At 66.8% G+C, this 56,943-nt stretch carries 52 protein-coding genes (2 of these 52 running past the window's edge); 12 read left to right on the forward strand and 40 right to left on the reverse strand.

The genetic code is table 11. The annotated features are described in order from the left end of the window. Positions 1-390 carry the start of a TonB-dependent receptor gene (locus ACZK2R_RS19665; RefSeq protein WP_180838421.1) on the reverse strand. 2,472 nt of this gene lie to the left of the window's left edge, so the window shows 390 of its 2,862 coding nt (coding positions 1-390); the start codon lies at positions 388-390; its stop codon lies beyond the left edge, outside the window. A gap of 102 nt (positions 391-492) precedes the next feature. On the opposite strand from ACZK2R_RS19665, the gene ACZK2R_RS19670 reads away from it, so the two are divergent. Beyond that, complete coding sequence (locus ACZK2R_RS19670; protein WP_180838422.1) at positions 493-1,095, forward strand: hypothetical protein; 603 nt, start codon at positions 493-495, stop codon at positions 1,093-1,095. A gap of 9 nt (positions 1,096-1,104) precedes the next feature. On the opposite strand, the gene ACZK2R_RS19675 is transcribed toward ACZK2R_RS19670, so the two are convergent. Beyond that, on the reverse strand, positions 1,105-1,512 hold the full coding sequence (locus tag ACZK2R_RS19675; RefSeq protein WP_032128960.1) for an ExbD/TolR family protein: 408 nt from the start codon (positions 1,510-1,512) through the stop codon (positions 1,105-1,107). Positions 1,513-1,663: 151 nt separating this feature from the next. On the opposite strand from ACZK2R_RS19675, the gene ACZK2R_RS19680 reads away from it, so the two are divergent. From ACZK2R_RS19680 to ACZK2R_RS19690, 3 genes are all read left to right on the forward strand, one after another. Next, a complete protein-coding gene (locus ACZK2R_RS19680; RefSeq protein WP_180838435.1) occupies positions 1,664-3,649 on the forward strand; it encodes a transglycosylase SLT domain-containing protein in 1,986 nt (661 codons plus the stop codon). A 106-nt stretch (positions 3,650-3,755) separates the two neighbouring features. After that, positions 3,756-3,992 (forward strand): hypothetical protein, encoded by a 237-nt coding sequence (locus ACZK2R_RS19685; protein ID WP_049429401.1) that lies wholly within the window; start codon positions 3,756-3,758, stop codon positions 3,990-3,992. 114 nt (positions 3,993-4,106) lie between these two features. Continuing rightward, entirely contained in the window at positions 4,107-5,327 is a 1,221-nt protein-coding gene (locus ACZK2R_RS19690) for a multifunctional CCA addition/repair protein (RefSeq protein WP_180838423.1), read from the forward strand. 46 nt (positions 5,328-5,373) lie between these two features. Here the strand turns inward: ACZK2R_RS19690 and ACZK2R_RS19695 are convergent, their stop codons facing one another. The 13 genes from ACZK2R_RS19695 to ACZK2R_RS19755 all read right to left on the reverse strand — a co-directional run bounded on the left by ACZK2R_RS19695 (position 5,374) and on the right by ACZK2R_RS19755 (position 18,171). Then, on the reverse strand, positions 5,374-5,571 hold the full coding sequence (locus ACZK2R_RS19695) for a hypothetical protein (protein ID WP_125895627.1): 198 nt from the start codon (positions 5,569-5,571) through the stop codon (positions 5,374-5,376). Between the two features lie 102 nt (positions 5,572-5,673). Then, positions 5,674-6,108: an SseB family protein gene (locus tag ACZK2R_RS19700; RefSeq protein ID WP_180838424.1), complete on the reverse strand. Its 435-nt coding sequence runs from the start codon at positions 6,106-6,108 to the stop codon at positions 5,674-5,676. 49 nt (positions 6,109-6,157) lie between these two features. Continuing rightward, positions 6,158-6,493 (reverse strand): hypothetical protein, encoded by a 336-nt coding sequence (locus ACZK2R_RS19705; RefSeq protein ID WP_180838425.1) that lies wholly within the window; start codon positions 6,491-6,493, stop codon positions 6,158-6,160. A 3-nt stretch (positions 6,494-6,496) separates the two neighbouring features. Next, positions 6,497-7,258 carry a S41 family peptidase gene (locus ACZK2R_RS19710; protein ID WP_258015814.1) on the reverse strand — a complete coding sequence of 254 codons (762 nt, stop codon included), beginning with the start codon at positions 7,256-7,258 and terminating at the stop codon, positions 6,497-6,499. Beyond that, on the reverse strand, positions 7,255-7,533 hold the full coding sequence (locus ACZK2R_RS19715) for a hypothetical protein (protein WP_258015815.1): 279 nt from the start codon (positions 7,531-7,533) through the stop codon (positions 7,255-7,257). The genes ACZK2R_RS19710 and ACZK2R_RS19715 overlap by 4 nt, the downstream gene beginning before the upstream one ends. 150 nt (positions 7,534-7,683) lie before the next feature. Next, positions 7,684-7,896 carry a hypothetical protein gene (locus tag ACZK2R_RS19720; RefSeq protein WP_125895630.1) on the reverse strand — a complete coding sequence of 71 codons (213 nt, stop codon included), beginning with the start codon at positions 7,894-7,896 and terminating at the stop codon, positions 7,684-7,686. A gap of 3 nt (positions 7,897-7,899) precedes the next feature. Continuing rightward, positions 7,900-8,934 carry a S41 family peptidase gene (locus tag ACZK2R_RS19725; protein ID WP_180838426.1) on the reverse strand — a complete coding sequence of 345 codons (1,035 nt, stop codon included), beginning with the start codon at positions 8,932-8,934 and terminating at the stop codon, positions 7,900-7,902. A gap of 258 nt (positions 8,935-9,192) precedes the next feature. Further along, positions 9,193-12,228 (reverse strand): autotransporter family protein, encoded by a 3,036-nt coding sequence (locus ACZK2R_RS19730; protein ID WP_180838427.1) that lies wholly within the window; start codon positions 12,226-12,228, stop codon positions 9,193-9,195. Between the two features lie 298 nt (positions 12,229-12,526). After that, on the reverse strand, positions 12,527-13,591 hold the full coding sequence (locus tag ACZK2R_RS19735; RefSeq protein ID WP_180838428.1) for an acyltransferase family protein: 1,065 nt from the start codon (positions 13,589-13,591) through the stop codon (positions 12,527-12,529). Next, on the reverse strand, positions 13,591-14,739 hold the full coding sequence (gene nagA, locus ACZK2R_RS19740; RefSeq protein WP_180838429.1) for an N-acetylglucosamine-6-phosphate deacetylase: 1,149 nt from the start codon (positions 14,737-14,739) through the stop codon (positions 13,591-13,593). The genes ACZK2R_RS19735 and nagA overlap by 1 nt, the downstream gene beginning before the upstream one ends. Continuing rightward, positions 14,739-15,767, reverse strand: coding sequence for an SIS domain-containing protein (locus ACZK2R_RS19745; RefSeq protein WP_049400482.1), 1,029 nt, complete (start codon positions 15,765-15,767; stop codon positions 14,739-14,741). The genes nagA and ACZK2R_RS19745 overlap by 1 nt, the downstream gene beginning before the upstream one ends. A gap of 7 nt (positions 15,768-15,774) precedes the next feature. After that, complete coding sequence (locus ACZK2R_RS19750; RefSeq protein ID WP_006391719.1) at positions 15,775-16,842, reverse strand: LacI family DNA-binding transcriptional regulator; 1,068 nt, start codon at positions 16,840-16,842, stop codon at positions 15,775-15,777. A gap of 39 nt (positions 16,843-16,881) precedes the next feature. After that, entirely contained in the window at positions 16,882-18,171 is a 1,290-nt protein-coding gene (locus tag ACZK2R_RS19755) for a sugar MFS transporter (protein WP_106469126.1), read from the reverse strand. 376 nt (positions 18,172-18,547) lie between these two features. Between ACZK2R_RS19755 and ACZK2R_RS19760 the strand changes: the two genes are divergently transcribed. From ACZK2R_RS19760 to ACZK2R_RS19770, 3 genes are all read left to right on the forward strand, one after another. Then, positions 18,548-19,567 carry a glucokinase family protein gene (locus tag ACZK2R_RS19760; protein WP_180838430.1) on the forward strand — a complete coding sequence of 340 codons (1,020 nt, stop codon included), beginning with the start codon at positions 18,548-18,550 and terminating at the stop codon, positions 19,565-19,567. A gap of 143 nt (positions 19,568-19,710) precedes the next feature. Further along, entirely contained in the window at positions 19,711-22,419 is a 2,709-nt protein-coding gene (locus ACZK2R_RS19765; RefSeq protein ID WP_005414491.1) for a TonB-dependent receptor, read from the forward strand. 111 nt (positions 22,420-22,530) lie between these two features. Further along, positions 22,531-24,888 carry a family 20 glycosylhydrolase gene (locus ACZK2R_RS19770; RefSeq protein WP_180838431.1) on the forward strand — a complete coding sequence of 786 codons (2,358 nt, stop codon included), beginning with the start codon at positions 22,531-22,533 and terminating at the stop codon, positions 24,886-24,888. Between the two features lie 135 nt (positions 24,889-25,023). Here ACZK2R_RS19770 and ACZK2R_RS19775 read toward each other — a convergent pair whose 3' ends face one another. Together ACZK2R_RS19775 and ACZK2R_RS19780 are read right to left on the reverse strand one after the other, a co-directional pair. Then, on the reverse strand, positions 25,024-25,416 hold the full coding sequence (locus ACZK2R_RS19775) for a VanZ family protein (RefSeq protein WP_180838432.1): 393 nt from the start codon (positions 25,414-25,416) through the stop codon (positions 25,024-25,026). Further along, entirely contained in the window at positions 25,413-26,597 is a 1,185-nt protein-coding gene (locus ACZK2R_RS19780; RefSeq protein WP_010480950.1) for a class I SAM-dependent methyltransferase, read from the reverse strand. Before ACZK2R_RS19780 ends, ACZK2R_RS19775 begins: the two co-directional genes overlap by 4 nt. Positions 26,598-26,656: 59 nt before the next feature. On the opposite strand from ACZK2R_RS19780, the gene ACZK2R_RS19785 reads away from it, so the two are divergent. After that, positions 26,657-27,394: a pteridine reductase gene (locus ACZK2R_RS19785; protein ID WP_024957037.1), complete on the forward strand. Its 738-nt coding sequence runs from the start codon at positions 26,657-26,659 to the stop codon at positions 27,392-27,394. A gap of 31 nt (positions 27,395-27,425) precedes the next feature. Here ACZK2R_RS19785 and folK read toward each other — a convergent pair whose 3' ends face one another. Continuing rightward, on the reverse strand, positions 27,426-27,911 hold the full coding sequence (gene folK / locus ACZK2R_RS19790) for a 2-amino-4-hydroxy-6-hydroxymethyldihydropteridine diphosphokinase (RefSeq protein ID WP_180838433.1): 486 nt from the start codon (positions 27,909-27,911) through the stop codon (positions 27,426-27,428). A gap of 93 nt (positions 27,912-28,004) precedes the next feature. On the opposite strand from folK, the gene ACZK2R_RS19795 reads away from it, so the two are divergent. Then, positions 28,005-28,748: a proteasome-type protease gene (locus ACZK2R_RS19795; protein ID WP_180838434.1), complete on the forward strand. Its 744-nt coding sequence runs from the start codon at positions 28,005-28,007 to the stop codon at positions 28,746-28,748. A 244-nt stretch (positions 28,749-28,992) separates the two neighbouring features. On the opposite strand, the gene ACZK2R_RS19800 is transcribed toward ACZK2R_RS19795, so the two are convergent. From ACZK2R_RS19800 to ACZK2R_RS19825, 6 genes are all read right to left on the reverse strand, one after another. Further along, complete coding sequence (locus ACZK2R_RS19800) at positions 28,993-29,121, reverse strand: hypothetical protein (protein WP_262975182.1); 129 nt, start codon at positions 29,119-29,121, stop codon at positions 28,993-28,995. 312 nt (positions 29,122-29,433) lie between these two features. Continuing rightward, positions 29,434-29,562, reverse strand: coding sequence for a hypothetical protein (locus tag ACZK2R_RS19805; RefSeq protein ID WP_262975181.1), 129 nt, complete (start codon positions 29,560-29,562; stop codon positions 29,434-29,436). Between the two features lie 39 nt (positions 29,563-29,601). Beyond that, entirely contained in the window at positions 29,602-31,113 is a 1,512-nt protein-coding gene (locus ACZK2R_RS19810; RefSeq protein ID WP_180838780.1) for an ATP-binding protein, read from the reverse strand. A gap of 4 nt (positions 31,114-31,117) precedes the next feature. After that, positions 31,118-31,558, reverse strand: a complete 441-nt coding sequence (locus ACZK2R_RS19815) for a response regulator (protein WP_005411057.1) — start codon at positions 31,556-31,558, stop codon at positions 31,118-31,120. Then, entirely contained in the window at positions 31,555-33,372 is a 1,818-nt protein-coding gene (locus ACZK2R_RS19820; RefSeq protein ID WP_032130516.1) for a sensor histidine kinase, read from the reverse strand. Before ACZK2R_RS19820 ends, ACZK2R_RS19815 begins: the two co-directional genes overlap by 4 nt. Before the next feature lie 232 nt (positions 33,373-33,604). Next, positions 33,605-33,988: a BON domain-containing protein gene (locus tag ACZK2R_RS19825; protein ID WP_006470382.1), complete on the reverse strand. Its 384-nt coding sequence runs from the start codon at positions 33,986-33,988 to the stop codon at positions 33,605-33,607. Between the two features lie 171 nt (positions 33,989-34,159). On the opposite strand from ACZK2R_RS19825, the gene ACZK2R_RS19830 reads away from it, so the two are divergent. Further along, positions 34,160-35,203 (forward strand): oxidoreductase, encoded by a 1,044-nt coding sequence (locus tag ACZK2R_RS19830; protein WP_180838781.1) that lies wholly within the window; start codon positions 34,160-34,162, stop codon positions 35,201-35,203. A gap of 239 nt (positions 35,204-35,442) precedes the next feature. Here ACZK2R_RS19830 and gnd read toward each other — a convergent pair whose 3' ends face one another. The 7 genes from gnd to ACZK2R_RS19865 form a co-directional block, all read right to left on the reverse strand. Then, positions 35,443-36,348, reverse strand: a complete 906-nt coding sequence (gene gnd, locus ACZK2R_RS19835) for a phosphogluconate dehydrogenase (NAD(+)-dependent, decarboxylating) (protein WP_014648435.1) — start codon at positions 36,346-36,348, stop codon at positions 35,443-35,445. Between the two features lie 10 nt (positions 36,349-36,358). Next, positions 36,359-37,597: a hypothetical protein gene (locus ACZK2R_RS19840; RefSeq protein ID WP_180838662.1), complete on the reverse strand. Its 1,239-nt coding sequence runs from the start codon at positions 37,595-37,597 to the stop codon at positions 36,359-36,361. A gap of 17 nt (positions 37,598-37,614) precedes the next feature. After that, complete coding sequence (locus tag ACZK2R_RS19845; protein ID WP_180838663.1) at positions 37,615-38,223, reverse strand: DUF2242 domain-containing protein; 609 nt, start codon at positions 38,221-38,223, stop codon at positions 37,615-37,617. A gap of 242 nt (positions 38,224-38,465) precedes the next feature. After that, entirely contained in the window at positions 38,466-40,643 is a 2,178-nt protein-coding gene (locus ACZK2R_RS19850; RefSeq protein ID WP_032130309.1) for a carboxy terminal-processing peptidase, read from the reverse strand. A 259-nt stretch (positions 40,644-40,902) separates the two neighbouring features. Further along, a complete protein-coding gene (gene lipA, locus ACZK2R_RS19855) occupies positions 40,903-41,913 on the reverse strand; it encodes a lipoyl synthase (RefSeq protein ID WP_049421379.1) in 1,011 nt (336 codons plus the stop codon). 18 nt (positions 41,914-41,931) lie between these two features. Continuing rightward, on the reverse strand, positions 41,932-42,642 hold the full coding sequence (gene lipB, locus ACZK2R_RS19860; RefSeq protein WP_032130311.1) for a lipoyl(octanoyl) transferase LipB: 711 nt from the start codon (positions 42,640-42,642) through the stop codon (positions 41,932-41,934). Beyond that, entirely contained in the window at positions 42,630-42,908 is a 279-nt protein-coding gene (locus ACZK2R_RS19865; protein ID WP_180838664.1) for a YbeD family protein, read from the reverse strand. Before ACZK2R_RS19865 ends, lipB begins: the two co-directional genes overlap by 13 nt. A gap of 261 nt (positions 42,909-43,169) precedes the next feature. On the opposite strand from ACZK2R_RS19865, the gene ACZK2R_RS19870 reads away from it, so the two are divergent. Next, positions 43,170-44,243, forward strand: coding sequence for a lipid A deacylase LpxR family protein (locus ACZK2R_RS19870; protein ID WP_478487540.1), 1,074 nt, complete (start codon positions 43,170-43,172; stop codon positions 44,241-44,243). 174 nt (positions 44,244-44,417) lie between these two features. Here ACZK2R_RS19870 and ACZK2R_RS19875 read toward each other — a convergent pair whose 3' ends face one another. The 9 genes from ACZK2R_RS19875 to ACZK2R_RS19915 all read right to left on the reverse strand — a co-directional run bounded on the left by ACZK2R_RS19875 (position 44,418) and on the right by ACZK2R_RS19915 (position 56,354). Continuing rightward, positions 44,418-45,638: a D-alanyl-D-alanine carboxypeptidase family protein gene (locus ACZK2R_RS19875; protein ID WP_032130313.1), complete on the reverse strand. Its 1,221-nt coding sequence runs from the start codon at positions 45,636-45,638 to the stop codon at positions 44,418-44,420. Positions 45,639-45,738: 100 nt separating this feature from the next. Next, positions 45,739-47,013: a septal ring lytic transglycosylase RlpA family protein gene (locus ACZK2R_RS19880; protein WP_049400490.1), complete on the reverse strand. Its 1,275-nt coding sequence runs from the start codon at positions 47,011-47,013 to the stop codon at positions 45,739-45,741. Beyond that, a complete protein-coding gene (mltB, locus tag ACZK2R_RS19885; protein WP_180838665.1) occupies positions 47,010-48,155 on the reverse strand; it encodes a lytic murein transglycosylase B in 1,146 nt (381 codons plus the stop codon). Before mltB ends, ACZK2R_RS19880 begins: the two co-directional genes overlap by 4 nt. 1,060 nt (positions 48,156-49,215) lie before the next feature. Next, positions 49,216-50,295: a rod shape-determining protein RodA gene (gene rodA, locus ACZK2R_RS19890; RefSeq protein ID WP_478482529.1), complete on the reverse strand. Its 1,080-nt coding sequence runs from the start codon at positions 50,293-50,295 to the stop codon at positions 49,216-49,218. Positions 50,296-50,487: 192 nt separating this feature from the next. Next, on the reverse strand, positions 50,488-51,600 hold the full coding sequence (gene rodA / locus ACZK2R_RS19895) for a rod shape-determining protein RodA (RefSeq protein ID WP_032130317.1): 1,113 nt from the start codon (positions 51,598-51,600) through the stop codon (positions 50,488-50,490). Next, the gene (gene mrdA / locus ACZK2R_RS19900) at positions 51,597-53,672 is read right to left on the reverse strand and encodes a penicillin-binding protein 2 (protein WP_180838666.1); all 2,076 of its coding nucleotides are present in this window, start codon (positions 53,670-53,672) and stop codon (positions 51,597-51,599) included. Before mrdA ends, rodA (ACZK2R_RS19895) begins: the two co-directional genes overlap by 4 nt. Positions 53,673-53,675: 3 nt before the next feature. Further along, positions 53,676-54,161, reverse strand: a complete 486-nt coding sequence (gene mreD, locus ACZK2R_RS19905) for a rod shape-determining protein MreD (RefSeq protein ID WP_032130319.1) — start codon at positions 54,159-54,161, stop codon at positions 53,676-53,678. Then, a complete protein-coding gene (mreC, locus tag ACZK2R_RS19910; protein WP_180838667.1) occupies positions 54,158-55,186 on the reverse strand; it encodes a rod shape-determining protein MreC in 1,029 nt (342 codons plus the stop codon). Before mreC ends, mreD begins: the two co-directional genes overlap by 4 nt. A gap of 121 nt (positions 55,187-55,307) precedes the next feature. After that, positions 55,308-56,354, reverse strand: a complete 1,047-nt coding sequence (locus tag ACZK2R_RS19915) for a rod shape-determining protein (protein WP_005419402.1) — start codon at positions 56,352-56,354, stop codon at positions 55,308-55,310. A gap of 283 nt (positions 56,355-56,637) precedes the next feature. On the opposite strand from ACZK2R_RS19915, the gene ACZK2R_RS19920 reads away from it, so the two are divergent. Continuing rightward, positions 56,638-56,943: the 5' portion of a carbohydrate kinase family protein gene (locus ACZK2R_RS19920; protein ID WP_049463230.1), read on the forward strand. Its footprint extends 633 nt past the window's final position; the window shows 306 of its 939 coding nt (coding positions 1-306); its start codon is at positions 56,638-56,640; its stop codon lies beyond the right edge, outside the window.

Below are 56,943 nucleotides of genomic sequence, written 5' to 3' on the forward strand. Positions count from 1 at the left end.
GACCCAGCGGATGCCGTCAACAAGCACCAGCACGCGCTTGGCGCCCAGATGGCGCAGGTCCACCTGCGCCGAGCCAGCACCTACACCACTGCCATCGGGCGGGAAGCCGAAGTTGCCGGACGAATTGAACTTGGCATTGAGCGCGGAACCGGAACCGGTGAGCTGCTGCAGCACTTCGCCGATCGAGGTCAGGCCGGTGCGTTCGATATCACCGCGGGTCAGCGTCTGGATCGGCACCTGGCCTTCGACTTCAGCGCGCTTGATGCGGGTACCGGTGACTTCCACCGCATCGAGGTTGGTGGTGGATTGTGCAGCGGCACCCAACGGTGCCAGGGTCATCACGCACAGCGCGACGGCAACCGCCAAAGGGCGGTGGTGCAGGTGATTCATTCGCTCTCTCTCCAAAGGAATGTCGGGACATGGGCTGCCGCACTCCCTCCCTGCATGGCGGCGCCGTCTCCTTTGTAAACAAGTGGTAAAAATCGCGGCGTGATGATCGACACTCTTTCACGCGGAATTGACGCAATTGCAGGCCGATTGCGTCAGATGGCTGCAGGTTATGACCGGACGATATTGTTCACGACAGGCAGCCTTGATGCCGGCTGCGACAGCGCGCGCCGGGGGCTGCCACATTCATGGAAAGGGTCTCTGCCGGACCGTTTCAGGAATAGTTTGAAATTCCCTCTTTCAGAAGGCGCCGCTAGTCGATCCAGCGCAGACTCGCACCTCCAGCCATTCGCGGGAGGGTCGATCATGAAAGCGGTGAGTGCGGTGCTGGGTGTCACGACGGTGATGACGCTGCTTTTTTCCCTGGCGGGCGAATCGAGAGCAGGCGGCGTGATCGAGTGCAACAACTGCCCTTCTCCCAACGATGCGGCCTTGGCCTCGGGAGAGGGATTGACGGTTGTGGTGGATTTCGAGAGAGCCGAGTTGACTGCTTTCGACGTTGAACGTGCCCCTGGGACCGGAAGGTGGCGAGCACATCCAACCCCGGTTCCAGCGCAGATTGAAATGGCCTTTCTGCGGATCCTGGATGCGACGCTGTCAGCAGGGGAAGCGCCGCTCATGCAGCAATCACCGCATGAGCGGCAGTGAGACATCGCACTACCGCACGAACGCAATGCGCTCCATGCCGGTCGCCTCGGCTGCGGCCAGAATCCTCGCCATGCCTTCGTATTCGGCCGCCGGATCGGTGGCGATGCGCAGCTCCGGCAGGTTGCCGGCATGTTCGCCCGCCTGTGCCTGCAGACGCGCCTGCAGCTCACTGATCGCCATCGGCTGGCCATTCCAGCTGAGCTGGTTGGCAGCGTCCAGGCGCAGCTCGATCGGCGGTGGCGGTTCGGGACGGTCGACCACGCGATCGGTGGCCTGTGGCAACTGCACGGCAATCGGCCGGGCCACGATCGGCGCGGTCACGATGAAGATGATCAACAGCACCAGCATCACATCCACCAGTGGCGTGACATTGATGTCCGCCAGCGGGCCGCTTCTTCCTGCGCTACTGAACGCCATGTGCCGCTCCCTGCAGCCGGGCCGTTCGCCCAAGCTCGACACTACGTCGCCCGCAGGCTCGCGAGGCAGTGCCTGCTGCACGAGCATTCAGCTGCCGTTGCCGACCCATCGCGTGCACGCAATGCGAAACTGAATTCAGCCATTGCCCGCTATGCTGCCCGCCATGACCCGACGCTCTTCGACCGCCCTGTCCCTGCTGCCCTTGGCCACCACGCTGTTGATCGGCTGCGCCAATGCCCAGTCCCTCGACGCCCAGAACGCGCAGCTGAAGGCCGCGATCGCTGCCGCCGAACGCGGCCAGTTCGATCCCGGCCAGGCCGCCGCACTCAGCCGCCATCCGGCATACGGCTGGCTGGAGTACGCCAACCTGCGCCGCAACATCGACACCGTCGATACCGCGCAGGCGCAGGCCTTCCTCAAGCGCTATGACGGCCAGGCCGTGGCCACCACGTTCCGCAGCGTATGGCTGCCCTCGGTCGCACGCCGCCAGGACTGGCCGACCCTGCTCGCCAACTGGGCGCCCACCGACAACGCCGGCCTGCGCTGTGCGCAGCTGACCGCGCGCCAGGTGACCGGCAAGGTTGATCCGCAGTGGATCAGTGAAGCGCAGGATCTGTGGCGCAAGAACGGCAAGTCGCTGCCGGACGGCTGTGATGCCGTTTTTGCCGTGCTGCAGGCACAGGGAGGTCTGAGCGACGCCCTGCGCTGGGAACGCATCGACGCTGCCGCCGACGCCCAGCAACCCGCTGTGATGCGCAGCGCCGCACGGGGCCTGCCTGCCACCGACCTGGCGCTGGCCAACAATTACGCGGCCTTTGTCGACAAGCCCAACGCCAGCGCATTGAACTGGCCGCGCAACGAGCGCAGCCGGCGCATCGCCACCGATGGCCTGGCCAAGCTGGCCAAGGCCGATCCCGGCGCCACCGAACAGCAGCTGCCTCAGTACGCGCAGGCACTGGGCCTGAGTGCCGAGCAGCAGGGCCAGGTGCTGTACCAGATCGCACTGTGGACGGTGGCGTCCTACCTGCCCGATTCGGCGCGGCGCCTCAACGCGGTGCCGGAATCGGCGTACGACGAACGCCTGCACGAGTGGCGCGTGCGCGAAGCGATGTCGCGCGGTGACTGGCCGGCGGCGCTGACCGCGATCCGCAAGATGGGCAGCAAGCAGCGCAGCGACCCGCGCTGGCGCTACTTCGAAGGCCGCATGCTGGAGAAGACCGGCCAGGCCCAACAGGCGCAGCCGCTGTTCCGCGAGGCCGCGCGCGCACCGACCTTCCATGGTTTCCTCGCCGCCGACAAACTGCAGCAGGGCTACACGCTGTGCCCGTGGAAGCCGAACGACAGCGCGCAGGCACAGGCGGTGATCGCACGCGACCCAGCCATCCAGCGCGCGATGGCGCTGTACCAGATCGATCGCGCCGGCTGGGCCGTGGCCGAATGGAACAGTGCGCTGTCGCGCTTCGATGACACCCAGCGCCGCCTCGCCGTTCGCGTGGCGCAGGACAATGGCTGGTTCGACCGCGCCGTGTTCGCACTCGGCAAGCAGCCGCAGGAACAGCGCCTGTACGACCTGCGTTTCCCGCTGCACCACGACGCCACCATCCGCCGCGAATCGGCGCGCAATGCGATCGATCCGGCCTGGGTGGCGGCAGAGATCCGCGCCGAGAGCACCTTCACCCCGCGCGCGCGCTCGCCTGCCAACGCCATGGGCCTGATGCAGGTGCTGCCGGCCACCGGTGCCGGCGTGGCCAAGTCGATCGGCCTGACCGGCTACGGCGGCGCCGACAGCCTGTACGACCCGGACACCAACATCGCCATCGGTACCGCCTATCTGCGCCAGCTGATGAACAAGTACGACGGTCTGCCGTACGTGACCATCGCCGCCTACAACGCCGGCCCGACCCCGACCGCGCGTTGGCAGGGCCAGCGCCCGGGTTATGACCCGGACCTGTGGATCGAGACCATCAGCTACAAGGAAACCCGCGAGTACGTCGCACGCGTGCTGGCCTTCAGCGTGATCTACGACTGGCGCCTCAATGGCGATGCATTGCCGCTGAGCGACCGCCTGATGGGCCGCCTGGTGGACAAGCGCAAGAGCTTCAGCTGCGCCGCCAACGCGGACCAAGGCGGCGATTGATCGCACTGCGGTCGTGCCGGCCGCTGGCCGGCTTCGGCCATTATCCAAGGGTTGCCGGCCAGCGGCCGGCACTACCCGGCATCCGTTTCCCGGGGAGGGGAAAGCGATGAGCCTGCTGGCCTGGATCGGGATATTCGCCGCCTGGAGCCTGTTCGCCACCTGGGTGCTGCGCTGGGGTGGCGCGGCCTGGATGGAAGGCTGGAAGTCGCTGGCCTTCGTCGACAGCTGGGGCAGCCTGTGGGACGAAGCGCAGATCAAGCTCTACTTCCTCTGCCTGTGGATCGTCTACGGCCTGTGGTTCCTGGCCGGCCTGTTCGTGCCGGAGTGGCGCGGCCTGCCGTGATGCATCTGCGTCGGTAGTGCCGGCCGCTGGCCGGCAACCGCTATTTGCCCAGGGGTTGCCGGCCAGCGGCCGGCACTACCGGTGCATCTGCGCCGGGCATGCGATCATCCTCCCATGAAGATCTATCTTGTCGGCGGCGCCGTGCGCGACCGCCTGCTGCAACGCCCTGCCGGCGACCGCGACTGGGTGGTGGTCGGTGCCACGCCCGCGCAGATGGAGGCGCAGGGCTACACCGCCGTCGGCCGCGATTTCCCGGTGTTCCTGCACCCGAAGACCGGCGAGGAGTACGCGCTGGCGCGCACCGAGCGCAAATCCGGCCGTGGCTATCGCGGCTTCGTGGTCGATGCCGATCCGGCGGTCACCCTTGAAGAAGACCTGCAGCGCCGCGACTTCACCATCAATGCGATTGCCTGCGATGAGGAGACCGGCACACTGGTCGATCCTTACGGCGGCGTACGCGATGTTGAACAGCGTGTGCTGCGGCACGTCGGTCCGGCCTTTGTCGAAGATCCGCTGCGCGTGCTGCGTGCGGCGCGCTTCATGGCACGCTTCGCGCCACTGGGCTTCACCGTCGCCGAAGAGACCATGGCGCTGATGCGCGAGGTCGCCGCCAGTGGCGAGCTGGACGCGCTGGTGCCGGAACGCGTCTGGCAGGAACTGCGCAAGGCGCTGGTCAGTGAACGGCCCTCCGCCTTCCTGCGCACGCTGCACGCTGCGCATGCGTTGGGCCCGATCCTGCCCGAGCTGGAAGCGCTGTATGGCGTGCCGCAGCGTGCCGAATTCCATCCGGAAGTCGACACCGGCATCCACCAGGAAATGGTCAGCGACATGGCCGCGAAACTGGCACCGGGTGATGACCTGGTCGGCTTCGCTGCCCTCACCCACGACCTCGGCAAGGGCCTGACCCCGCCGGAGGAATGGCCACGCCACATCATGCACGAGCAGCGCGGCATCAAACCGCTGAAGGCATTGTGCGCGAGGTTGAAGATTCCCACCGAGCACCAGCAACTGGCCGAAGCGGTCTGCCGCGAGCACTTGAACGTGCACCGCATCGACGAACTGCGCGATGCCACCGTGCTGGAACTGCTGGGTCGCTGCGATGCATTGCGCCGGCCGGAACGCGTGGCCCGCATCGCGCTGTGCTGCGAGGCCGACAAGCGCGGCCGGCTCGGTTTCGAGGACAGCGACTACCCGCAGGGCGAGACGCTCAAGCGCCTGCACCAGGCGGCGCTGTCAGTGCAGGCACGGGATCTGGATACCACGCATCTGAAGGGCCCGGCCATCGGCGAAGCACTGGCCAAGGCGCGGGTGAAAGCCATCGCCGCCGCCCGCTGAAGCCCGGGTAGTGCCGGCCGCTGGCCGGCACCTTCACATCGCCCGTCTATCGACGACGCTTGCGCGAGAAGTGGTCGACTGCATGAGCACCCAACAAGATAGGTTGCATCAAGAGGAAGAGCCAACCACCCAACCGGAGCGTCTCCACCGGATTGAACCGGGTGATGAACGCAGCTGCCAGTGCCAAACCCGCAAGAAGGCCGATCTCATAGACCCACAGCGATCGGTTAGAACGCTTGCCCACGATGCTCCTCTCCATTGAACAGGACGCACTTGCAAACCATCGCCGCCGTCCGGCATCACGGGTAGTGCCGGCCGCTGGCCGGCAACCAGACAATCCCTGGATTCAGTGCGCCATGCCGCGGGTGATCGCCGCTGCACGCTGCTTCAGCTGGGCCACGGCATCGGGAATCATCTCCATGCCCACGTCCAGGCCCGGGTTCAGCACCAGGCCGACGCCGTCGCCGATACCGGCCAACAGCGCATGCACCGCAATCGGCATGGCATGGGCGAACTGCGGCAGCTGCTCGTGCCACAGGCCGGCGCGCTCGGGCGCGGTGAACACCGCGAACATCGCCTCGCCGCTCTCGCTGGTCAGCACCAGCGGCGAAATGCTTTCATCCCAGGCACCGTCTTCGCCAATGGCTTTGTCCAGCAGCACGAACGCCGTCGAGGTCAGCAGGCCGTCGAGGAACTGCGCTGCGGTCAGCGTGCCGTCCTGTGCCTGCAGCAGGCGCACCTCGAGGTCGTTGAGGGGTTCGAACGGGGTGTCGTGGTCCATGGTCGCTTCCGGTACGTGATTGCAGGGCAGACTTTAACAGGCCCAGTCCTCAACCGATGAATCCGTTCCGCCACAGCCAGCCCAGCGCAGCCAGACCGGCCACCACCACCAGCATCAGCGGCAGGCCGAAGCGGTGCCGCCACGGGATCGGCACCCCGCCCAGCTGCTGGTCCAGGGTGTCGGTGTCCAGCAGCCAACCGTGCCCGCAGCGGGTGCAGGCCAGCTCGTAACGACGCTGGTAGGTGAAGCCGAACAGCAGATCGATGCGCGCCATCTTGTAGCGCAGCTGCGGCGCGAACTCGGTTTCTGTCTGGCAACGGAAGCAGTGCTGGGCTTCGGTGGGGCCGACCACCACCACCCGTTCGTGCTGACCGATCAGGATCATGGGTCAGCGGCCCTGGCAGGCGGGTTGGGCCAGCAGCCATTGCTGGGCGGCCTGCAGGGTGGCTACATCGCCTATCGTCAGTTCATCCGGAGCGAGTCGGGCACCGGCGCCGACGCCGTTGCGGTCTCTCATCACCGCGGTCGTCAGCGCCAGCACGCTTCCATCCACCAACGTGCGCGTGATGTTGCTTGTTGAGAAGCCCGCTGTCGACTGCCCGAAACTCCGCGTCTGGGGGCGCCCCCTGAATGACAGCATCGTCGCTTCGCCAGAGCTGGCGGTATTCGACCCGACCAGAACGGCGACGGGCGCGCCGGGCTGCTTGAGGGAATACCCCGGTCGACCGAATCCCAGCCTGGGACGACCATCGACCTGCACCATGGTCGGCGTCAGACTCCAGCGCCGCGACCCGTGGGCAGTAGCAAACGACCCGACCTCTTCCACGCCTGTCGACGACGTGCGCAGCAACGGCGCAACACCCAGCAGCATCGGCCACATGTTGCCCCCATGGTTGCTGCGCAGATCGACAATCCAGCCACAGCGATCGCCGCTGTCCTTGCCACGGATGACATCCTGCCATTGCAGCGCGCGCTGGATGTCCTGATTGAACTCGTCCTGCCGCGCAGCCCCCGGCGTGGCGGCATAGCCTTCGATGACCACCCAGCCAATGCGTGCATCGACGGCACCAGTCACTTTCGCCTTGGCAACGGCCTCAGCGCCGACCTGCTTCGAGCGCTCCGTGGCTTCACGCTTGCGTGCAAGCGTCATCCAGACACCATGCCCCCGGTGCTCTCCACGATGATCTCACGCAGAGCGGTATGCAACGCACCCGGGTACGCCTGCAACGACGCCAGTCGCTTACGAGCGGCAGGCCAGTCCACTTTGTCGCGGTACAAGGCTTCATGCTCGAGCAGATCCAGGATCTGTACCTGCGCTTCCGGCGAAGGTACTTCGGTGGTGGACGCGATGGCGGCCGTTGCGTTGGCTGCCAGAAGGGTCAGTATCAGCGCGCCATTCCCAGGCACTCCCTTGCACATCTGCATGCGACGTTTCCTTGTCGTTGGGTCAGGTTCACAGCATAACCGTGGCGAATCATGCCGCGCCATTATGCGGATAGCCGTTGTAGAGCCGAGCCCATGCTCGGCTGCATGGGACACGATCAAAGCAGCCGAGCATGGCTCGGCTCTACAGGGTCATGGCGCCGGTGGAATCTGTGCCGACCAAGGTCGACACCTACCAGAGCGGGTCTCGTAGCGGCGATGGTAGGTGAGGCCGAACAGCAGGTCGATGCGCGCCATCTTGTAGCGCAGCTGGGGCGCGAACTCGGTTTCCGTCTGGCAGCGCAGGCAGTGTTGGGGTTCGGTTGGGCCGACCACCACCCGCTCCTGCTGGCCGTTCAGGATCATGGATCAGCTGCTCTGGCAGGCGGGCTGGGCCAGCAGCCAGGCTTGGGCGGCGGCAAGGGTGGCTGGTCCGCTGGGGGTAGCCTGATCCGGCTGCATCCTGCCACCGTCGCCCTGGCCGTTACGGTCGGTCATGACGTTGTGGGTCAACAGCAAGGTGGTACCGTCCACCAGCGTCGTCGGTCGATTGCCGGTAGAAAAGCCCGCGCTCGGCTGACCGAAACTACGACTCCCTGGTTGCCCTCGAAACGCGAGTGCCACTGCTTCGCCGGAGCTGGCAGTGCCTGCCCCCATCACCACCGCCACCGGTGCCGTGCCCGCACGCAGCCGATACGCGCCCTGTCGTGAACGCAGCATCGATGCGTTGCCTTGCACGACTTCACCTTCCGCCTGCCGCCACCACAGCAATCCATTGGCACTACGGAAAGCGCCGATCAACGCTCCCTGCGTATCCGGCGTTCCATGCAGCAATGGCAACAAACCAAACAACATCGGCCACATGTTGCCGCCGCCATTGCTGCTTACATCCACTACCCAGCCGCACCGCATTCCGTCATCCAGGCCAGCGATACGCTCCTGCAACGCCAGCGCGTAGACCTTGCGTGCTTCATAACGTTCCGATTCGCTGCGTTGCAGGTCTTCCACGAAGGGGCTCACCCGCAGCACGCCGATGCGGGGATTGGCGTGTCTGGGGGCAGCGAGGTCGGTCGCCTGAGCGGCATTCAAGCGCTGAGCACGTTCGGAGCGCTGACGCTGCTCGCTTGGTGAAAACCAACGGCCGTGGCCTCCGCTGCTGCGTGTGGCGGCCTCATCCAGAACACGGCGCTGTTGTGCGCGGTCATCGCCTGCGGCGTTCAGGCGTGCGCGCACGTCGTTCCAATCGACGCGGCCACGGTACAAGGACTGGGTTTCCAACAATTGCAGCATCTGCTCACGCGCCTCGGGCGACGGCAGCTCCACTGTTTCCTCTGCAACAGCGGCCGCAGATGAAAGCAGCAGCGTGGCGAGCATGGCGGCACGAACATTCCTTAGGTCCAGCATCGACGACTCCTTGTCATGTATCGAAGCCTTAGGATAGCCGTGGCGGGATCGATCTCGCCACGCACCAGTGTTCTATAGAGCCGAGCCCATGCTCGGCTCTGTGGGAGTGGACCGAAGCAGCCGAGCATGGCTCGGCTCTACAGGGTCATGGCAGCGGAGAGAGTCGTGCCGACCAAGGTCGGCACCTACCAGAGCAAGGTCATGGCGCCGGTGGAATCTGTGCCGACCCAGGTCGGCACCTACCCAATCCTGCGGTGGTCACCAGTCCGCGCGCAGGCCGATGTTGCCTTCGATGATGCGGCGCTTCTCGTTGCGGTCGCCGCCCAGCTCGCACGTGTAGTCGGCCACGGCGTACGCACTGATGGTGCGGTTGAAGCGCCCGACCACACCTACGCCGGCTTCCAGTGCGCGCGAGCGCTGCGAATTGATGATCGTGTCGTTGTCGAAGCCGACGCGGTCCTCGCCGGAACGGCCATGCCAGTAATTGAGCTTGAAGTACGGTTGCCAGCCGTTGTCGGCCAACTGGTAATCGCCGGCCAGGCGCAGGCCGATGCGGCCGGTCCAGGCATTGTCGTTGTCGAAACGCACGCTCGATACTTCATCGCGACGGTCGTCCAGCGAGGTGCGCTGCCAGATCACCTGCACCTGCGGTTCCAGCCACCATGCGGACTGACCGAAGTGCAGCAGCGGCTTGCCGGCCTCCACCGACACGCTGGTGCCGTCGCCGCTCAGGCCGAAGCCGAGCCCGCGAGAGGAACGTACGCGGCCGTCGTAACGGCTCTGCATCGCCACGGCGTCGATGTACCCCCCGCTGCTGTCGGTGAACGTCCAGTACAGGCCCACGTGCTTGTCGTCCAAGCGGTTCTGCCCCACCTGCACGTTCTCCCAGCCGAGTGCCAGGCCGGTGGTCTTGCCCTGCGCGCGGGTGCGGCCGACGAACACGCCGATCTGATTGCGATGGCTGTCATTGGCCGTGGCCCACACATCGAGGCCGGCCTGCAGGCCCATCACATCGCCATCGAAGCCCGGCTGCGCATCGCCCTTCCAATGGATCTCGCTGCTCTGCCCCACCAACCGGCCCCAGGCCGTGCGGAATGCGCCCTTGTTGTACAGCAGGCGCTGCTCGCCCTGCCGCTCATGGAACGTGCCGAGGCTGGCCAGCGAGGTCTCGCGCAGCAGCGGCGGCACCACGGCGTAGGTGGCGGTTTCCACGCGGTACAGCGGTACCACTGCGCCCTCGGCGGGGCGTGCACCCGGCGTCGGCGGCGCACCGGTTCCGGGCAGCGCTCCGCCAGCCACCGGCACGTCCGGCACCGCTGGATCACTGGGCGGCGCCACCGGCACGGGTTCCGGCGGCGGTGGTGGCGGCGCGGTCTCGCCTGCGGTCAGATCCGGATCGGTTGCACCTTCGGGCGGCGGCGGCGGTGCCGGGGTGATCGGTGGTGGGGGTGCGACGGGTGGTGTCGGCGGCGGCGGTGCGCCATTGATACCGCTTCCGTTGGGCGCCGGTGCAGGCCCGGCCACCAGGGTCGAGCGCAGGTACCAGTTCTCGCTGGTACCGGCACTGACACCGCCCTTGAACAGGAAGTACTCGTAGGCACCGGCCGCCACCGGTGCGAACAGCGAAAACGCGCCCGGCGCGGTGCGACCACCATTCAACGCCTGCACCAACAGGATGCCATCGGCCAACGTGGCCGCTCCACTGCCTCCAGCGTTGATGACGCCGATGCCGGTCGTGCCGGTGGCGGTACCGCCATCGATCACCAGGCGGTCGCTGGTGGAATTGTCCGCGCCGAGCACGGTACGCAGGTACAGGCCACCGCCGTCACCACGATAGTTGCCACGCACGGTAAACACGTCGCCAGCACCGGTACCGGTCAGGTCGATACGCCCGGCATTGACCATCTCCACCAGTGCGCCACTGTTGAACGGACGGACGGCATGGCCGCCACTGCCCGCGTAGACAGTGCTGGTGTCATCCACCGTGAGCGTGCCGGTGCCGGTGCCGGTTCCGCTGTCACCCAGCACCAGATCGCCATCGAAGGTCAGCTCGGTGCTGTTGGCCAGGCTGATTGTCTCCCAGTTCTGGAAGCGTCCCACGCCCGCAGCCTTGACGTTGTTGAAGTTGAGCTGATCGATGCCACTGCCACCGTCGAACAGCGGCACTGCACCAAGGTTTCCCTGGTTGAGGTTGCTGAGGTTGGCCACGTCGTTGTCCGGCCCCATGTCGATCGCGCCGTAGACGATGCCGCCGCCGTTCCAGTTGAAGGTGTCGTTGCCGGTGCTGAGCAGTACCTGGCCGCGCACGGTGCCATCGGTGATGGTCACGCTGTCGGCACCACCACTGACACTGATGTTGCCGCCGATGTAGGCCGTACCCGAGATGATGATGGTGTCGGTGTCGAAGCCGGTGACCACGTTGCCCTCAACGATGCCGCCGGACTGATCCCACAGATTCTTGTCCAGCTTCATGTTGACGCGGCCGATGCGGCCAGCGGTCATCCAGGCCTGGTCGCCATCCTCGAACGCACCGACGATGCGGCCACCGCTCATGCGGAAGGTATCGATGTTGTCACCCTGCTGGAGGGCCCCGACGGTGCCGCCGGTCATGACGAAATCGTCGCGGCCGCTGCCCTGCACCACCACGCCGGTGACGGTGCCGCCGGTGACAGTCATCTGGTCATCGCCACCGCCCTGGTCGACGCTGTCGATCGTGCCGTCACTGAGCAGCAGCACATCGTTTCCATCGCCCTGCAGTACGCCTCCGGTGATGCTGCCGGCCTGCATCTCGAGGCGATCGTTGCCCGCATCGAACTGCACGCCGGTCTGACCACTGATCGTTCCCCGATTGACCAGCACGCTGTCACCTGCGCCGATGAACTGCAGGGCAATGTTGTTGCCGGTGCTGATGCTGCCGCGGTTGTCGACGCGGCTGCCGCCCCCAAGCTGCACGGCCGCACCGCCCACCGAACTGATCGTGCCCTGGTTTGACAGCAGGTGACCACCGGCACCGACCAGCACGAGGGCCGATCCACCACCACTCTGCTGCAACTGGGCACCATTGCCGACGTTGACGGTGACGCCAGCCGCGCCACTGGCGGTAACGGGAGTGGTCTGCGGATTCGGTGCGTTGGCATCACAGGTGACCGTCTGGCCGGCGGTCGGTGTCGAGTTGTTACAGCCGGCCCAGGCGACGCTGGCGGTCGTCAGAAGCAGGGAGGGAACGGCGAGGGCCTGCAACACGGAAACAGCAAGGCGGCGCGGGCGGAACGCACGCGGAACGGCACGGGACATGGGGCACTCCTGGACGGGAAATCAGGAACTGCGTATGTGCGGCACTGCGCTTGCAGTCTGCCGTGTGGTGAACCGTTTCGACAGGTGAACTTGCGTGCAGAGAATCACAGTTCAGATGTGAAATCCCCCGGTCCTCACGCCAATGTGATGTGGCTGAAATCGTTCATTTTTTGGCACTTGGGAATCACGCGCAAAGCATCCACGCATGGCGTGGATCTACTGACCCTGCATTGCCAATCGATTCACTCATGGCACCTGGTAGATCCACGCCATGCGTGGATGCCGTTGGCGGATGGGGTCAGATCTTCAGATAGATCTTCCGCCGGTCCAGCCACCACGCCACGCCCCACCACAGCGCGACGAACGCCAGCGCCTGCAGCATCGACGCCAGCTCAAGCGCCTGCGGCATCGCGGTGGCAAGCTGCTGCCAGATCCAGCCCCAGGCGCCGGTCGCCATCAACACCACCGACATCACCGATGCGCCCAGATAGGCGGTGATTGCATTGACCCCGAAGCGCCGGCCCAGCGCCGGCCAGCCCTTCTGGTCGATCAGCACGTGGCCCAGCCACAGCGCCAGCGCCGCAAGACCGCCCGTCCACAGCACGTAACTGGGCGTCCACAGCTGTTTGTTCAGCGGCAACACGATGGCCAGCAACAGGCCGAGCACAGCGGTCGCCACGCCCAGCCCGGCCAATGCCGCCGAACGCCCATTGCGCAGCAGGCCACCGGCAAGCAGGCCGAGCACCGTGCTGGCCAGCGCGCCCAGCGTACTCAGCAATCCTTCCGGGTCATGTCCGAGCCCGGTATCGGCATGCCACTGGTAGATCCACGGTGCGAACAGCGCGGTATCCAGACGACTGGCCGGATTGGTCCACGGCGCCAGATCGCCGACGCCCAGCAGCACGGTATACCCCACCAGCAGACTGACCAGTACGGCCGCCTGTGCGCGCGGACGCGCATACACCGCGAGCACGCCCACCAGCGCCGCGCATACCGCGATCCGCTGCAGCACACCCCAGATGCGGAAGTGATGGGTATCCAGCGCCCACCAGATCAGCAGGTGCAGCAACGCACCGGCCACCAGGATGCGCAGTGCGCGCTCCAGAACGCCGCGCGCCAACGCGGGTCGCGCCGCCGTGTCCAGCGCGCGTGGCGCCACGCTGAAGGCCATCGACACGCCCACCAGGAACAGGAAGAACGGGAACACCAGGTCGGTGGGCGTGCAGCCATGCCATTCCGAATGACGCAGCGGCGCGAACACCGCGCTCCAGTCACCCGGGTTGTTGACCAGCAGCATTGCCGCCACGGTGATGCCGCGCAGGGCATCGATCGAGCCCAAGCGGCGCGGCGGCATACTGTTCATCAAGCGGCCTCGTATTGTCCGGCAATCCAGGTGCCACGCACCTGCAGGGCATCGTCCAGCAGCACCAGGTCGGCCTGGTAACCCTCGGCGATGTGGCCCAGACGATCGTCAACGTTGAGGAACTGCGCCGGATAGGTCGAGGCCATGCGCGCGGCTTCGGCCAGTGGCTGGCCGAGCAGCTGCACGGTGTTGCGCACCGCGGTGGCCATGTCCAGCGCCGAGCCCGCCAGCGAACCGGCGGCATTGCGCACCACGCCGTCGATGGCGGTGATGGTTTCGCCGTACAGCACGTACCTGGGATCGTCGGCGCCAACCGGCGGCATCGCATCGGTGACCAGCAGCAGGCGGCCGCGTGGCTTGGCTGCCAGCGCCACGCGCAGGCTGGCCGGATGCACATGCACGCCATCGACGATGATGCCGATCCAGCTGTCGCGGTCTTCCAGCGCAGCGCCCACCGCGCCGGGCTCACGGCCCTGCAGCGGCGACATCGCGTTGTACAGGTGGGTGAAGCCACGCACGCCTGCATCCAGACCGGCGCGGATCTCTTCGTAGGTGCCTGCGGTATGCCCAGCGGCAACGATCACGCCGCGCTCGACCAGCGCGCGAATGGTCTCCAGCGGCACGCGTTCCGGTGCCAGCGTCAGCAGTGTCACACCGTTGTCCAGCGATGCGGCCAGTGCGATCTCCTCTTCGTCGGGCACGCGGAACTTGCTGGCATCGTGCGTGCCCTTGCGGGCCGGCGCGATGTACGGTCCTTCCAGATGGATGCCGATCACGCCTGGCACACCCTGCGCGATCGCCTCGCGCATCGCATCGATGGCTTCACGCATCACGCCCACGTCGTCGCTGATCAGCGTCGGCAGCATCGCGGTGGTACCGAAGCGGCGGTGCGCCTGCGCGATGGTGCGCAGTGCCGCCACGTCTGGCGTGTTGTTGAACAGCGCGCCGCCGCCGCCATTGACCTGCACATCGATGAAACCGGGCAGCAGCCAGCCACCGCTCAGATCAACCTGCTCGGCGGCCTGGCCCAGCTGCGGCGCTGCATCGGGCAGCAGCGCGCTGATGCGGCCGTGCTCGATCACCACCGCCAGATCATCGCGGAATTCGTCGCCTGCCAGGATGCGGGCATTGCGCAGGACCGTGGCCATCACACCGTCTCCGTGACCTTGTTCAGGTGCGGCGGCAGATCCGGATTGAAGCCACGACGCAGCGCCAGCGCGTTGATCGCGCGGTAGAAGCTCTGCACGGTCAGCAGCGGTGCGCACAGCGGATGCGGCGCGGCCGCTACCGGCAGGTTGCCACCGGCACCGGCCATCCACACCTGTGCACCCCGCGCGGTGAATTCCTCGACGACGGCACGCGTGCCGGCGCCGGTTTCATCAGGCTGGGCAAAGGCCAGCACCGGGAAACCGCGGTCGACCAGCGCCATCGGGCCATGCTTCACTTCAGCCGAGCTGTAGGCTTCGGCATGCAGGCTGCAGGTTTCCTTGAACTTCAGCGCGGCTTCCTGCGCCGCGCCCAGGCCCAGGCCACGGCCGAGCACGAACAGGTTGGTCGCCTCGACCAGGCCCTCGGTCACCGGCGTCCAGTCGCACTGCCAGGCCTCGCGCATCGCGTCCGGCAGCAGGTCCAGCGCCGCACGCAGGCTTGCGTCCTGCTTCCAGTAGGCAGCCAGCTGCAGCAGCGCGGCCAGCGACGCCAGGTAGCTCTTGGTCGCCGCCACACTCTTCTCGGCACCGGCATGCAGCGGAATGACCGTATCGGCCAGCTGCGCCAGCGGCGAATCCTCGACGTTGACCAGTGCGATCACGCGCGCGCCGGCGGCCTTGGCAGCTTCCGCGTTGCGCAGCAGGTCCGGGCTCTTGCCCGACTGCGAGATGACGATGAACAGCGCGCCACGCAGCTGCAGCGGTGCGGCATAGACCGAACCCACCGACGGCGAAGCCGATGCGACCACCAGGCCCAGCTGGGTTTCCAGCAGGTACTTGCCATAGGTGGCGGCATGGTCGGAGCTGCCGCGTGCGCAGGTGACCACGAACGGCGGCGGCGCGGCGCGCAGGCTGGCAGCCAGGGTTTCCATGGTGGCGTGGTTGCGCGAGAACTGGCGCGCGACCACGTCGGCCGCTTCAGCGGCTTCGGCGAACATCAGGGTGGACGTGGGGTCTGACAGCGACATGGCAGGCTCAGGCAGGATCGGAAGGAAGGGGGCGTGCGCCGGCCGGGCGCATCGGCGCGGTCGAACCGCGCACCACCAGCTGCGGCACGAAGCCCTGGTTGTGCAGCGGTGCCGGCGCATCGTCATAGGCGTCGCTGCGCAGCTGTGCGATCAGCAGGCGCGCGGCGTGGCGGGCGATGTCTTCGGTGGCCTGCTTGGCGGTGGTCAGCGGTGGCCACGACTGGCGCGAGAACGGGCTGTCCTCGAAACCGGCAATGGACAGGTCGTAGGGCACGTTCATGCCGGCCGACTTGGCAGCGGCCAGCACGCCGGCAGCGATTTCGTCGTTGGAACCGAAGATGGCGGTGGGCGGCTCGCGCAGCGCCAGCAGGCGGCGCGCGCCGCGGAAACCATCGTCGAAGGTGTAGTCGCCCTGCACCACCAGATGCTTGTCCACGGTCATGCCGTAGTCCTTCAGCGCGGCTTCGTAACCGGCATAGCGTTCGCCCGAGGAGCGGTGCGAGATGCCGCCCCAGAGGAAGCCGATGCGCTGGTGGCCCAGCTGGATCAGGTGCTCGGTGATCTCGTAGGCGGCCTCGCGGTCGTCGACGAATACGCAGGCACCATCGGCCGGGTCTTCGGTGGCCGCAATGATGCGCACCAGCTTGATGCCGCGCGCGGTCAGCGCCTGGATCAGGTCGCGGCGCTCGGACATCGGTGCGGTCAGCACCAACCCGGCCAGGCGCGAACGCTGCACCCAGTCGGCCAGCTCATCGGCCAGCAGCGGCGAGCTGGAATCGCAGGGATGGATCTGCAGGCCGAAACCGGTCTCGCGGCACGCGGCCAGCACGCCGTTCTGCACGCCGATGATGTGGTACGGGTTCGGGTTGTCGTAGACCAGCCCGATCACGAAGGTGGTGCCGCTGCGCAGGTTGCGCGCGGACGGATCGGGTTCGTAGTCGAGCTCGGCGATGGCACGCAGCACCCGCGCGCGGGTGGCCTGCATCACCGAGGGCTCGTTGTTGATCACGCGCGAGACCGTCTTCAGCGAGACCTTGGCTTTCTCCGCAACGTCCTTGATAGTCGCTCTGCGCATGGGTTTTCCCTGGGGTTGGCTGCCGTCCATCATCGCCGATCAGGCCTTGTCCTGCGGCAGGCCGGCGCGATGCCCGATCACCGAATAGAACAGGATGTACAGGTAGCACGGCACCATCAGCAGAACGAACACCAGCTGGAAGTCGATGTGCTGCTTGAGCACGGCGAACAGCTGCGGAATGATCGCGCCACCGGCGATGCCCATCACCAGCAGGGCCGAGCCGGTTTCGGTGAAGCGGCCCAGGCCACGGATCGCCAGCGGGAAGATGGCCGGCCACATCATGGCGTTGGCAAAGCCCAGCAGGGCCACGAAGGCTACCGACACATAGCCGTGGGTGGCCCAGGCGCCAAGACAGAACACCACGCCAAGCACCGCCGAAATGGTCAGGTAGCGCGACTGCGAGACAACCTTGGGGATCAGCAGCAGGCCGACCACGTAACCGACCAGCATTGCGCCCAGGGTAAGCGAGGTGAACATCTTGGTCTGGTCCAGCGGCAGGTCGAAGCCGTGGCCGTAGGTACCGATGGCATCGCCGGCCATCACCTCCACGCCCACGTAGACGAACAGGCACAGCACGCCCAGCCACAGATGCGGGAACTGGAAGATGCTGCGACGCTCGGCGGCACCGGCAGCCGCCGGCGTGGCGTTGGCTTCGGACGACTTGATTTCCGGCAGCGGCGAGAACAGCACCGCCACCGCCAGCACCACCAGCAGCGCAGCCATCGCCAGGTACGGGGTGTGGATCTTGGCGGCAAACTCGTTCAGCAGCGCGGCCTTTGTGACCGCATCTGCGGCCTGCACCTGTGCATCGAGGTCACCGATGCCGTGCAGCACCAGCGTGCCGATCAGCACCGGCGCCAGCATGCCGGCGATCTTGTTGCAGATGCCCATCAGCGCGATGCGGCGTGCCGCCGTCTCGATCGGGCCGAGGATGGAGATGTAGGGGTTGATCGCAGTCTGCAGCAGGGCCAGGCCGCTGCCGATCACGAACAGGCCGCCAAGCGCGCCCGGGTACCAGCGCTGGGTGGCGAACTCACCGAACAACGCAGCACCACCGGCCATCACCAGCAGGCTCAGGCTGAGGCCCTTTTTCATGCCGGTGCGGCGCAGGATCCACGACGCCGGCAGGGCCAGGAAGAAGTAGGACAGGTAGAACACCATCAGCACCAGGAAGGCACCGACCTCGCTGAGTTCGAAGGCCAACTTGACGAAGGTGATCAGCGGGCCGTTGAGCCAGGTGAAGAAGCCGATCAGGAAGAACAACACGCCTACGATGGCGATGGAGGTGGCCACGTTCGGGCGCGCGCTTGCAGCGGGGACGGCGGACATCAGGAGGGCTCCTGCGGCGACGGCCGCAGAACGCGGCGTCGGAGAGTGGCTGGGAACAACGTTGTCACATTCTTTCGATGGACAGCCGCGGTTTGTCAACTTCCACGCGCAGCCCTGTGAACCTCGTGCTGCACTGCGCAACCCGATCGCAACGCATCGTGCTGAATGCGCCGAAGGCCTTGGCCCATGTGCGGCAACGGTTCCCACGTGAAACCTGCACTCACGCCATGTAAACGTTTACTGCATGTCGCATTCGTTGCGATGCAGCAACGAAAGTGTCACGAACTCGTTGACATCGTTGTCAGCGGGGTTACAGACTCCGCCCCAATCGCCGCCCCCGATCCCGGGTCCGGCCCCACCTGCAGCAGGAGCCCGCGTGACCGCCAGCCACCCCGCCCCGGCCCATGTCCTGTCCCGAGTCGCGCCGACGTTCCTGGCCGCCGACGTCGGTGGCACCCATGTGCGCGTGGCCCGGGTCCAGGCCAGCGGTGATGCCGCCCATCCGGTGCAGGTGCTGGAGTACCGCAAGTACCGCAACGCCGACCATGCCGGCCTCAGCGCGATCCTGTCCGACTTCCTCGGCGAAGGCCCGCGGCCCACGCATTGCGTGGTCGCCAGTGCCGGCTACGCCCGCGAGGACGGCACGGTGATCACCGCCAACCTGCCGTGGCCGCTGTCGGCGCGCCAGGTGGAAGCCGACGTCGGCCTGCAGCGGGTCTACATCGTCAACGACTTCGAAGCCGTGGCCTACGCCGCCGCGCAGGTTGACGCCAGTGGCGTGCTGCACCTGTGCGGACCGGAAACCGCCGCCCGCGGCCCGACCCTGGTGGTCGGCCCCGGCACCGGCCTCGGCGCCGCGCTGTGGATCCCTACCGCGCACGGCCCGGTCGTGCTCCCGACCGAAGCCGGGCAACCGACCCTGGCCGCCAGCACCGAACTGGAAATGGCCATCGTCCGCCACATGCAGCGCGACCGCGCGCACGTGTCGATCGAACACGCGATCTCCGGCCCGGGCCTGATGAACCTGTACCGCGCGGTGTGCGCACTGCAGGGCCAGGCGCCGAGCCTGACCAGCCCCGACGCGGTCACCGCTGCGGCCATGGCCGACAGCGATGCACATGCGCGCCAGGCGCTGGATGTGTTCTGCGGCCTGCTCGGCAGCACCATCGGCGACATGGCGCTGTTCTACGGCGCCCACGGTGGCGTCTACCTGGCCGGCGGCATCCTGCCGCAGATCCGTGAATACCTGCACGCCAGCACTTTCGTCGAACGCTACCTGCAGAAGGGACCGATGGGCGAAGCGCTGGCACGCATCCCGGTGAAGGTCGTCGAGCACGGCCAGCTGGGCGTGGTCGGCGCTGCCAGCTGGTACCTGCAGCAGCAGTCGGCCGCCTGACACCGCAACAGGCTTCAACGCAATCGCAGCACGCAGTACGTGGCACGCCAACGCACGGGACTTCGCCGCCGCCCCGCGCATGTCATCGCAACCGTAATCGAACACCGCCGCCGGCATCCAATCGAGTGATGAGGAGAGACATCATGAACACCCGCAAGACCCTGCTTTCGGCCGCCATCGTCAGCTGCATCGCCTTCAGTGCACATGCGCAGCAGGCCGCCCAGACCGCCACCGACCTGGATACCGTGCAGGTCACCGGCATCCGTGGGTCGATGGAAAAATCGCTGGACACCAAGCGCGAAGCCAATGCGCGCGTGGAAGTGGTCACCGCCGAAGACGTGGGCAAGCTGCCCGCGCACAACGTCGCCGACACCCTGCAGCGCCTGCCGGGCGTGAACATCAGCTCGTCCAGCGCCGACGAAGGCGGCTTCGACGAAGCCGACCGCGTCAGCCTGCGTGGTACCAGCCCGAGCCTGACCCAGACCCTGATCAACGGCCACACCGTCGGCACCGCCGACTGGTTCGTGCTCAGCCAGGGCAACAACGTCGGCCGCAGCGTGAGCTACTCGTTGCTGCCGTCGGAACTGGTGCGCTCGGTGGAAGTGAACAAGTCCTCGCAGGCCAAGCTGCAGGACGGCGGCACCACCGGTACCGTCAACATCCTCACCCGCAAGCCGCTGGAATTCTCCAAGCAGCTCACAGCGGAAGGCTCCATCGGCATGGTGCGTTCGGACCAGGCCAAGTCCAACGACCCGCAGCTGTCGGCACTGTTCAACTACAAGAACGACGAAGGCAACTTCGGCGTGATGGTGCAGGCCTTCAGCCAGAAGCGCGAGCTGCGCCGCGAAGCGCAGGAAATCCCGGGCGGTTTCTTCCAGATCGATCCGAATGGCACCGTGGCCAAGTCCAACCCGGACCTGGCCGGCGTCTATGCCCCGGGCCTGCTCGGCTCGACCCTGTTCGAACAGACCCGCGAGCGCAAGGGCGGCCTGGTGTCGCTGCAGTTCAAGCCGATGGACAACCTGACCCTGGGCCTGGAAGGCTTCAGCTCGGAACTGAAGGCGAACAACTACAACCGCAACTTCATGCTGTGGGGTGGCCGCATCCTCAATGACCGCACCGTTGAAGATGCCAATGGCAACAAGATCCTGATTCCGGGCCAGGCCCCGAATCCGGGTTACGTCATCAAGGATGGCGTGCTGTCCAACGCCACCTTCGCCGGCCAGGCCGACCGCGACTACGCGGTGTACGACATGATCTACCGCGAGTCGAAGGCCAAGACCAACTACATCACCTTCGATGCCGACTGGCAGATCAGCGACAACCTGGGCATGAAATTCCAGGCTGGCAGCACCAAGGGCACCGGCGAAACGCCGCGCCAGTACATCGCCGAAGTCAACCTGGCCCGTGGTGGCGGCGCCACCTGGGCGACCCACGGCAACGGCTCGCCGATCGACTGGAACGTCGGGGGCAACATCGGCCCGAGCGGCGTGACCGACTTCGGCACCTGGGGCAACCAGCAGGTCACCGCGATCGACAAGGAAAAGTGGGCCACGCTCGATTTCAACCAGTACTTCGCCGACGCTGGCGTACTGAACTCGATTGATTTCGGCGCCCGCTTCGGCGACCACAAGCGCGAGGCCAAGTCGCCGGAAGGCGCAACCCCGGGCGCGATCTGGAATGCGCTGAAGAACGGCGCCACCGCCAACTTCCCCGGTGGCTTCGCCAACGGCATCGGTGGCAGCTTCCCGCGTGACCTGTGGTACTTCACCCCGGGCGCACTGAAGGAAGCAGTGACCAACAACTCCACCTGGCTGTCCGGCAATGACGGCCCGACCGGCCGCCACAACTACGGCGCCGAGTGGACGGTGTCCGAGAAGAACTTCGCTGCCTACGTACAGGGCAACTTCAGCGGCGACCGCTGGAGCGGCAACGTCGGCCTGCGCTACGTCAACATCAAGCAGGATATCGATACCTACGCCGCCGCCACCGGTTCGACCGTGCCGGACGTGAGCAGCCTGTTCGGCGCGTGGACCCGCGAAGCATTCGAGAACAAGCACAACCGTGTGCTGCCGAGCGCCAACTTCAAGTACGACCTGCGTGACGACCTGGTACTGCGCGTGGCCGCCTCGCAGACCCAGACCCTGCCGGACTTCTCGGCACTGGGTGCCTCGTCGTACGGTTCGGACCTGAACCGGACCGGCGGTGGCGGCAATCCGAAGTTGAAGCCGGTGGTGTCGACCAACTTCGACGCCAACCTGGAGTGGTACTTCATGCCGCGCGGCATGTTGTCGATCGGTGCCTACTCGATGCGCCTGAAGGACTACGTCGCCTTCAGCACCGAGAAGGAAATGCTGTTCAGCGAGCTGACCAACCGTCTCGAGGAATACAACATCTCCCGCCCGCGCAATGCCGACGGCAAGGTGCGCGGTATCGAAGTGGCCTATGAGCAGCCGATCGGCGAGTACTTCGGTGTCAATGCCAACTACACCTACGCCGATGGCAGCACCGACCACACCTGGGCCGATGGCAGCGACAACCTGCTGGGTACTTCGAAGAACACCTACAACGTCGGTGCCTACTTCGAGAACGATACCTTCGGTGCACGCGTCAGCTACACCCGCCGTTCGTCGTTCCTGATCGGCCTGTCCGGCGCCAACCCGTACTACCAGGATGACTTCGGCACCCTGTCGGCGTCGCTGAGCTACAAGGCCACCGACTGGCTGAGCATCAGCTTCGATGCGCTCAACCTCAACAACCCGACCTACAAGTACTACCAGACCGCGGCCATCCCGACCTCGTTCTACAGCAACGGTCGCCAGTACTACCTCAACTTCCGCTTCAAGTACTGATCCAGCGGCGGCAACATCGCCGAGTCGTGCACGCACGCCGGGCCTGGGTCATTCCGGGCCCGGCGTTTTTCATGTATAGCGTTCATCGCACCGTTCCAAGGAGTCGTACCGATGGTCAAGCCTTCCCGCGCCCGGATGCGCAGCGCAGTGCTGCTGGGCAGCCTGCTCGCCCTGTTGCCGGCACTGCCGGCACTTGCCGCCGACCCCACACCCGCCACTGAAGCACCCGGCCCCCTGCTGCGCGCCGACAGCCTGATGCTGATTCCTGCCCCGGCCACCGTGCAGCGCGGCCAGGGCAGCGGCATCACCGTCCGCGCCGACACCGTGCTGCAGGCCGAAGGCGAAGCCGCGCAGCGCGTCGCCAGCCAGTTCGCCGATCTGCTGGCCCGCAGCGGTGGTCCGCGCCTTGCACCAGCCAGGGGCAAGGCGGCAGGCACGTCGGGCAGCATCCGCTTCCAGATCGTGCCCACCTTCCGCGACAGCGGCGAAAGCTACACGCTGGAGAGCACCGCGCAGGGCGTACTGATCCAGGCCGGCAACGAAACCGGCCTGTTCTACGGCGCGACCACCCTCGCCCAGCTCGCCACCGGCGGCAGCAATGGCGTGCTGCCGGCGGTGCAGATCCAGGACGCGCCGCGCTTCAGCTGGCGCGGTTTCATGCTCGATTCCGCACGTCACTTCCAGAGCCTGGACGAGATCAAGCGCGTGCTCGACGCGATGGCCGCGCACAAGCTCAACACCTTCCACTGGCACCTCACCGACGACCAGGGCTGGCGCATGGAGATCAAGCGCTACCCGAAGCTGACCGACGTGGGCAGCTGCCGCCTGCCGGCCGGCGACGGTGGCATCGATCCGGTCACTGGCAAGGAGCATCCGTATTGCGGCTTCTACACGCAGGACCAGATTCGCGAGGTGATCGCCTATGCGGCGAAGCTGCATATCCAGGTGATCCCGGAAATCGATGTCCCGGGCCACGCGACTGCCGCGATTGCTGCGTATCCGGAGCTGGGCACCATCGATACGCCGTTGAAGCCGATCAGCGAATGGGGCGTGTTCCCGAACCTGTTCAACGTGGAAGACAGCACCGTCACCTTCCTCGAGAACGTGCTGGAAGAAGTGATCGACCTGTTCCCGGCCAAGTACGTGCACGTCGGTGGCGACGAAGCAGTGAAGGACCAGTGGGAAGCGTCGAAGCAGGTGCAGCAGCGCATGCGTGCGCTGGGCATCAAGGATGAAATGGCCATGCAGAGCCACATCATCAAGCGCCTGGAGACCTTCCTGGAGGAGCACGACCGGCGCCTGATCGGCTGGGATGAGATCCTCGAAGGCGGGCTGCCGCCGCAGGCCACGGTGATGTCCTGGCAGGGCACCGAAGGCGGCCTGGCTGCGGCCAGCGCCGGCCATGACGTGATCATGTCGCCGGTCGGCTACCTCTATCTGGATTACCTGCAGACGGCCTCGCCGAACGAACCGCCCGGCCGCCCGACCCAGGTCAACCTCGGCAAGCTGTACAACTTCGAGCCGGTGCCGGCCGAGCTGGCCGCTGACAAGCGCGGGCACATCCTCGGCCTGCAGGCCAACATGTTCACCGAGCACACGCGCAGCTACGCACGCCTGCAGCACAACCTGTTCCCACGCCTGGCCGCCGTGGCCGAGACCGGCTGGAGCACGCCGGAACATCGCGATTTCCGCGATTTCCTCGCGCGCCTGCCGTCCCAGCTGCAGCGCTACCGTGCCTGGGGCCTGGCCTATGCGCAGACTCCGTTCGAAGTGGGCGTGGACTACACCGACAATCGCGCGGACAACACGGTGACGGTGTCGCTGGCCAATCCGCTGGGCTATGAAGTGCGCTACAGCACCGATGGCCAGCCGGTGAGCGCGCAGTCACCGCTGTACCAGCAGCCGCTGACGGCGCAGCTGCCCGCCGCCGTGCAGGCCGCCGCGTTCTACCAGGGCCAGATGCTGGCCGCGAAGCCGACGGTTGCGGACTTCACTGCGCAATCGCTGCTCAGCCGCCGCAGTGATGAACTGCTCAGCTGCGTGGGCAAGAAGGGGCTGGTGCTGCGCCTGGAAGACGATGGCCCCCGCGAAGGCAACCGTGCGGTGTTCAACGTGGACATCTTCCAGCCGTGCTGGCGCTGGCCGCAGGCGCAGCTGGACGGCATCGGCAGCGTGGAAGTGCGTGCGGGACGTATTCCGTACTACTTCCAGCTGGCCCACGACGAACCCAAGCGCCGCTTCGAAAAGGCCAAGCGCGCGCACGGCGAGATGCAGGTGCGTCGCGGCGACTGCAGCGGCAAGGTGCTGGCTGAGGTACCGCTGCCGGCCAAGCCCGGTGCCGATGGCTTCGTGACACTGCGTGCAGCGCTGCCGAAGGGTACCCAGGGCACCAGTGACCTGTGCATCAACTTCACCGGCGACACGCGCCCGGCGATGTGGGTGCTGGATGAGGTCACGCTGGGGAAGTAACGGCAGGTCTGTCCTGGTGGGTGCCGACCCTGGTCGGCACCCCGGGCAGCTCATCCACGCGCGACGTGGATCTACGGATTCCATCCACGCATGGCGTGGATCTACAGGTGGGTGCCAACCTTGGTTGGCACGCCTTTACCCGCGCCAGCGCAGCAGCAGGTCGCGCATCGGGGTCAGTGCGGTGGCCATGCCGGCCAGCACGCCAATGGTGTTGGCCAGCGCATCCATCGGGTCGGCCATGCGGTTGCTGGTCAGCGCGCCCTGCGCGAACTCGATGCCGATGCCCATCAGCACCAGGCCCACGCCCACCCACAGCAGCGGGCGGCCCCGACGGAACAGCTGCACCGCGCTGCCGGCCAGGATGAAATAGGCGAGGAAGTGTTCGCCCTTGTCGCTGTTTTCCGGCAGCGGGATCGGCGGCGGCGGGATCAGGCAGACCACGATCACCAACAGCACCGCCAGCGCCCACAGCACGCCCCACAGCCGCGGCCGCCGCAGCGGCTTGATCACCGGCAACGCGTGGCTCACAGGCGCCAGCTCAGATCACCCAGCTCGAAGGCCGGTTCGAAGTCGACGCCACGCTGCAGGCCGATAGCCTGGAAGCGCTCGCCCATCTCCGTCGGCAGGGTCAGCTTCTTCACCTGGTCGCGCAGCTGGATGCGGCCGACCTCATCGGTGCGTTCCTCGGCCAGCAGCAGCACCTGGTCCAGGCCGTTGCCAAGCAGGAAACTGGCCTGGCTGCAGTAACCGGCCAGCTCGAAACCGCCGTGCATGCCGGCCTCGGCCATCGCCGTGAAATCCACCGACGCCGTGATGTCCTGCAGGCCCGGCCAGCGGTGCACGTCGTTGTGCACGTGGTGGCGGTAGAACGCACGCACGGTGCCATCGTCGCGGTCGTGCTGGTAGAACTCACCGCGGTTGTAACCGTAGTCGACAAACAGCATCGCGCCACGCTGCAGGCCACCGGCGACCGCCTGCAGCCAGTACGGCAGCTGCGGCAGCACTTCGGAGCGGTAGCCCTCGGCGAAGGGCTTTTCCAGATAGCGCTCGATGTGGCGTACCGCGCCATTGAGCAGGATGTCGGCCGGCTGCGCGCCGCGGATGAAGTTGCCTTCGGCATCCAGCTCGACGGTTTCCTCGTAGACCTCGCCATCGCGGATCAGGAAGCGCGGGGTCGGCAGCGCGTCGATCACCTCGTTGGCAAACACCACGCCCTCCCAGTCCTCCTCGAACGGGCGGTCGACCCAGTCCACGCGCGCCGCCAGCTCGGCCGGCAGGTTCTGCTGCAGGCGCTGCTGCTGGCGCTCGCGCAGGTCGGCGCTGGGTTCGAGGATGGCGTACCGCGACGGCAGTGCGTCGAGCTCGGCCAGGCGCAGCAGCACCGCCTCGGCGAAGGCGCCGGTACCACCGCCCAGTTCCAGCATGCGCGCCTGCGCACCCAGCTGGGCGAACACCGGCGCCAGCGCATTGGCCACGCTGCCGGCGAACAGGCTGCCGAGCTCGGGCGCGGTGGTGAAGTCACCGCTGCCACCGAACTTGCTGGCGCCGGCGCTGTAATAGCCCCAGCCGGGGGTGTACAGGCACAGCTCCATGAAGCGGGAGAACGGCATCGCCCCGCCCTGCGCAAGGATTTCGGCACGCAGGGCGGCGGCCAGCTGGTCGCTGTGGGCCAGGGCATCGGCTTCGGGCAGGGGGAAGGTGGGCTGCATGGCGTCTTCGAATGCGGTGACAATGGTGCACAGGATAGCCGAGCCTTGGAGGACCCTCGATGAGCGACACCCACCCCGTGGTCCTGATCACCGGCAGCGCGCGCCGGATCGGTGCGGCCATCGCCCGCCAGTTCCATGCCTGTGGCTGGTCGGTGGTGCTGCACGCCAACACCTCCAGCGCGGAGCTGCAGCAGGCCGCGTTCGATTTCGACAACGTGCGCCCGGGCAGCGTGCTGGCCCTGCAGGCCGACCTGCGCGACGCCGACGCCCTGGCCGACCTGGTGGAGCAGGCCGTCACCCACTTCGGGCGACTGGATGCACTGGTCAACAACGCCTCCAACTTCTTCCCCACCCCGCTCGGCCAGGTCACCGCCGAGGCGATGGACGAGCTGTATGCGGTCAATGCGCGCGCGCCGCTGCTGCTGTCACAGGCGGCGGCGCCCTACCTGCGCCGCCAGCAGGGCTGCATCGTCAACCTGACCGACCTGCACGGCACCGACCCGATGCGCGACCACATCGCCTACACCATGGCCAAGGCCGCGCTGGAGATGGCCACCCGCTCGCTGGCGCTGGAGCTGGCGCCGAAAGTGCGGGTCAATGCGGTAGCGCCGGGGGCGATCCTGTGGCCGGAACAGGGCAAGGACGATTTCGCCCGCGAGGCGCTGCTGGCACGCACGCCGCTGGCACGGATCGGCACGGTCGAGGAGATCGCCGAGGCGGTCTACTGGCTGGTGGCCGAAGCCAGCTTCGTCACCGGCCACACCCTGCGCGTGGATGGTGGGCGAACGGTCAGTTGAGGTAGTGCCGGCCGCTGGCCGGCAACCTCCGTCATCCGAGGTCCACCACCTCGAACGCCTCGCCAAACTGTCTGTGCGCACGCCACAGCGTTGCCAGGTCCTGCCCGCTGACCGGGTCGATGAAGCCCGGCACGATGTCGGCCAGCGGCTTCAGCACGAAGGCGTGCTTCAGCTCCGGGCGCGGAATGCGCAGGTGGCCGGGACCTTCCACCACCAGATCCCCATAGAACACTACGTCGATGTCCAGGGTCCGATCGGAGAAGCGCGGCCCGCTGCGGTCGCGCCCGTGCGCGTCTTCCAGCGCATGCAGCCACTCGTCCAGTTCCTGCAGCGGCAGGTCGGTTTCGATCGCCACCGCATTGTTGAGGAAGGCCGGGCCATCGAAGCCGACCGCGGCGGTACGGTAGGCGGGCGACACCTGCAGCGCGCCGAAGCGCTCGCGCAGGGCCGCCACCGCGGCGTGGAGGTAGCGACGGGGCTGGACGTTGCTGCCCAGGCTCAGGAGCACGGTGGTCATGCGGTTCAGGTGACGGCACTTGGGGGGGGCGTGGACATGCCGTCGTCACGGCGGCCTGCCTACAATCCGGGACGCACATGATAGGGCACCGACATGACCTATTGCGTTGGAATCGAGGTGGACGAGGGCCTGGTCTTCGCCGCCGACACCCGGACCAATGCCTCGCTGGACGATGTGCGCGTGCACCGCAAGCTGCACGTGTTCGAGTACCCCGGCCAGGCAGCCTACGTGCTGATGGCGGCTGGCAACCTGGCCACCACCCAGCTGCTGGTGTCGCGCCTGGGGCGCGATGCCGCCGAACGGCGCACGCCCAACCTGCGCGACATGACCCATCTGTTCGAAGCTGCCGAGTACGTCGGCCAGCTGCTGGTGGACAGCCAGGTGCACAGCAGCCACAGCGAGCACGGCCATGACGGGGTCAACACCCAGGCGACGCTGATTTTCGGTGGCCAGATCGCTGGCGAGCGGCCCGGGCTGTACATGATCTACCCGCTCGGCAACGCCATCGCCGCTTCGCCGGAGACGCCCTATCTTCAGATCGGTGAGTCCAAGTACGGCAAGCCCATCCTGGACCGCATCCTCAGCCCGGCCACACACCTGGAGGATGCCGCGCGTACGGCGATCGTCTCGCTGGACTCCACCATCCGTTCCAACCTGTCGGTGGGCCTGCCGATCGATCTGGCGCTGCTGCGCGACGGCGAGCTGCGCATCGGCCAGCAGCTGCGGCTGGGCGCGGATTCGGCGTTGTATGCCGATATTCACCAGAACTGGTCGCGGCGGCTGGAACAGGCGGTGGACGCGCTGCCACGCTTCCCGTGGGAAACCCTGGACCGGTAGTGCCGGCCGCTGGCCGGCAACCGCAGTGATCCTACCGCACGGGAATGCCGGCCAGCGGCCGGCACTACCGCGGCATCAGCCCAGCGCTTCGGCCACCGCGCGGAAGACCTGCTGCATCGGCAGCGGCCAATACCAGCCACGCATCTCCAGAGAAACCGGGGACCGGTAGTGCCGGCCGCTGGCCGGCAACCGCAGTGATCCCACTGCACGGGAATGCCGGCCAGCGGCCGGCACTACCGCGGCATCAGCCCAGCGCTTCGGCCACCGCGCGGAAGACCTGCTGCATCGGCAGCGGCCAATACCAGCCACGCATCTCCAGGGAAACCGGGGACCGGTAGTGCCGGCCGCTGGCCGGCAACCGCAGTGATCCCATCGCACGGCGATGCCGGCCAGCGGCCGGCACTACCGCGGCATCAGCCCAGCGCTTCGGCCACCGCGCGGAACACCTGCTGCATCTGCAGCGGCTAAATCCAGCCACGCATCTCCAGGGAAACCGGGGACTGGTAGTGCCGGCCGCTGGCCGGCAACCGCAGTGATCCCACCGCACGGGAATGCCGGCCAGCGGCCGGCACTACCGCGGCATCAGCCCAGCGCTTCAGCCACCGCGCGGAACACCTGCTGCATCGGCAGCGGCCAATACCAGCCACGCATCTCCAGGGAAACCGGGGACCGGTAGTGCCGGGCATCAGCCCAGCGCTTCGGCCACCGCGCGGAAGACCTGCTGCATCGGCAGCGGCCAATACCAGCCACGCATCTCCAGGGAAACCGGGGACTGGTAGTGCCGGCCGCTGGCCGGCAACCGCAGTGATCCCATCGCACGGCGATGCCGGCCAGCGGCCGGCACTACCGGGCATCAGCCCAGCGCTTCGGCCACCGCGCGGAAGACCTGCTGCATCTGCAGCGGCTTGTGCAGCACATGCACCTCCACACCGGCCGGGAACGCGTCCGCCGCGACTGGCACCGACGGGTCCTCCAGCACCAGCGCCGGACCGCGGTAGCCAAGCGTGGCCATCTCGCCCAGCAGCTGGCTGGCCGGCAGCAGTTTGGAGCCGGCATCGGCAATCACCAGCGCCGGCATCGCCTCCTGCTGCATCCAGCGCAACGCCGCCGGGCCATCGGATGCCAGCTGCAGCTGATAGCCCTGGCTGGACAGCGCATTACCGAGCAGCGACAGGCGCGTGGCTTCGCCGTCAACCACCAGGATCGACTGGCCACTGCCCAGCGCCACCAGCTGCTCGATCGGCTCGCTGCCATCGATGGCCTCATGCATCGGCAGGCGCAGCTCGAAGCAGGTGCCCTGCCCCGGCTGGCTGTTGACGTGGATGCTGCCACCGGCGCCTTCAACGATGCGCTTGCAGGAAATCAGCCCCAGGCCGGTGCCATCGGCCTTGGTGGTGAAGAACGGATTGAACAGGTGCGACAGCGTGTCCGCATCCATGCCGATGCCTTCATCGGCCACGCAGATCTGCATCCAGTCCACGCCATCGCGCTCGCCGGCATGGCTGGCAGTCAGGCTCAGGCGCCCGCCGTTGGGCATCGCCTGGATCGCGTTGAGCGCCAGGTTCAGCATCACCTGCTGCAGTTCGGTGTAGTTGGCGTCGACCACCAGGCCTTCGTCCTGCACCTGCAACTCCAGGCGCACCGCATCGGGCACGTTGCTGCGCAACAGCAGCGCCACCGCATCGAACAGGCCATCGATCTCGATGCGCTCGCTCGGCTTGCGCGAGCCGCGCACGAACGACAGCATCGATTCGGCCATCTCGTGGCCACGGCGGCCGCACTCGGCGATGACATCGGCCAGGTGGTGCAGCTGCGGATCCTCGGTGCGCGCCTTCAGCAGGTCCGGCATGATCAGCAGCGGCTGCAGGATGTTGCGCAGGTCGTGGCTGAGGCCGGCGGCAAGCAGCGACAGGCTTTCCAGGCGCTGCGCGCGCATCAGTTCGGTTTCCACCCGCGCGCGCTCTATGGCGCTGCGTGCATCGCGGATCGCACGCGCCACCGCCGACGGCAGGCGCGCCGGCAGGTGCTTGATGATGTAATCGTTGGCGCCCTTCTGCAGCGCCGCCACCGCGTTCTCCTCACCCATGGTGCCGGAGACGAAGATGAAGGGCACTTCCGGTGAGGTCTCGCGCACGATGCGCAGCGCGTCGTCACCGGAGAACCCCGGCATGCTCAGGTCGGACAGCACGATGTCCGGCTGGAACGCGACCAGTGCCTGGCGCAGTTCGGCCTCGCTTTCGACGCGCTCGAAACGGGCCTCCAGGCCCGCGTCGAGCATCTGTTCAGACATCAGCTCGGCATCTTCCGGTGAGTCCTCCACCAGCAGGATGCGCAGCGCCCCCAGGGCGGGACCGGTCAGGGGCATGGGCTCACTCGAGTTCCGGTGCCTGGTTGATCAACGCCCAGAACTTGCCCAGGGTCTGCACCGCGCCGAAGAACTGGTCCACGTCCACCGGCTTGACCACATAGGCGTTCACGCCCATGTCCCAGCTGCGGGCCAGGTCGCTTTCCTCGCGCGAGGACGACAGGATCACCACCGGCAGGCGCTTGAGCTCTTCGTGCTCGCGGATCTGCCGCAGCACCTCCAGGCCATCCATGCGCGGCATCTTGATGTCCAGCAGCAGCACCGCCGGCAGGCCTTCCTCGCGGTTGGCGAAGGCACCACGGCGCAACAGGTAGTCCATCACTTCCACGCCATCCTCGACGTGCACGATGGGGTTGGCCAGACGCGCCTCTTCCAGGGCGTCGATCGCCATTTCGGCATCAGCCGGGCTGTCTTCGGCGAGAAGAATGGTGCGCAGAGTGGTCATGCAGAAGGCCCTTGTTTGTCCGCATCGATCGCGGGAGGCAGGTAGAAGTGGAAGGTGGCGCCGACGTCCGGTTCGGCCTCGGCCCAGATACGGCCGCCATGACGGGTGAGCACGCGGCGCACGCTGGCCAGGCCGATGCCGGTACCCGGGTAGTCGCTGGCCTTGTGCAGGCGCTGGAAGACACCAAACAGCTTGCCGGCGTAGGCCATGTCAAAGCCTGCACCATTGTCGCTGACCGTGAACTGATGACCGCCGTCAGGCTGCGGCTGGTAGTCCACGCGGATCTTCGCTGGTTCGCGGTTGCCCGAGTACTTCACCGCGTTGCCGAGCAGGTTCAGCCAGACCTGGCGGATCATGTTCTCATCGCCCACCACGATCGGCAGCGGCGCGATGCTCCACTCCACGTGGTGCGCATGGCCGCTGTTCTCGGCCTCGGCCTGCAGGTTGGAATCGAGCATGGCGCGGGTATCGGCCACCAGCGACTGCATGTCCACCGCCTGCTGGCGCATTGCCGCGCGGCCCAGCCGCGAGTAGACCAGCAGGTCGTCGATCAGTGCCGCCATGCGCCGCGCCGAACTGGAGATCACCTCCAGGTAATGGCGGCTCTTGTCATCGGCGGCGTCGCCCAGATGGCGCGACAGCTTGTCGGAGAAACCGGCCACGTGGCGCAGTGGTGCACGCAGGTCGTGCGACACCGAGTAGCTGAAGGCTTCCAGTTCCCTGTTGACCTCGGACACCTGCGCAACCTTGCCTTCCAGCTGGCGGTTCAGTTCCTCCACCCGCAGCTGCACGGCACGCTGCACGGTGACGTCGCTGACCGTGAGCAACACCACTTCGTCGTCGGTGTCCGGCAGCGGCATGCGCCGCGCGTTGAGCAGCATGTAGCGCACCATGCCATCGGCGGCGCGCTGTTCATGCTCGAAGTCCCACAGTTCGCGGCCGCGCAACAGCACATCGGACAGTCGCTGGCGCATCACGGGGTCTTTCCATGCACCGTCGCCGACAGTGTCCAGCAACAGGCCATCGGCGCGTTCATCCTGCAGCCCGTACAGCTCGGCGAAGGCAGGGTTGTGCAGCTGCACACGCAGGTCGCGGTCGAGCAGCACGATCGGCTCACGCACGGTCTGCAGCACCGAGGCTGCACGCGCGGCCGAACGCAGCGACTGTCGTTCGGCATGCAGGCGGCGACCGATCTGCCGCTGCAGCAGCCACAGCACCAGGCCAAGCAGCGCCAGCTGGATCACCAGCGAACTCCACGACACCAGCTCGGTCTGCTTGCGCTGGCGTGCGGCCTGCTCGGCGCGCTGTGTCAGCAGCTTCTGCTCGCTCGCCTGCAGTTCCTCCACCAGGCCACGGATCGGATAGCGCGTGCTCAGGTCCTGCACCAGCTCGCGCTGATCACTGTTGGGTTCGGACTTCGCCAGTTCGCGGGCAAGCGCCATGCGCCCTTCCAGCATCGACTCGATACGGCCGATGCGGATCAGCTGCTCAGGATTGTCGCGGGTCATCCGGCCCAGTTCAGCCAGGCGACCGGGAAGGTCATTGGCTTTGGCCATGCGCTCGCGCAGGCCAGGCGCATCCACACCCTTGGACAGGGTCAGCGCAGCCGATTCGACATCGCGTACATCGGCCTGCAGCTGCTGCAGGGCCACACCCACGGCCTGGGTATGATTGACCCAGGCCATCGCATCTTCGCTGTCCTGCTGCAGTTGGCGCAGGGTCAACCACGGCACCACGATGATCGCGGCAGCAGCCAGCGCCAAGGCTGGCAACCGCCAACGGTCCCAGATGTCATCACTGAAAACCAGCGCCATAGTTCCTCGTCAGCACAGCCGCGGAGCGTAGGCCGATACCGGCCCGGCTGCGGCGGAACGGGCAATATAGCGCAGGCGGTCACAACTCTGGAGTTTCCAGCCTGGTTGGCTGAACGGGTTCGGAATCCGGTGCTGTAGAGCCGAGCCCACGCTCGGCTGCAACCCAAAGGGCAGTCGAGCAAGCTCGACTCTACCCAGGCAGCGGGCGCCCCATGCGGGGCGCCCTCCGGGGTCAGCGCTTGGCAGCAGCGCTGACCTTCAATGCAGCGGCATCGACGCGGGTCACGCCCTTGATGCCCTTGGCGGTGGTGACCGCTTTGTCCTTCTCGGCCTGGGTGGCCACGGCACCACTCAGGCTGACCACGCCGTTCACGGTTTCCACCTTGATTTCAGTGCCCGGAACGTTGCTGCTGGCCAGCAGATCGGCCTTCACCTTGGTGGTGATCCAGGTATCGGTCACCGGCTCGTTGGAGTCATGGCGATCAGCATGGGTTGCCGGATGGGTGCTGGTCGGCGGGCTCTTCGCGGCCGGGTCCTTGGCGAATGCAGCCGAGGAGGACAGCGCCAGGCCCAGGGTCAGGGCGGAAGCAATCAGCGTGCGGGTGGTATTGCTCATCGTGTCGTACTCCTTCGGGATGTGCTGCCAGTCTGGACAAGCCGCCGTAGAGCAGGCGTGGCGTTGCGGTCATGCCGCTGTGAATCGAGGCGTTTCCAACGGCAACGGTTCAGTTTTGGCCTGTACGCAGGTGTCGTTTAACCTGCCCTTCCCCATTGCCGGAGCCGTCTCATGCGCCCCGACCTGCAACTGGCCCTGATCGGCTACGGCCTCGCCGGCCGCGTCTTCCATGCGCCGCTGATCCAGCACACGCCCGGGCTGGTGCTGCACAGCATCGTCAGTTCGCAGCGCGACACGTTGCTGCGCGCGTTCAGCGACGTGCACGTGCGCGCCACGCCGCAGGAGGTGTTCGACGACCCGGCGGTGGACGCAGTGGTGATCGCCACACCGAACGGACAACACGCACCGCTGGCGATCGCGGCATTGGCCGCGGGCAAGCACGTGCTGGTCGACAAACCGTTCGCGCTGGATGTCGCTGAAGCCGAAGCGGTGCTGGCTGCGGCACGTGATGCCGGACGCATCGCGACCGTGTTCCAGAACCGGCGCTTCGATGCCGACTTCCTCACCCTGCAGGCGCTGCTGGCCGAAGGCACGCTCGGTGACGTGGCCGAGTGCCATGCACACTTTGATCGTTACCGCCCGCAGGTGCGCGACCGCTGGCGCGAGCAGGACGGGCCGGGTAGTGGCCTGTGGTACGACCTCGGCCCGCACCTGCTCGACCAGATGCTGGTGCTGTTCGGCTGGCCCGAGGCGATCGATGCCGATCTGGCCGTGCAGCGCGAAGGCGGCAGCGGCATCGATTACTTCCACGCGGTACTGCACTACCCGCGGCATCGCGCGATCGTGCATGCCGGTTCGCTGGTGGCGGCCCCCACGCCGCACTTCAGTGTGCATGGCAGCCGTGGCAGCTGGATCAAGCATGGGCTGGACGTGCAGGAGGCACAGCTGCGGCGCGGTGTTGCGCCAGGAGCGCCAGGCTGGGGCATCGACCCACGGCACGGCGAGCTGGTGCGCTGCGATGCTGAGGACAATGTGCAGCGCAGTACCGTGGACAACCTGCCGGGCGACTACCGGCGGCTGTATTCGCAGTTCGCGGCGGCGATGCACGGCGATGGCGAGCCGACGGTCAGTGCGGTGCAGGCACTGCAGCTGATGCGGTTGCTGCAGGCCGGCATGGACAGCGCGCGCGAAGGGCGGCGAATCGCGTTGGAGTGATCGGCAGGGCTGCGCCCTGCACCTGCCGAATCAACGGCAACGTCAACGTCAACGTCAACGTCAAAAGCAAGCTATCCGTGAGATGGCGGGGTGGGTCCGACGGTAGGTGTCGACCTTGGTCGACACATCGACGTGGAAACCATCGGAGACGGCTTTTGTAGAGTCGAGCCATGCTCGACTGGCTTCATGGGGTCGGAGCCCTTCGGCAACGCCGAAGGGCTCCGACCCCACCGCGGTGCTTACGATTTCTTGATGGCGTGGCCGCCGAATTCATTGCGCATCGCCGACAGCAGGCGATCGGTGAACGAATTCGATTCACGCGAACGCAGGCGTTCCAGCAGCGACAGGGTGATCACCGGTGCCGGCACATCGAGCGCGATCGCTTCGGCCACGGTCCAGCGGCCTTCGCCGGAATCCTCCACGTACGGGGCGATGCCATCCAGCGAGGGATTGCGCTTGAGGGCTTCAGTGCTCAGGTCCAGCAGCCACGAACGCACCACGCTGCCGTGGCGCCAGACTTCGGCGACCTGGGCCAGGTCCAGTTCCATTTCCTGCTTGCGCTCCATCAGCGCGAAGCCTTCGGCGTAGGCCTGCATCATTCCGTACTCGATGCCGTTGTGGACCATCTTGGTGAAGTGGCCAGCGCCGGACGGGCCGACACGACCCCAGCCACGATCTTCGGCCGGTGCCAGCGTGCGCAGCAGCGGTGCGATCTGCTCCACCACCGACGCTTCGCCACCGACCATCAGGCTGTAGCCCTCCTGCAGGCCCCACACGCCACCACTGGTGCCGCAGTCGACGTAGCCCAGATCGTCTTCGGCCAGTGCCTTGGCGCGACGGATCGAGTCCTGGTAGTTGGAGTTGCCGCCATCGATGACGATGTCACCCTCGGCCAGGTGCGGGGTCAGCTGGCCCAGGGTCTGGTCGACGGTTTCGCCGGCCGGCACCATCAGCCACACCACGCGCGGCACCGGCAGCGCGGCAACCGCGGCGGCCAGCGAATCAACCACTTCCAGGCCGGCCTCGGCAGCGCGCTGGCGGGCACCCTCGCCCGGGTCGTAGCCGACCACGCGGTGGCCGCCGCGATGCAGGCGCTGGGCCATGTTGGCGCCCATGCGGCCAAGGCCGATCATTGCAATGTCCATTGTTTCACCTTCAGTTGGGGTCTAGGGTCAGGCTGCCTGGCCTGCCGGTAGCCGCGCACTGGCGCAGCTGCGCCTCGCGCCAACGCCGGTAGAGCGTGGTATGCAGATTGTGCACCGCCAGGTCGATCGAAAACGGCGTCCGCGGGTTGCGATCGAGCAGGCGGGCGATGTGGTAGCCGATGGGACGTATACCGCGTGGATGCACATAGATCACGAACTGCTGGTAGAACGGATCGTCCAGCAGCTGGTCCATGCGTGCCAGCGTGTCGTGGTAGCGCGGTTCCAGCCGTGCACGAAGGTTGGGATCGCGCTCGAACAGCAGGCGCTCGAAGTAGCGCTGGCCGATGCGCGGGATACCCTGCGCGAGTTTCCAGAGTTCGACATTGCGCTGGTCGTACCAGGCCAGCCCACCGTGCATCGCCAGTGCCTGCGCAGCATCTGCGCCCACGTCGGCTACCACGAAGTTCTCGGCCTGGTTGCTCAGGTCGTCCAGCGTGCCTTTGTCGTACACATGTTCGATGAAACCGGGCACGCCAACGAAGGCCTGCCGCCCCATCGCCGAGGTGCGCACCGCCTTGCCATCGGCGAAGAAATCGCCGGCATGTGCGCCGAGCAGGATGCTGTCGGTATCGTGCAGGGCGAGGAAGGTGCCGATCGACAGTTCATCCGCAGCGAACTCAGCATCGAACGCGGCATCGCCATACAGCTCTCGTTGCGTGGCCAACTGCGCGACCTGGCGGCCGACCCCGCATTCGGCACGCACGGCACCGCTGTAGAACGCCTCCAGTGCATGACTGTTGCCCGCGCTCGGCACGAAGCCACGACCGAAACTGCGTGTGCGCTGCCAGCCTTGCGCGCGTGGGCCCTGCAGGCCGAAGCCGATCCAGCCCAGCTGCGGGCCGGAGAAGCGGAAGGTGGGGTTGTCCTGCAGTGCCGAGGCCGCACGTTGCGTGGCTGCGCCCAGCTGGAACGCATAGGCACAGACCGTGGCCGGATCGTCCAGCAATTGTTGCAGCGACGCCTGGCGTGCTGCAGCGGACATTCCGGCCGGCCACCCCACGCGCAGATCGCCTGCCGCCTGTGCTTCAGCCAGCGAGGCACGTGTACACACCGGGCCGCCGTGCACCTGTGGTGCACCGGCCGTGACCTCGTCAAAGCGCCATCCCAGCCGCTGCAGCAGGCCCTGCGTGCAGTCCGGCGTTGCGGACGCAATGCCCAGCGCGGGCATCAGCAGGAGTGCCACGCCCATCAACCTGCCGCGCACGATCACCCTTGATCCGTGCTGCGGGCCGGTGCGGGCTCAGACGATGCAGGCTCGGGAGGTGCGAGCGCAGGCGGTGCGGGTCTGCCAGCATCCGCAGGCAGGTACTGTTGCAGGCGCTGGAAGAAGCGCTGATAGAACCCGGCATCGGTGACGGTGCTGCTGGCCACTTTTACCAGCGAATCGTCATTGCTGCCGAATGGCAGCGACACCGAGCCCAATGCACCCACGCCCACGCTGGCCGACGTCGGGCTCTTCTTCAGCGCATAGCGGTCCTGCACCGCGCTGACGAATACCAGCGTCTGGCTGCCACGCGGCGCACAGGAGATGCGCAGCACCAGCTGCTCGTGATCATCCTCGCGTGGCTGGAAGTTCTTGTTGCCTTCCACCTGCGCTTCGTCGGAGCGGGCGATGGCGTAGCCCTGGCTGAGCAGGGTGCGCCGCGCGGCCTCGCAGGCGTCACCGGGGCGGCCATCGACGGTACGCGAGAAGGTGTCGCCGGAATCAAAGGATTCGCGCAGCAACGTACTGTCGGCGGCGCGGCCACCACAGGCCGACAGGATCAGGGCGCTGGCGAGCGCCACGGCAGCACTGGAAAGACGGGAGGCCCGCATGGGTACTCCTGCGAGGACGGTACCGCCAAGGGTAGCCCTGCGGCCGTGTGCGGCAGGTTGAAACCGGCGTGACCGAGCCACCCCGTTGCTGCCGGTTCATGCACAGAAAAGGGGACGGAGGGGATTAAGTCGTTTGTGGCACTTCGCTCGCCGGGCATGGCCCGGCGCTACCGTGAACGAGGTCCCCAGACAGAAAGGGGCCGGCAATGCCGGCCCCTCGGGTATCACATGCCGTCGCCGGCTCAGTCCGCCCAGCGACCAGCGCCGGTCGACTGCGGCAGCACCTGCGCCGACAGCGGGCGATCATTGGCCAGCAGGTTCACCGCATCGGCCAGGATCGAGGCCGACTCGCGCAGCAGCGGGTCCGGACGCTTCTCGGCAGCCTTCTCGCGGGCGGCATCCTTGACGATGTCGCGCTCGTTGCCAGTCAGGCCGTCGTCGTTGCTGTCATCGGCCAGCGGGTCCAGGGCCAGGCCCAGTTCCTTGCGCATCGCCTGGCGCTCCTTGCGCTGGGTGTCCTGGCGCTCACGCTCGGCGCGGCGGGTGGCCTCGTTGAGCGAGATGTACTTCTTCGCGGCCTCGGTGCGGAACTGCTGCACGTCCTCGTTCCACCACTGGAATTCCTTGTCGGCGGCGATGCGCGCGTCATGGCGGGTTTCCAGCTTCGGCAGCAGCGGCGCGAAGTTGCCGTACTGGGTGTGCGGCACGGCAGCGATGCGCGTCCACGGCAGCGCGTTGTCGTAGGTGCTCTCGCCGAACTCGGTGGCATCGACGCTGGCCGGGAACGCCAGGTCCGGCACCACACCCTTGTGCTGGGTGCTGCTGCCGCTGATGCGGAAGAACTGGGCGATGGTCAGCTTCACCTGGCCGAAGCGCTGGGTCTCGCCACTCGGCCAACGGTCCAGGTCGACGATGTTCTGCACGGTGCCCTTGCCGAAGCTGGTCTCACCGATCACCAGGCCACGGCCGTAATCCTGGATGGCACCGGCAAAGATTTCCGAAGCCGAGGCCGAACCGCGGTTGATCAGCACTGCCAGCGGGCCATCCCATGCCACGCCCTGGTTGCGGTCGCTGTTGACGGTGACGCGGCCACCGGACTCGCGCACCTGCACCACCGGGCCCTGCTCGATGAACAGACCGGTCAGTTCAATGGCTTCATCCAGCGAACCACCACCGTTGTTGCGCAGGTCCAGCACCACGCCGTCCAGCTTGTCGTTCTTGAAGCCGGCCAGCAGCTTGGCCACGTCGCGGGTGGCCGAGGCGTAGTCTGCCGCGTTGCGGCGACGGCCTTCGAAGTCCTGGTAGAAGGTCGGCAGCTTGATCACGCCGACCTTGCGCGCCGGCTCGCCGTTGGCGGCCGGAATGGTCATGGTCTCGCCCTTGGCGGCCTGTTCGGCCAGGCGCACCTTCTGGCGGGTCAGCACCAGGGTGTGGTGCTTGCCGTCGGCGCCCTCAGCAGCCGGGATGAACTCCAGCTTGACCTGGGTATCCTTGGCGCCGCGGATCTTGGCCACGACGTCGTCGATGCGCCAGCCGATCACGTCCTCGACCAGGCCGGACTTGCCCTGGCCGACGCCGACGATACGGTCACCCGGCTTCAGCGTGCCATCCACTGCGGCCGGGCCACCGGCGATGATCTCGCGGATCACCACTACGTCGTCCTGGCGCTGCAGCTGCGCACCAATGCCTTCCAGCGACAGCGACATCGCCTGGTTGAAGTTCTCGGCGGTGCGCGGGGTGAAGTAATCCGTGTGCGGGTCAACGGCGCTGGTGTACGAGTTCATGAAGAACTGGAAGACGTCTTCGCCCTTCAGTTCATTGACCGATTTCTCCAGCGTCGCGTAGCGCTTGTCCAGCGTCTTGCGGATGTCGTCCGGCTTCTTGCCGGCCAGCTTCAGGCGCAGCCAGTCGTTCTTGACCGACTTGCGCCACAGCTCATCCAGCTCTGCACTGCTGGCCGCCCACGGCACCTTCTTGCGGTCGTATTCGAAGCGCTCGTCGGTGGTGAAGTCCGGCTCCTGCTTGAGCAGCTTGCGCGCGTAGGCCACACGTTCGCCGACGCGCTGCTTGTAGACCGCGAACACCTGGAACGCCGGCTCCAGCTCGCCGCCACGGATGGCCGAGGAAATGTTGGCTTCGAACGGCGCGAAGCGCGCCACGTCGGCCTGGGTGAAGTACTGCTTGCCGCCGTCCAGCGTCTCCAGGTAGCGCTTGAACACGTCCTTGGAGGTGGCCTCGTCCAGCGCACGCGGGCGGTACGCGTAGCGGCTGTCGGACAGCAGGCCGTACACCAGCTTGGAGGTGGTCACCTGATCGGCGGTTGCCGCAGCGGGCAATGCCGGCGAATCGGCCTTGGCCGCCAGCGCCAGCGGCGCGACCAGCGCCAGGGCCATCAGGAATGCGGGGGCTTTGAATTTCATTGACGTGCTCGGAGGCGCCTTGCCAAGGGGGAGACTGCGGGGTGTTAAGACACCACGACAGTGCCGAAAGTTGCCGGGTTTGTCACCCGGCCGCGCTCGGTGGAAAACCAGCCTAGCGGGGCCGGTGTAGCAAATTGTGAATGCAGGCGAAGGCGTGGGACCAACGGTCCGCACCCACGATGGTGGTGGCACCCATTGGCAGCGCCGGGCCGTGCTTGGCGAAGGCGTGCGGACCAACGGTCCGCACCCGCCTGGGGCGTCAGGAGACGCCGGCGCCCTTGGCCTGCACGTCGGCGTGGTACGACGAGCGCACCATCGGGCCGGAGGCCACGTGGCTGAAGCCCAGCTCGTAGCCGTAGTCTTCCAGCGCCTTGTAGTCCTCGGGGGTCCAGTACTTCAGCACCGGGTGGTGGTGCGCGGTCGGCTGCAGGTACTGGCCGATGGTGATCATGTCCACGTCGTGCGCGCGCAGGTCGCGCATGGTGGCCTTGATCTGTTCGAACTCTTCGCCCAGGCCCAGCATGATGCCGCTCTTGGTCGGCACGTCCGGGTGCTGCGCCTTGAAGTTCTTCAGCAGGTTCAGCGACCACTGGTAGTCCGCACCCGGGCGCACGTTGCGGTACAGGTCCGGCACGGTTTCGATGTTGTGGTTGAACACGTCCGGCGGGTTCTGCGCCAGGATCTCCAGCGCGCGCTCCATGCGGCCCTTGCCGCGGAAGTCCGGGGTCAGCACTTCGATGCGGGTGCCCGGCGACTTCGCGCGGATGGCACTGATGCAGTCGACGAAGTGCTGGGCACCGCCGTCGCGCAGGTCATCGCGGTCGACGCTGGTCACCACCACGTACTTCAGCCCCATGTCGGCCACGGTCTGGCCGAGGCTGGCCGGTTCGTTGGCATCCGGCGGCTTCGGGCGGCCGTGGGCGACGTCGCAGAACGAGCAGCGGCGGGTGCAGACCTCGCCGAGGATCATGAACGTTGCCGTGCCGTGGCCGAAGCACTCGTGGATGTTCGGGCAGCTGGCTTCCTCGCACACCGTCACCAGGCGGTTCTCGCGCAGCTTGGCCTTCAGGTTCTGCACCGCATTGCCCGAGGGAATGCGCACGCGGATCCAGGACGGCTTGCGCAGCACCGGCGCATCGGCGAACTGCACCGGCGAGCGGTTGATCTTGTCACCGCCCAGCTGCTTGACCCCGGCCTGCAACGGCGCGGCGGACGGAGAGTCGCCCTGCACGATCTGCAGGGGAATGGAACGGGCGGTGGTTTCAGTCATGGCAGTTCCGGGGGGCGGTCAGGCGGCCGCAGAAAGATCAGGCAGTTCGGGCGTGGGCTGCAGCAGCAGGCCGAACTGGCGGGCCAGGTGGTCCAGCAGCACCGGCTTGACGGCCTCCATCCCGGAGGGCCCGCCCAAGTCTACTACCGAGGTCACCTGCAACCCCTGATAGCCACAGGGGTTGATGCGGTGGAAAGGTTCCAGGTCCATGGCCACGTTGAAGGCCAGGCCATGGAAGGTACAGCCGCGGCGCACGCGGATGCCGAGCGCGGCGATCTTGGCGCCACCGACGTAGACGCCCGGGGCGCCCTCACGGCGTTCGGCGCCGATGTTCCACTCGGCCAGGGTATCGATGATGGCCTGCTCGATGCGGCACACGTAGTCGCGCACACCGATGCCCAGCCGTGGCAGGCGCAGCAGCGGATAGACCACCAGCTGGCCGGGGCCGTGATAGGTCACCTGGCCGCCGCGGTCCACGTGAAGCACCGGGATCTCGCCCGGCGCCAGCACATGCTCGTCCTTGCCGGCCTGGCCCAGGGTGAATACCGGGTCGTGCTCGACCACCCACAGCTCATCGGCGTCGGCCTCGCTGCGCTGGTCGGTGAAGCGCTGCATGGCGCGCCACACCGGTTCATAGGCCTGGCGGCCGAGGTCGCGGACCAGCGCCGGGCGCGGCGCGCGGTCTTCCGGGGCGGCTTCGGCCGGGCAGCTGTCGGCTACAGCGTCCACTTCACTTCCGGGTGGTCGCGCAGTGCCTGGTGCGCCAGGTCGTACTTTTCGCGGCTCTCGGCCTTGAACACGATGCGCACGGACACGTACTTGCCGTTGGAGGAATGCTTCCAGCTGATGCGTTCATTCACCACATCGATGCCGGCAGCCAGCAGCAGGCGGGGAAGCTCATGTTCCAGGCCGCGGTTGGCCGGGCCCATGGCACTGAGCTCGAACTGGCCGGGGAACTGGAAGCCGTGGTCGGGGTTGTCGGACTTGATTTCCATGCCCCCATTATCGGGCCGCAGGCCAACAAACCCAAGAGTATTCATCAACGTCAAACAGTGCACCGGTGAGTCGCTGCGTTGCAGCTGAACGGCCGTTCAGCATTGGCCGTTGCCCCTTGGGGCGCCGCAGGACAGTGCAGGATTGTCTTCACGAGACAATGTCGTTTTCGGAACAGACAAGTGATTCGAACGCGCTCGTTCCATCACGCCCGCACGAGTACCGTGTCGCGGCATATAACGACAGACAGAAAAAACCTCCACATGAGCCCCCCTTCCCAACGCCGCCTTGCAGCCCTCGGGCTGTCCGGCCTGCTGGCTGCTGCCCTCCCCCTCGCCGCCCAGGCGGCCGAACAATGTGGCCCGGACGCGATGCGCGACCACCCTCCGCAGGTCAATTTCCGCGTTGACAACGACCTGTTCGGCGGCCGCCACCAGGACCAGGGCTATACCAATGGTGCACTGTTGACCCTGGTCTCGCCCAATCTGGTCGATTACACCGACGACCCCTGCCTGCCACGCATGGCCCGCTGGGTGAACCAGTACCTGGAAGGGCTGCATCCGGGCAAGTTCGAACAGCAGAACATGATCTTCAGCATCGGCCAGGGCATCTTCACCCCGACCGATTTCAGCCGCAGGGACCTGATCGAGGACGACCGCCCTTACGCCGGCGTACTGATCGCAAACTTCGGTTTCAATGCGCGCAGCGGCGACCGCCTGCAGACCACCCAGCTGACGCTGGGCGTGGTTGGCCCGTGGGCACAGGGCAAGCAGGTGCAAAATGCGGTGCACGAAGTACTGGGCGACGAGAAATTCAAGGGCTGGGACAACCAGCTGCACAACGAGCCCCTGTTCATGCTGACCCATGAGCGCATGCGCCGCTGGCCGGGCGATGCCAGCGTCAATGCCGACGGCTGGGGTTGGGACGCGATCAGCCGCTACGGCGGATCAATCGGCAACCTGGAAACCAAGGCCAATCTCGGCGGTGAAGTGCGCTTCGGCTGGAAGCTGCCGGACGACTTCGGCAGCACGCCGTTGCGCCCGGCCGGTGAGAACACTGCGCCGACCCGCGGCGGCCGTCCCAATGGCTGGTCCTGGCACCTGTTCGCGACCTCGGACGCCGCCTGGGTGATCCGTGACATCACGCTGGATGGCAACACGTTCCGCAACAGCCACAGTGTGGACAAGCGCCATGTGGTGGCCTACGGCGGCTATGGCGTGGCGGTGATGTACGGACGCTGGAAGTTCGCCGCGGCGCGTTACCACAGCACGCGCGAGTTCAACGGCCAGCGCGAAGCGCCGGTGTTCGGCAGCTTCACCATCAGCCGCTCGCTGTAGGTAGGTGCCGACCGTTGGTCGGCACACCGGGGCCGGCATATCCGGATGGGTTCATGAGGAGCCGGCCAGCGGCCGGCACTACCCACATCCGGCAGGATTCATGCGCAAGCGGCATCCCGAAACAGAAAAGGCCGGCATTTGCCGGCCTTTTCCTTCACCACGCCGGGGCGTGGATCATTCCGATTCCCACCACATCCAGAAGCTGTCCCACAGGCGCTTGAAGAAGCCGGCCTGTTCGACGGCAGCCACCGCCACCAGCGGCGCTTCGGCCACCAGCTTGCCATCCAGCATCACCTTCACGGTGCCGATCTGCTGGCCGGCGGTGAACGGTGCTTCCAGGGTTTTGGGCACGTCGATGCTCGGCTTCAGGTCGTTGTAACGGCCACGCGGCACGCTCACCAGCATCGGCTGGGCCACGCCCAGCTGCACCTTGTCGGTGGTGCCCTTCCAGACCTTGTGCTCGGCCACGGCCTTGCCCGGCTCGTACAGGCGGTGGGTCTCGAAGAAGCGGAAACCCCAGTTCAGCAGGGCCAGGCTGTCATCGGCACGCTGCTTTTCCGACTGGCCGCCCAGCACCACGGCGATCAGGCGCTGGTCGCCGCGCTGGGCCGAGCTCATCAGGCAGTAACCGGCTTCCGAGGTGTGGCCGGTCTTGATGCCGTCCACGCTGCCATCGCGCCACAACAGCAGGTTGCGGTTCGGCTGCTTGATGTTGCCGACCTGGAATTCCTTGATCTTGTTGTACGCGTAGGTTTCCGGGTAATCGCGCACCATCGCACGGCCCAGCAGCGCCAGGTCGTAGGCGGTGCTGTGGTGGCCCTGCGCAGTCAGGCCATGGGCGTTGACGAAGTGCGAATTCTTCATGCCGATCTTGGCGGCATAGCTGTTCATCAGCGACGCAAAAGCTTCTTCGCTGCCTGCCACGTGCTCGGCCAGGGCGATCGCGGCGTCGTTGCCGGACTGGATCGCCATGCCCTTTTCCATGTCTTCCAGGCGCGCGGTCTGGTTGACCGGGAAGCCGCTGTAGCTGCCATCGGTACCCGCGCCACCTTCGCGCCAGGCGCGTTCGCTCATCATCACCTGGTCATCCGCACGGACCTTGCCGTTCTTGACCTCGGCGGCGATCACGTAGGACGTCATCACCTTGGTGATGCTGGCCGGAGCCAGCTGTTCGTTGATGTTTTCACCAGCCAGCACCTGGCCGGTGGCGTAATCCATCAGCACCCAGGCCTTGGACACACTCGGCGCCGGCGCCGGCGGAGTGGCGACGGTGGCCGGGGCGGCAGCGGCGGCGGCAGGCGCCGGCGTGGCCGGAGTCGGCAGCGGCGTCTGGGCGGAAGCCAGGCCCACCACCAGGGTGGCGGCCAGGGCGGTGGCGGCGGAACGGAAATTCATTGGACAGCAGGCTCCAGGGGACGGCCGGGAATGGAGGGTGGAACGTAGCGGCCATTGTAAGGCCGGGGCAGCATGGGCCGGCAGCACCGGCCCGGGTGGATCAATCCTTGACGATCTGCGGCGAACCCAGCCCCAGACCGGCGATGCGGCCGACAAGTTCCGCGGCACTGGCATGGTCGCTGGCGGGAACGCGCAGGCGGAACAGCGTACGGCCACCGGCGGCGATGTCACTGATGGTGGCACCGACGATGCCCGCGGCGTTGAGCTGGCCCATCGCGCGGTTGGCGTTGTCACGGTTGGAGAAGCTGGCAACCTGCACCATGACTGCGCCCACCACCTGCTGCGACAGGCTGGGGGTAGCGGCGGCGGTGCGGACCGGTGCCTGCGCAGCGGCGCGCGGCGTGGTGCTGGCAACGACCGCCGGAGCTGGCGCGTATGTGGTGCTGCGCACCGGCGGAGCACTCGGCGGCAGGCTGCTGACCGCCACATCCGGCACGGTGCTGGCCACGCCCTGGGTGGTGGCCGGCTGGCCACGCGCCGGCATGCCATCGGCCGGCAGCCCCTTGACCAGGCGATCGATGTCGCTGTCGGCGGCGGCACGCGCGGTCGGTGCCGGGCGCGCACTGGCTACAGCGCTGGCGGCGGCCGCTTCCGCAGCACGACGCTCGCGGCGCGACGGCTTCTGCGCCAGCAGGTTGCCCTCACCCGGCTGCAGCGCGCGCACTTCCACGTTGCCGGTGCCGCGCTGGGTGATGCCCAGGCGCACGGCAGCGGCATAACTGAGATCGACCACGCGGCCATCATGGAACGGACCGCGATCGTTGACGCGCACGATCACCGACTCACCGTTGTCGAGGTTGGTCACGCGGGCGAAGCTGGGCAGCGGCAGCGTCTTGTGCGCAGCGGTGAACTGGTACATGTCGTAGACCTCACGGTTGGAGGTCAGGCGGCCATGGAACTTGGCACCGTAGTACGACGCAGTACCACGCTCGACATAGTTGCGGGTGTCGTCGAGCACTTTGTACGACTTGCCCAGCACCACGTACGGCGTCTTGTTGCCGATCGCCGAGCGTTCTTCCGCGGTCACTTCCGGCTCGGGGATGCAGGCCACGTTGGGAATGTAGTCCGGCGTGCTGTCACGCACGCCCGGCTTGTACAGGCCACCGGCGGTGTAGTTGCCGCGGGTGCTCAGGTCTTCCTTGGCCGCCGCGTAGGGCGATCCTTCCGGGCAGTGTGCCGGGCGCGAGCCACGACCCTGCACCAGGGTGCCGCCGGACTTGCCACCATGGCCGGCCGTGGCCGGCTTCTTCGGCGCGCTGCTGCAGGCAGCCAGCGCGAGGACGATCAAGCCTGGGACCAGCCATCTGATGTTCATGCCGGGGGCAGCTCCTGTCCGGCGATGGCCTGGGACAACTGGAACACGGCCATCGCGTACATCTTCGAGAGGTTGTAGCGGGTGATCGCGTAGTAGTTCTGGAAGCCCAGCCAGTACTGCTTGCCGGTGCTGCCTTCAAGCGTGATCGGCGTGGCGGTGGCGTCCGGCTGCACCGCTGCGCTGGGCTGGTAGCCACGCTTCGCCAGGTCGGCCAGCGACCAGGTCGGCATCCATTCGGTCGGATTGAATTCCTCGCGGCCCGGCGCCAACGTGGCCGGCACGGCCACCTGCCCGCCACGCACCCAGCCACCCTTCTTCACGAAGTAGTTGGCGATGGACGAGAACACGTCGTCGTAGCTGGTGAACAGGTCGCGACGGCCGTCGCCATTACCGTCCACCGCGTAATCGAGGTAGCTGGACGGCATGAACTGGCCCATGCCCATCGCGCCGGCATAGCTGCCCTTGAGCGTGGTGATGTCCAGGTTCTCTTCGCGGCCCAGCTCGAACAGCTTGGCCAGCTCATCGCGGAAGAACAGCTCGCGGCGCACTTCGCGTTCCAGCTTGGCCGGGTCGCCGCTGCGCGGGTAATAGAAGGCCAGCGTGTACAGCGCATCCAGCACGCGGTGGCTGCCGGCATTCTTCCCGTAGCTGGTTTCCACGCCGATGATCGCCACGATCACTTCGGCCGGCACACCGGTGCGCTGCTGGACGCGATCCAGTTCGGCGCGATGCTGGGCCAGGAACGCGCGGCCGCCATCGATGCGCGCCTTGCTGATGAACATCGGCCGGTACTCGTTCCACGGCTTGACCCGTTCGGCCGGGCGCGACATCGCGGCGATGATCGGCTGGCGCACCTGCGCCTGGTCGAGCACGCTGCTGATCTGCTCCGGCTTCAGGCCATAGCGCTTGGCGGTATCGGCAATGAAGCGGGCCCGTGCGACCTCGAACGGCACCGGGGTGAGATCGACCGGCGGCGCGGTGGCGGCAGCGGCTTCGGGCGCGGCCTCGGCCGGGCCATGGGCCTTGGCGGCGGGCTGGCGCGGCGTACTGCTGGCCTGGGGCGAAGACGGTGGGGACTTCGGCTGGGTCGCGCAGGCGACCAGGCCGAGGGTGAGCATGCAGGCCAGAGTGCGTCGAATCATCGTCGCAGGTTAGCAGGTCATGGATGAATTAAAACCCCTAACACCATGAATCACAACGATTTGCCTGCGAGCAGCGGGAAATGTGAAGACGTCGTGATCACACTTCCCCATTCAGATAGAGGTTGCCGGTTGCGTCCCCATCCCCGCAGACGCAACCGGCGACCGGATCCGGTCGGTACCCGCGCGGCTGCCGCTCCCCAGTGGCAGTGCTCCGCGCTCCCTGTACCCGTTGGATCAGTACTGCTTCCCGCCCGACGCCCCCTCGCGCTGCAACGATTGACGGCGCGCCGTGCCGAACGGGCCGCCATTGTGCAGGCCGATTACGACAAGTCCATTGATCAAGATCAACGCGCTGTAAAAGTGTGAACCAGCTAACGCTTTTTCCGGACTTTGGTCAGTGGGCGTGCTGCCGTGCATCGTTGTGAGAACGCTTCCACAACGGGCGTTGCGCAGAGTCAGGAAGTTTCCAGCCAACGGCGCAGCCCCTCGTGGGTGGGGTGTGTTGCGGAAAGCAGAAGCCGCGGGTGGGCCGGTCGGGTTAGGTACGCGGGGGACGCCGTGAATCCGTCCCTGGAGGCTTGGCAGCCGCATCCATGCGGCTGACACCCCCGCATACCCAACCCGACCGCCCTCTGACAGATTTCGGTGGTCTGCCACCCACGGAGAAGAAAGAGAAGATCACAAGCGGGTCGCGCGCTGCGCTTGCTCGAGAGCCGAGCATGGCTATGCCGGTCGTCCTGACCGGCACCCTTCGGGCCGTCGCCGTGAGCGACGTTGGCAGCGGCTCCTGCCGCTGCCTTCGGCTCTACACAAAGCAAGGAAGCGACCCGCCAGGCCGCTTTTGCTTTTGATCTTCTTTTTCTTCTCCGTGGGTGGACGCGCACGGAACCTGTCCGTGGCCGGGTAGATGGGCTGCGCAGGGGCGTGAGCCGCATGGATGCGGCGACCGAGCTTACATGGACGTACTTGCAGCGTCCCCTGCGCAGCCCATCTACCCGGCCCCACCCATGAACTGCTTTGCGCGACCACCCACGAGGGGCTGCGCCGTTGGCTGGAAACCCTATCCCCCGTGCACGGGTCGGTGCCCACGCACAGCCATCACCAGTCCGATGCCGGCCAGCAGCGAGACCGCTGATGTCCCGCCATAACTGATCAACGGCATCGGAATGCCCACCACCGGCAGCAGGCCGGAAATCATTCCACCGTTCACCAATACGTAGACGAAGAACGCCAGCCCCAGGCTGCCGGCCAGCAACCGCGCATGCGTGTCGCGCGCGTGCACTGCGATCCACAGGCAACGCCCGACCACGAACAGGTACAGCGCGAACAGCGTCGCCACACCGATCCAGCCGAACTCCTCGGCCAGCACCGAAAACGCGAAGTCGGTGGTGTACTCGGGCAGGAAATCCAGTGTGGCCTGGGTGCCCTGCCCCCAGCCACGTCCCTGCCAGCCACCGGAACCGATCGCGATGCGCGACTGCAGGATGTTCCAGCCGGTGCCGAGCGGGTCTGCTGCCGGGTCTAGGAAGGTCAGTACGCGATCCTTCTGGTACTGCCGCAACACGCCGAGCCAGGCCAGTGGCGCGGCCACCGCCAGCCCCACCGCGCCGGTGGCCACCCAGCCCCAGTGCAGGCCCGCCAGCAACAACGCGAACACGCCGCTGGCGGTGACCAGCGTGGCGGTGCCGAGGTTGGGCTGCATCAGGATCAGCACGGCGGGAAAGCCGATCAGCACTGCGGCCGTCAGTACCGTGCGTGGTGACGGTGGCAGCGGTTGCCGGTGCAGGTACCAGGCCATCATCAACGGCAGGCTGAGCTTGAGCAGCTCGGAGGGCTGCAGGTAGAAGACGCCGAGGTTGAGCCAGCGCTGCCCGTACTTGCCGGTGCCGATCACATACACCGCCATCAGCGGCAGCATCGACAGCGCGTACAGCGCCGGTGTCCACGCGCGCAGGCGCAGCAGCGAAACACGCGACAGCAGCCACATCGCCAGCAGGCCACCGGCGAAGCGCGCCGCCTGCCCGGTGACCGGACCGGACACGCTGTGCAGCACCGCCAGCCCCGCGCCCATCAGGATCAACAGCGCGACCAGCAACGGCAGGTCGATCGTGCGCACCGCCTCACGGCAGCCGCCAAGCATTCGTTTCCAGTCCACGCTGGCCACGGTAACAACGCGCGCTTGCGTGAAGCTGTCAGGGTGCTTCTGCGTCTGTAGAGTCGAGCCGTGCTCGACTGCCTTTCATGCAGCAGAAGCAGTCGAGCACGGCTCGACTCTACAGAACAGCGAGAAGCAATCGAGCATATGGAAGCGCGATGAAAGGCGCGGCCGGTGTTACCCGTAGCCGCCGTGCACTGGATTGTGGCTACGCACGGCCATCACCAACCCGAAGCCGGCCAGCAGCGAGACCGCCGAGGTACCGCCATAGCTGATCAGCGGCATCGGCACGCCCACCACCGGCAGCAGGCCGGAGATCATCCCGCCGTTCACCAGCACGTAGACGAAGAACGCCAGGCCGGTGGCGCCGGCCAGCAGGCGCGAATAGGAATCGCGCGACTGGCTGGCGATCCACAGGCAGCGCCCGATCACCACCAGGTACAGCGCCAGCACGGTGGCCACGCCGATCCAGCCGAACTCCTCGCTCAGCACCGAGAACGCGAAGTCGGTGGTCTGCTCGGGAATGAAGTTCAGATGTGACTGCGAGCCCTCGCCCCAGCCCTTGCCATCGAAGCCGCCGGAACCGATCGCGATCTTCGACTGGATGATGTTCCAGCCAGCACCCAGCGCATCCATCTCCGGGTCCAGGAACATCATGATGCGGTCCTTCTGGTACGGCCGCAGCAGCCAGAACCAGGCAACCGGCGCGACCGCAGCCACGCCACCTACGCCCAGCCCGACCCACCACCACGGCAGGCCGGCCAACAGCAACACGAACACGCCGCTGGCGGCGATCAGCACACCGGTACCGAAGTCCGGCTGCAGCATCACCAGGCCGGTCGGTACGCCGATGATGACCAGGGACACGAGCACGGTATTGAAGCGCGGTGGCAACGGCATCTTGTGCAGGTACCAGGCCACCATCATCGGCAGGCTGACCTTCAGCAGTTCGGCCGGCTGCAGGTAGAAGAACTTCAGGTCCAGCCACTGCCGCCCGTACTTGCCGGTGCCGAGCACGAACACCGCCAGCAACGGGATCATCGAGATCGCGTAGATCATAGGTGTGGCCGAGCGGATACGCAGGATCGGTACCCGTGAGATGCCCCACAGCGCGGCCATACCCACTGCGAAGCGCGCGCCCTGGGCCATCACCAGGCCGTCGCCACCGGCACTCTTCAAGGTGGCCAGGCCGATCACCATCAGCGCGCCCAGGGCCAGGCACAATACCCAGTCCAGCGTGCTGAAGAAGCGGCGCAGCATGTCGCCGGCCCAACGCAGGAACACTCTCATCGTGCGGGCTCCGCGGTGGTCGGGCGTGGCGTGGCCGGCAACGCCGCGGCGGCCGGCGTCCCTGGCTGCGGTGCGGGTGCCGGTTCCGGCGCAGGCACGCCAATCAGCACGGGGTGTTCCCCCAGTTGTGCCGCAGCAAGGTCACCGGCCTGGCGCGCGCCCACATCTTCGTTGTCGAATGCGGTTGCACCGATGGCGGTGGTGCCGCGCTCGCTGTCCAGCGGCTGCATGCCTTCGGGCATCTTGCCCAGCAGGTAGGCGTCGAACACCTTGCGTGCGATCGGCGCTGCCGCCGCGCCGCCGTAACCACCGCCCTCCACTGCGATCGCCAGCGCGATCACCGGCTGTTCGACCGGCGCAAAGCCGACGAACAACGCGCGGTGGCGCAGGTGCATCGGCAGGCTCTTCGGATTCACCGCGGCGGTACCCTTGCGGCTGATGACCTGCGCGGTACCGGTCTTGCCGGCCATCGTGTAAGGCGCGCCGGCCGCCATCCGCGCAGCGCTGCCGCCAGGCAGCATGGTGGCCATCATGCCTTCGCGCACCGCCTGCAGGTTGTTCGGGTTCGGACTGACCGGTTTGCTCTCGCCCGGGTCGGTCGCCATCCAGTCGTGGTCGAACCCCGCACGCTGCTGGATCACCAGATGGGGCGTGCGCAGCTGCCCGTTGGCCAGCCCACTGACGCCCCGCGCCAGCTGCAGCGGAGTGACCTTCCAGTCACCCTGGCCGATGCTGATGTTGACTGTATCGCCCGGATACCAGGCTTCCTTGCGGCTCTTCCGCTTGTAGGCCGGCGACGGCAGGATGCCCCCGATCTCGCCGGTCAGGTCGATGCCGGTCGGCTGGCCGAAGCCGTAGTACTCCATGTAATGGTCGAAGCGCTCGATGCCCAGATCCAGCGCCAGCTTGTAGTAGTACGTGTTGACCGATTGCGCGATCGACTTGCGCAGGTCGGTCCAGCCGTGGCCGCCGCGGTGCGAGTCACCCCAGCCACGCGAGGTGCCGGGCAGGTAGAACATGCCGGTGGACAGCACCTTGTCTTCCGGGCGGCGCACGCCCGAATCGAGGCCCGCCAGGCCGATCAGCGGCTTCAGCGTGGAACCGGGCGCGACGCCACCCAGCACCAGGCGGTTGAACTGCGGCCGCGACGGGTTGTCGTTCAGCGCCTTGAAGTCGGCATGGGAAATACCGTTGACGAACAGGTTGGGGTCGTAGGACGGCAGGCTGACCATCGCCAGCACTTCGCCGGTGCGCGGGTCCATCGCCACCGCCGAGCCTTCCTGGTCGCCGAAGGCGGCCACCATGGCGCGCTGCAGGTCGGCGTCGATCGACAGCCGCAGGTCGGCGCCGGACTGCGCGGCGACGCGGCCGATGGTGCGGATCGCACGCCCCTGCACGTTGGTCTCGACCTGCTCGTAGCCGACCTTGCCGCGCAGCTGCTGCTCGTAATAGCGCTCCAGACCGGATTTGCCGATGTGGGTCAGCGCGGCATTGCCCTCGCCGAGGATTTCCAGGTCCTTGTCATCGACGCGGCCGACGTAACCGATGATGTGCGCGAACAGGTCGCCATAGGGATAGCGACGGGTCAGATAGGGTTCCAGCTCGACGCCGGGGAAGCGCCAGCGGTCGACGGCGAAGCGTGCCATCTCCTCGTCGCTCATGCGCAGCTTCAGCGTGACCGGCAGGAACTTGCGGCGCGCCTTGCGCGACTTGTTGAACGCTTCCAGTTCTTCCGGGCTGATGCTGATGATCTTCGCCAGCCCTTCCAGGGTGGCGTCCATGTCCTTGACCTTGTCCGGGGTCACGTCCAGGCGGAAGGCCGGCACGTTCTCGGCCAGCAGGCGGCCGTTGCGGTCGTAGATCATGCCGCGCCCGGGCACCACCGGCCGCGGCTTGATGCGGTTGGCTTCCGAGCGCGTGGCGTAGACGTCGTGGTCCAGCACCTGCAGCTTGAAGTACCAGCCGCCCAGGCCCAGCAGGCAGACCAGCACACCCAGGAAGCCCAGCGCCGCGCGGCGGCGGAACTGTTCGGCTTCGGCGTGGGGGTTCTTGACCTGGCGGCGCGGGATCATGGCTCAGCGCCCGCGCTTGCCGAAGCGCACCGCGTCCAGCAGCACGAATACCAGCGGCCACAGGCCCATGCCCAGCAGCGGTGCCCACCAGTACGACCACGGCAGGGTCGGCTCATCCACCACGATGTGGACCAGCGCGCTGACGATGCGGTCGTTGAACAGCAGGCCGCCGATGGCCAGCATCTGCTGGGACATCGGGAAGAAGCGGATGCGGGCGCGGAAACGCTGCAGGATGAAGGCCAGCATCACCAGCCGCAGCGACTGTTCGCCGAGTACACCGCCGTACAGCAGATCGGCGATCACGCCACTGGCGAAAGCGACGCCCAGGCCGACACGCTCAGGCGCTTCAATCACCCAATAGGCCAGCACCAGCGCCAGCCAATACGGGCGCAGCGGCTGCAGCAGCGCCGGCAACGGCAGCAGGCCCAGCAGCAGCGCCACCACCAGGCTGGCCGGCAGCACCCACGGGTTGTCGCGCAGGCGGCTCATCGCTGGGCCTCCGGCGCGGTCGGTTGCCGGGCAGCGGCCGGCACTACCGTCGCCGACCCAGCATCGGGTGGAGAGCCCCCCTCTTGTTGAGGGGGGCGCGCCGAAGGCGCGGGGGTAAGGGAGGATGCGGGGGCCGGTTGCACCGAAGGTGCAGTCGGCGGCAGTTCGCTGGCCGCAGGCAAGCGAATTGCTGCACCCGGGCGCAGCAGCAGCACGTCGCGGCCGCGATCCAGCTGCGCCGCCGGCTTCAGTTCGCCGACCAGGAAGGCATGGGTATCGTCCGGACGCAGGCCGGTGATGGTGCCGACCGGGAAGCCGGCCGGGAAGCGGCCACCGAGGCCGGAGGTGACGATCTCATCCCCCACTTCCACGCCGGCGCTGAGCGGGATGTCGCGCAGTTCCAGCTTGTCGCCGCGGCCGTAGACGATCAGGCGAACGCCGTTGCGGGCCACCGTCACCGGAACGGCATGGTCGGGGTCGGTCAGCAGCAGCACGGTGGAGGTACCGCCAGTGACGCTGATCACCTGGCCCATCAGACCGCCGGCATCGATCACCGCCTGGCCGACGTGCACGCCTTCGCGGCTGCCGGCGTCGAGCACCAGGCGCTGCTTCACCGGATCCAGGTCGATGTCCAGGATCGGCGCCAGCTGCACGTCCAGGCCACTGCGCTCGGCCACGTTCAGCAGTTCGCGCAGCTGGGCGTTGTCCAGCGCGGCGGTCTGCAGGCGGGTCAGGCGGGCGTTGGCCAGCAGCAGCTGGTTGCGCAGTTCACGGTTCTCGTTGACCAGCTGGCCGTGGCTGGCCGCCGAGTCCTTGACCTGGTTGCCGAGCTTGCCCGGCAGTCCCGCCAGTGCCCATACCGGCTGCACCAGGCTGTTGGCCTGCCCGCGCAGCTGCGCAAGCCAGCCGGCCTGGTCGTCAAGCACGATCAGGGTGATGGCCAGTGCGAGATAAGCCAGCAGACGCAGCGGGCTGGCGGCATCACCGGATCGGGAAGCAACGGGAGGTCCGGCGTAGGGCGGCACGGCAACGATTCAACTGGCAGAAGGCGGAAGGGAAACACGCGGACGCCCCGCCGGTGCCGGCCTACCCTCATGGTGGGCCGCACCCCGGAGGGGCGCTGCGGGCGCAGGCAGCCGGGACGGCTTATTCCGGCGCAAAGAACTCGTTGCCGTGCATGTCGACCAGCTCCAGCGCACGGCCACCGCCGCGGGCCACGCAGGTCAGCGGATCGTCCGCCACCTGCACGTGCAGGCCGGTTTCCTCGGAAATCAGGCGGTCCAGGTCACGCAGCAGGGCGCCACCACCGGTCAGCACGATGCCGCGCTCGGCGACGTCGGCGCACAGTTCCGGCGGGGTCTGCTCCAGCGCCAGCTTGACCGCGCTGACGATGCCCGACAGCGGTTCGTGCAGGGCCTCGAGCACTTCGTTGGAGCTGATCTTGATCATCTTCGGCACGCCCTCGGCGAGGTTGCGGCCGGAGATTTCCATTTCGATCACTTCCGCCTGCGGGTAGGCACAGCCCAGCTCGACCTTGATGCGCTCGGCGGTGGCTTCACCGATCAGCATGCCGTGGTTGCGGCGCACGTAGTTGGTGATCGACTCGTCGAAGCGGTCGCCGCCGATGCGGACCGAAGCCGAATAGACGATGCCGTTGAGCGAGATCACCGCAACTTCGGTGGTGCCGCCGCCGATGTCGATGACCATCGAGCCACGGGCTTCGGTGACCGGCATGCCGGCGCCGATCGCGGCGGCCATCGGCTCTTCGATCAGGAACACGTCACGGGCACCGGCTTCCTCGGCCGATTCCTTGATCGCGCGGCGCTCGACCTGGGTCGAGCCGGCCGGCACGCAGACCAGCACGCGCGGGCTCGGGCGCAGCACGCGCGACTTGTGCACCTTCTTGATGAAGTGCTTGAGCATCGCCTCGGTGTAGGTGAAGTCGGCGATGACGCCGTCCTTCATCGGGCGGATGGTGGTGATGTGGCCCGGGGTACGGCCAAGCATCTGCTTGGCTTCGGCGCCTACGGCTGCCACCGAGCGGGTGCCACCAATGGCACGGTCCTGACGCACGGCCACGACCGATGGCTCGTTCAGCACGATTCCCTGCCCGCGCACGTAGATGAGGGTGTTGGCCGTGCCCAGGTCGATGGACAGGTCATTGGAGAACATGCCACGGAGTTTCTTGAACATCTGAGGAAGGAGTCCTGAGGGGTGTCGTGCCCGCCGCGGGATGGCGAAAAAATGGGCAGAAATCGAGGCCGACAAGCCTAGCAACCCGCCTGCCGCCGAGCAAGGAAAAAACTAGCTGAACCCGCGTCTTCACAGGCTTTCGGCCTGATCGGGTCTCACCCGGTTCTGGCCCTGAGCGGCACCAGCGGGTAACCTTTGCGCCGTCGGGCGCCCAAGGGCGCCGTTTGCTTGCCCGCCGAACCGGGCCGGCCCACCCCAAAATTCACCGCATAGGCTTACATCGATGTCCGCTCTGATCTGTGGTTCTCTTGCCTTCGACACCATCATGGTGTTCCCGGACCAGTTCAAGAATCACATCCTGCCGGACAAGGTGCACATCCTGAACGTGTCCTTCCTGGTCCCGCGCATGCGCCGCGAGTTCGGCGGCTGCGCCGGCAACATCGCCTACAACCTGCACCTGCTGGGCGGCCAGCCGATCCCGATGGGCACCGTGGGTTCGGACTTCGGCCCGTACCGCGAATACTTCGACGGCCTGGGCATCGACCTGTCGCGCGTGCGCGTGATTGATGAGCTGTTCACCCCGCAGGCG

Source organism: Stenotrophomonas sp. 96582_Sma (assembly GCF_056480905.1).

Coding starts and splice junctions, on each gene's coding strand:
- ACZK2R_RS19705 (WP_180838425.1), bottom strand. CDS start 6,493: ATGATCCTGATCGGTCAGCACGAACGGGTGGTGGTGGTCGGCCCCACC.
- rodA (WP_478482529.1), bottom strand. CDS start 50,295: ATGCTTGGCGGCTGCCGTGAGGCGGTGCGCACGATCGACCTGCCGTTG.
- folK (WP_180838433.1), bottom strand. CDS start 27,911: ATGACCACCGTGCTCCTGAGCCTGGGCAGCAACGTCCAGCCCCGTCGC.
- ACZK2R_RS19770 (WP_180838431.1), top strand. CDS start 22,531: ATGGTCAAGCCTTCCCGCGCCCGGATGCGCAGCGCAGTGCTGCTGGGC.
- ACZK2R_RS19830 (WP_180838781.1), top strand. CDS start 34,160: ATGCGCCCCGACCTGCAACTGGCCCTGATCGGCTACGGCCTCGCCGGC.
- ACZK2R_RS19810 (WP_180838780.1), bottom strand. CDS start 31,113: ATGCCCCTGACCGGTCCCGCCCTGGGGGCGCTGCGCATCCTGCTGGTG.
- ACZK2R_RS19720 (WP_125895630.1), bottom strand. CDS start 7,896: ATGATCCTGAACGGCCAGCAGGAGCGGGTGGTGGTCGGCCCAACCGAA.
- ACZK2R_RS19670 (WP_180838422.1), top strand. CDS start 493: ATGATCGACACTCTTTCACGCGGAATTGACGCAATTGCAGGCCGATTG.
- ACZK2R_RS19710 (WP_258015814.1), bottom strand. CDS start 7,258: ATGACGCTTGCACGCAAGCGTGAAGCCACGGAGCGCTCGAAGCAGGTC.
- nagA (WP_180838429.1), bottom strand. CDS start 14,739: ATGGCCACGGTCCTGCGCAATGCCCGCATCCTGGCAGGCGACGAATTC.
- rodA (WP_032130317.1), bottom strand. CDS start 51,600: ATGAGAGTGTTCCTGCGTTGGGCCGGCGACATGCTGCGCCGCTTCTTC.
- mreD (WP_032130319.1), bottom strand. CDS start 54,161: ATGAGCCGCCTGCGCGACAACCCGTGGGTGCTGCCGGCCAGCCTGGTG.
- ACZK2R_RS19735 (WP_180838428.1), bottom strand. CDS start 13,591: ATGAACAGTATGCCGCCGCGCCGCTTGGGCTCGATCGATGCCCTGCGC.
- mltB (WP_180838665.1), bottom strand. CDS start 48,155: ATGATTCGACGCACTCTGGCCTGCATGCTCACCCTCGGCCTGGTCGCC.
- ACZK2R_RS19865 (WP_180838664.1), bottom strand. CDS start 42,908: ATGGAAATCAAGTCCGACAACCCCGACCACGGCTTCCAGTTCCCCGGC.
- ACZK2R_RS19800 (WP_262975182.1), bottom strand. CDS start 29,121: ATGGGATCACTGCGGTTGCCGGCCAGCGGCCGGCACTACCGGTCCCCG.
- ACZK2R_RS19680 (WP_180838435.1), top strand. CDS start 1,664: ATGCTGCCCGCCATGACCCGACGCTCTTCGACCGCCCTGTCCCTGCTG.
- mrdA (WP_180838666.1), bottom strand. CDS start 53,672: ATGATCCCGCGCCGCCAGGTCAAGAACCCCCACGCCGAAGCCGAACAG.
- lipA (WP_049421379.1), bottom strand. CDS start 41,913: ATGACTGAAACCACCGCCCGTTCCATTCCCCTGCAGATCGTGCAGGGC.
- ACZK2R_RS19870 (WP_478487540.1), top strand. CDS start 43,170: ATGAGCCCCCCTTCCCAACGCCGCCTTGCAGCCCTCGGGCTGTCCGGC.
- ACZK2R_RS19850 (WP_032130309.1), bottom strand. CDS start 40,643: ATGAAATTCAAAGCCCCCGCATTCCTGATGGCCCTGGCGCTGGTCGCG.
- ACZK2R_RS19825 (WP_006470382.1), bottom strand. CDS start 33,988: ATGAGCAATACCACCCGCACGCTGATTGCTTCCGCCCTGACCCTGGGC.
- ACZK2R_RS19880 (WP_049400490.1), bottom strand. CDS start 47,013: ATGAACATCAGATGGCTGGTCCCAGGCTTGATCGTCCTCGCGCTGGCT.
- ACZK2R_RS19915 (WP_005419402.1), bottom strand. CDS start 56,354: ATGTTCAAGAAACTCCGTGGCATGTTCTCCAATGACCTGTCCATCGAC.
- ACZK2R_RS19840 (WP_180838662.1), bottom strand. CDS start 37,597: ATGGGCGTGGCACTCCTGCTGATGCCCGCGCTGGGCATTGCGTCCGCA.
- ACZK2R_RS19815 (WP_005411057.1), bottom strand. CDS start 31,558: ATGACCACTCTGCGCACCATTCTTCTCGCCGAAGACAGCCCGGCTGAT.
- ACZK2R_RS19730 (WP_180838427.1), bottom strand. CDS start 12,228: ATGTCCCGTGCCGTTCCGCGTGCGTTCCGCCCGCGCCGCCTTGCTGTT.
- ACZK2R_RS19700 (WP_180838424.1), bottom strand. CDS start 6,108: ATGGACCACGACACCCCGTTCGAACCCCTCAACGACCTCGAGGTGCGC.
- ACZK2R_RS19755 (WP_106469126.1), bottom strand. CDS start 18,171: ATGTCCGCCGTCCCCGCTGCAAGCGCGCGCCCGAACGTGGCCACCTCC.
- gnd (WP_014648435.1), bottom strand. CDS start 36,348: ATGGACATTGCAATGATCGGCCTTGGCCGCATGGGCGCCAACATGGCC.
- ACZK2R_RS19875 (WP_032130313.1), bottom strand. CDS start 45,638: ATGAATTTCCGTTCCGCCGCCACCGCCCTGGCCGCCACCCTGGTGGTG.
- ACZK2R_RS19725 (WP_180838426.1), bottom strand. CDS start 8,934: ATGCTGGACCTAAGGAATGTTCGTGCCGCCATGCTCGCCACGCTGCTG.
- ACZK2R_RS19690 (WP_180838423.1), top strand. CDS start 4,107: ATGAAGATCTATCTTGTCGGCGGCGCCGTGCGCGACCGCCTGCTGCAA.
- ACZK2R_RS19780 (WP_010480950.1), bottom strand. CDS start 26,597: ATGCAGCCCACCTTCCCCCTGCCCGAAGCCGATGCCCTGGCCCACAGC.
- ACZK2R_RS19785 (WP_024957037.1), top strand. CDS start 26,657: ATGAGCGACACCCACCCCGTGGTCCTGATCACCGGCAGCGCGCGCCGG.
- ACZK2R_RS19805 (WP_262975181.1), bottom strand. CDS start 29,562: ATGGGATCACTGCGGTTGCCGGCCAGCGGCCGGCACTACCAGTCCCCG.
- ACZK2R_RS19820 (WP_032130516.1), bottom strand. CDS start 33,372: ATGGCGCTGGTTTTCAGTGATGACATCTGGGACCGTTGGCGGTTGCCA.
- ACZK2R_RS19845 (WP_180838663.1), bottom strand. CDS start 38,223: ATGCGGGCCTCCCGTCTTTCCAGTGCTGCCGTGGCGCTCGCCAGCGCC.
- ACZK2R_RS19675 (WP_032128960.1), bottom strand. CDS start 1,512: ATGGCGTTCAGTAGCGCAGGAAGAAGCGGCCCGCTGGCGGACATCAAT.
- ACZK2R_RS19750 (WP_006391719.1), bottom strand. CDS start 16,842: ATGCGCAGAGCGACTATCAAGGACGTTGCGGAGAAAGCCAAGGTCTCG.
- ACZK2R_RS19745 (WP_049400482.1), bottom strand. CDS start 15,767: ATGTCGCTGTCAGACCCCACGTCCACCCTGATGTTCGCCGAAGCCGCT.
- ACZK2R_RS19795 (WP_180838434.1), top strand. CDS start 28,005: ATGACCTATTGCGTTGGAATCGAGGTGGACGAGGGCCTGGTCTTCGCC.
- ACZK2R_RS19685 (WP_049429401.1), top strand. CDS start 3,756: ATGAGCCTGCTGGCCTGGATCGGGATATTCGCCGCCTGGAGCCTGTTC.
- ACZK2R_RS19715 (WP_258015815.1), bottom strand. CDS start 7,533: ATGCAGATGTGCAAGGGAGTGCCTGGGAATGGCGCGCTGATACTGACC.
- ACZK2R_RS19765 (WP_005414491.1), top strand. CDS start 19,711: ATGAACACCCGCAAGACCCTGCTTTCGGCCGCCATCGTCAGCTGCATC.